General features: G+C 57.3%; 39 protein-coding genes and 1 other RNA gene. 22 read left to right on the top strand and 18 right to left on the bottom strand.

What is annotated here, in order from left to right:
* Nucleotides 1–19: 19 nt before the first annotated feature.
* Both U1140_RS09000 and U1140_RS08995 read right to left on the bottom strand, forming a co-directional pair.
* Entirely contained in the window at nucleotides 20–1,468 is a 1,449-nt protein-coding gene (locus U1140_RS09000; RefSeq protein WP_284611830.1) for a sodium:solute symporter family protein, read from the bottom strand.
* A gap of 78 nt (nucleotides 1,469–1,546) precedes the next feature.
* Nucleotides 1,547–2,389: a MurR/RpiR family transcriptional regulator gene (locus U1140_RS08995; RefSeq protein ID WP_369847319.1), complete on the bottom strand. Its 843-nt coding sequence runs from the start codon at nucleotides 2,387–2,389 to the stop codon at nucleotides 1,547–1,549.
* Between the two features lie 108 nt (nucleotides 2,390–2,497).
* Here U1140_RS08995 and U1140_RS08990 point away from each other — a divergent pair, with 108 nt between their 5' ends.
* The 5 genes from U1140_RS08990 to U1140_RS08970 all read left to right on the top strand — a co-directional run bounded on the left by U1140_RS08990 (nucleotide 2,498) and on the right by U1140_RS08970 (nucleotide 8,520).
* Entirely contained in the window at nucleotides 2,498–3,526 is a 1,029-nt protein-coding gene (locus U1140_RS08990; protein WP_369847317.1) for a DUF2891 family protein, read from the top strand.
* Nucleotides 3,527–4,323: 797 nt separating this feature from the next.
* Entirely contained in the window at nucleotides 4,324–4,953 is a 630-nt protein-coding gene (locus tag U1140_RS08985; RefSeq protein ID WP_369847315.1) for a DUF2335 domain-containing protein, read from the top strand.
* Between the two features lie 79 nt (nucleotides 4,954–5,032).
* Nucleotides 5,033–6,340, top strand: coding sequence for a DUF3100 domain-containing protein (locus U1140_RS08980; protein ID WP_369847312.1), 1,308 nt, complete (start codon nucleotides 5,033–5,035; stop codon nucleotides 6,338–6,340).
* A 76-nt stretch (nucleotides 6,341–6,416) separates the two neighbouring features.
* Nucleotides 6,417–7,640, top strand: a complete 1,224-nt coding sequence (locus U1140_RS08975; RefSeq protein ID WP_369847311.1) for an amidohydrolase — start codon at nucleotides 6,417–6,419, stop codon at nucleotides 7,638–7,640.
* Between the two features lie 181 nt (nucleotides 7,641–7,821).
* Nucleotides 7,822–8,520 carry an alpha-ketoglutarate-dependent dioxygenase AlkB family protein gene (locus U1140_RS08970; RefSeq protein ID WP_369847310.1) on the top strand — a complete coding sequence of 233 codons (699 nt, stop codon included), beginning with the start codon at nucleotides 7,822–7,824 and terminating at the stop codon, nucleotides 8,518–8,520.
* 40 nt (nucleotides 8,521–8,560) lie between these two features.
* Here U1140_RS08970 and U1140_RS08965 read toward each other — a convergent pair whose 3' ends face one another.
* A complete protein-coding gene (locus tag U1140_RS08965; RefSeq protein WP_369847309.1) occupies nucleotides 8,561–9,463 on the bottom strand; it encodes a trypsin-like serine protease in 903 nt (300 codons plus the stop codon).
* 239 nt (nucleotides 9,464–9,702) lie between these two features.
* Here U1140_RS08965 and U1140_RS08960 point away from each other — a divergent pair, with 239 nt between their 5' ends.
* On the top strand, nucleotides 9,703–11,070 hold the full coding sequence (locus U1140_RS08960) for an acid phosphatase (protein WP_369847308.1): 1,368 nt from the start codon (nucleotides 9,703–9,705) through the stop codon (nucleotides 11,068–11,070).
* Between the two features lie 236 nt (nucleotides 11,071–11,306).
* Here U1140_RS08960 and U1140_RS08955 read toward each other — a convergent pair whose 3' ends face one another.
* Both U1140_RS08955 and U1140_RS08950 read right to left on the bottom strand, forming a co-directional pair.
* Nucleotides 11,307–11,624 (bottom strand): hypothetical protein, encoded by a 318-nt coding sequence (locus tag U1140_RS08955; protein WP_284848731.1) that lies wholly within the window; start codon nucleotides 11,622–11,624, stop codon nucleotides 11,307–11,309.
* Between the two features lie 91 nt (nucleotides 11,625–11,715).
* The gene (locus tag U1140_RS08950; RefSeq protein ID WP_369847306.1) at nucleotides 11,716–12,807 is read right to left on the bottom strand and encodes a 2,3-butanediol dehydrogenase; all 1,092 of its coding nucleotides are present in this window, start codon (nucleotides 12,805–12,807) and stop codon (nucleotides 11,716–11,718) included.
* Nucleotides 12,808–13,020: 213 nt separating this feature from the next.
* On the opposite strand from U1140_RS08950, the gene U1140_RS08945 reads away from it, so the two are divergent.
* The gene (locus tag U1140_RS08945; RefSeq protein WP_369847305.1) at nucleotides 13,021–13,452 is read left to right on the top strand and encodes a hypothetical protein; all 432 of its coding nucleotides are present in this window, start codon (nucleotides 13,021–13,023) and stop codon (nucleotides 13,450–13,452) included.
* 121 nt (nucleotides 13,453–13,573) lie between these two features.
* On the opposite strand, the gene U1140_RS08940 is transcribed toward U1140_RS08945, so the two are convergent.
* The 5 genes from U1140_RS08940 to U1140_RS08920 form a co-directional block, all read right to left on the bottom strand.
* Complete coding sequence (locus U1140_RS08940; protein WP_369847304.1) at nucleotides 13,574–14,083, bottom strand: 2'-5' RNA ligase family protein; 510 nt, start codon at nucleotides 14,081–14,083, stop codon at nucleotides 13,574–13,576.
* A 98-nt stretch (nucleotides 14,084–14,181) separates the two neighbouring features.
* Complete coding sequence (locus U1140_RS08935; RefSeq protein ID WP_369847303.1) at nucleotides 14,182–16,371, bottom strand: YhgE/Pip domain-containing protein; 2,190 nt, start codon at nucleotides 16,369–16,371, stop codon at nucleotides 14,182–14,184.
* Nucleotides 16,368–18,911 (bottom strand): YhgE/Pip family protein, encoded by a 2,544-nt coding sequence (locus U1140_RS08930; protein WP_369847302.1) that lies wholly within the window; start codon nucleotides 18,909–18,911, stop codon nucleotides 16,368–16,370. The genes U1140_RS08935 and U1140_RS08930 overlap by 4 nt, the downstream gene beginning before the upstream one ends.
* Before the next feature lie 183 nt (nucleotides 18,912–19,094).
* The gene (locus tag U1140_RS08925) at nucleotides 19,095–20,162 is read right to left on the bottom strand and encodes an SURF1 family cytochrome oxidase biogenesis protein (RefSeq protein ID WP_369847300.1); all 1,068 of its coding nucleotides are present in this window, start codon (nucleotides 20,160–20,162) and stop codon (nucleotides 19,095–19,097) included.
* Nucleotides 20,163–20,202: 40 nt separating this feature from the next.
* Entirely contained in the window at nucleotides 20,203–20,703 is a 501-nt protein-coding gene (locus U1140_RS08920; protein ID WP_369847298.1) for a low molecular weight protein-tyrosine-phosphatase, read from the bottom strand.
* Nucleotides 20,704–20,782: 79 nt separating this feature from the next.
* On the opposite strand from U1140_RS08920, the gene U1140_RS08915 reads away from it, so the two are divergent.
* From U1140_RS08915 to U1140_RS08905, 3 genes are read left to right on the top strand one after another with little or no spacing between them, the layout of a single operon-like run.
* Complete coding sequence (locus U1140_RS08915) at nucleotides 20,783–21,925, top strand: Nif3-like dinuclear metal center hexameric protein (protein ID WP_369847297.1); 1,143 nt, start codon at nucleotides 20,783–20,785, stop codon at nucleotides 21,923–21,925.
* A 53-nt stretch (nucleotides 21,926–21,978) separates the two neighbouring features.
* Entirely contained in the window at nucleotides 21,979–22,773 is a 795-nt protein-coding gene (locus U1140_RS08910) for a C4-type zinc ribbon domain-containing protein (RefSeq protein ID WP_369847320.1), read from the top strand.
* Nucleotides 22,774–22,786: 13 nt separating this feature from the next.
* On the top strand, nucleotides 22,787–23,992 hold the full coding sequence (locus U1140_RS08905; protein WP_369847295.1) for a bifunctional RNase H/acid phosphatase: 1,206 nt from the start codon (nucleotides 22,787–22,789) through the stop codon (nucleotides 23,990–23,992).
* 30 nt (nucleotides 23,993–24,022) lie between these two features.
* On the opposite strand, the gene U1140_RS08900 is transcribed toward U1140_RS08905, so the two are convergent.
* Nucleotides 24,023–24,898 carry a serine hydrolase gene (locus U1140_RS08900; RefSeq protein WP_369847293.1) on the bottom strand — a complete coding sequence of 292 codons (876 nt, stop codon included), beginning with the start codon at nucleotides 24,896–24,898 and terminating at the stop codon, nucleotides 24,023–24,025.
* Nucleotides 24,899–25,093: 195 nt separating this feature from the next.
* On the opposite strand from U1140_RS08900, the gene adhP reads away from it, so the two are divergent.
* Both adhP and rnpB read left to right on the top strand, forming a co-directional pair.
* A complete protein-coding gene (gene adhP, locus U1140_RS08895; RefSeq protein ID WP_369847292.1) occupies nucleotides 25,094–26,158 on the top strand; it encodes an alcohol dehydrogenase AdhP in 1,065 nt (354 codons plus the stop codon).
* Between the two features lie 104 nt (nucleotides 26,159–26,262).
* An RNA gene (gene rnpB, locus U1140_RS08890) (RNase P RNA component class A) lies at nucleotides 26,263–26,698 on the top strand.
* Between the two features lie 72 nt (nucleotides 26,699–26,770).
* Here the strand turns inward: rnpB and U1140_RS08885 are convergent.
* Nucleotides 26,771–28,102 (bottom strand): galactokinase family protein, encoded by a 1,332-nt coding sequence (locus U1140_RS08885; RefSeq protein WP_369847291.1) that lies wholly within the window; start codon nucleotides 28,100–28,102, stop codon nucleotides 26,771–26,773.
* 299 nt (nucleotides 28,103–28,401) lie between these two features.
* Here U1140_RS08885 and U1140_RS08880 point away from each other — a divergent pair, with 299 nt between their 5' ends.
* From U1140_RS08880 to U1140_RS08860, 5 genes are all read left to right on the top strand, one after another.
* Nucleotides 28,402–28,614 carry a hypothetical protein gene (locus U1140_RS08880; protein ID WP_369847290.1) on the top strand — a complete coding sequence of 71 codons (213 nt, stop codon included), beginning with the start codon at nucleotides 28,402–28,404 and terminating at the stop codon, nucleotides 28,612–28,614.
* Between the two features lie 89 nt (nucleotides 28,615–28,703).
* The gene (gene glnA / locus U1140_RS08875) at nucleotides 28,704–30,041 is read left to right on the top strand and encodes a type I glutamate--ammonia ligase (protein ID WP_369847288.1); all 1,338 of its coding nucleotides are present in this window, start codon (nucleotides 28,704–28,706) and stop codon (nucleotides 30,039–30,041) included.
* Between the two features lie 61 nt (nucleotides 30,042–30,102).
* On the top strand, nucleotides 30,103–33,282 hold the full coding sequence (locus tag U1140_RS08870) for a bifunctional [glutamine synthetase] adenylyltransferase/[glutamine synthetase]-adenylyl-L-tyrosine phosphorylase (protein ID WP_369847286.1): 3,180 nt from the start codon (nucleotides 30,103–30,105) through the stop codon (nucleotides 33,280–33,282).
* A gap of 139 nt (nucleotides 33,283–33,421) precedes the next feature.
* The gene (locus tag U1140_RS08865) at nucleotides 33,422–33,835 is read left to right on the top strand and encodes a hypothetical protein (RefSeq protein ID WP_369847285.1); all 414 of its coding nucleotides are present in this window, start codon (nucleotides 33,422–33,424) and stop codon (nucleotides 33,833–33,835) included.
* A gap of 204 nt (nucleotides 33,836–34,039) precedes the next feature.
* The gene (locus tag U1140_RS08860) at nucleotides 34,040–34,645 is read left to right on the top strand and encodes a hypothetical protein (protein ID WP_369847284.1); all 606 of its coding nucleotides are present in this window, start codon (nucleotides 34,040–34,042) and stop codon (nucleotides 34,643–34,645) included.
* Between the two features lie 33 nt (nucleotides 34,646–34,678).
* Here U1140_RS08860 and U1140_RS08855 read toward each other — a convergent pair whose 3' ends face one another.
* Nucleotides 34,679–36,139 (bottom strand): MFS transporter, encoded by a 1,461-nt coding sequence (locus U1140_RS08855; protein WP_369847283.1) that lies wholly within the window; start codon nucleotides 36,137–36,139, stop codon nucleotides 34,679–34,681.
* 35 nt (nucleotides 36,140–36,174) lie between these two features.
* On the opposite strand from U1140_RS08855, the gene thrC reads away from it, so the two are divergent.
* From thrC to U1140_RS08830, 5 genes are all read left to right on the top strand, one after another.
* Nucleotides 36,175–37,632, top strand: coding sequence for a threonine synthase (gene thrC, locus U1140_RS08850; RefSeq protein ID WP_369847282.1), 1,458 nt, complete (start codon nucleotides 36,175–36,177; stop codon nucleotides 37,630–37,632).
* An 80-nt stretch (nucleotides 37,633–37,712) separates the two neighbouring features.
* A complete protein-coding gene (locus U1140_RS08845) occupies nucleotides 37,713–38,720 on the top strand; it encodes a trypsin-like serine protease (RefSeq protein WP_369847281.1) in 1,008 nt (335 codons plus the stop codon).
* 38 nt (nucleotides 38,721–38,758) lie between these two features.
* Entirely contained in the window at nucleotides 38,759–39,298 is a 540-nt protein-coding gene (locus tag U1140_RS08840; RefSeq protein WP_369847280.1) for an NUDIX hydrolase, read from the top strand.
* Nucleotides 39,291–40,328, top strand: a complete 1,038-nt coding sequence (locus tag U1140_RS08835; protein WP_369847279.1) for an SGNH/GDSL hydrolase family protein — start codon at nucleotides 39,291–39,293, stop codon at nucleotides 40,326–40,328. The genes U1140_RS08840 and U1140_RS08835 overlap by 8 nt, the downstream gene beginning before the upstream one ends.
* A gap of 89 nt (nucleotides 40,329–40,417) precedes the next feature.
* The gene (locus U1140_RS08830; protein ID WP_369847278.1) at nucleotides 40,418–40,906 is read left to right on the top strand and encodes an RDD family protein; all 489 of its coding nucleotides are present in this window, start codon (nucleotides 40,418–40,420) and stop codon (nucleotides 40,904–40,906) included.
* A 53-nt stretch (nucleotides 40,907–40,959) separates the two neighbouring features.
* Here the strand turns inward: U1140_RS08830 and U1140_RS08825 are convergent, their stop codons facing one another.
* From U1140_RS08825 to sucB, 5 genes are all read right to left on the bottom strand, one after another.
* The gene (locus U1140_RS08825; RefSeq protein WP_369847277.1) at nucleotides 40,960–41,754 is read right to left on the bottom strand and encodes a DUF4191 domain-containing protein; all 795 of its coding nucleotides are present in this window, start codon (nucleotides 41,752–41,754) and stop codon (nucleotides 40,960–40,962) included.
* 158 nt (nucleotides 41,755–41,912) lie between these two features.
* Nucleotides 41,913–42,956: a lipoyl synthase gene (lipA, locus tag U1140_RS08820; RefSeq protein ID WP_369847276.1), complete on the bottom strand. Its 1,044-nt coding sequence runs from the start codon at nucleotides 42,954–42,956 to the stop codon at nucleotides 41,913–41,915.
* 124 nt (nucleotides 42,957–43,080) lie between these two features.
* On the bottom strand, nucleotides 43,081–43,842 hold the full coding sequence (lipB, locus tag U1140_RS08815) for a lipoyl(octanoyl) transferase LipB (protein ID WP_369847275.1): 762 nt from the start codon (nucleotides 43,840–43,842) through the stop codon (nucleotides 43,081–43,083).
* A 53-nt stretch (nucleotides 43,843–43,895) separates the two neighbouring features.
* Nucleotides 43,896–45,083, bottom strand: coding sequence for an MFS transporter (locus tag U1140_RS08810; protein ID WP_369847274.1), 1,188 nt, complete (start codon nucleotides 45,081–45,083; stop codon nucleotides 43,896–43,898).
* Between the two features lie 300 nt (nucleotides 45,084–45,383).
* Nucleotides 45,384–46,530: 2-oxoglutarate dehydrogenase, E2 component, dihydrolipoamide succinyltransferase (gene sucB, locus U1140_RS08805; RefSeq protein ID WP_369847273.1), on the bottom strand; the 1,147-nt coding region annotated here is incomplete at its 5' end.

The raw sequence follows: 46,530 nt of genomic DNA, 5'->3' as shown, positions 1-46,530 counted from the left end.
GGGGAAGAGGGGTGGGTGGCTATGAAGATGCGTTTTCCATTTTTTGTGTTGAAGTGGAAGAGTCACTGGAAATGGCGTCCATCGGAGCGCTCTTTGTGCATAAAGAAATAACGACGAGGGCTGCCACAGAGAACGGCAAAGCAACAACTACTGAATTAACCCCTTCGCCGAAGATCTCCCAGCCGATCGTTACGGTGACTCCGACGATCATCGACGTGATAGCACCTGATCTTGATGCACGACTCCAGAAAAGGGCAGCCCAAATGACCGGCGTAAGTGCAGCTCCGTACACCGTGTAGGCGTACATCTGCAGAGACAGGAAGGTGGGAAAGAAACTACTTAAGACATAGCCTAGAATTGCAATTACGATCACAGACACTCGGGCAATGCGCAATTGCTGCCCAGCGTCCAAGGTGTCAGTCGATTCTGGTTTTTTATTTCGATGTTGGCCGAGCAGGTCGAAGACGACATTGCCAGAGCAGGTCAGTAGATAAGATGACCCTGTTGTGATGACAAGCGCTAAAGCTGCCGCAAGGATGATTGCCCCAACCCCAGTAGGTGTGAAATCTTCCGCTGCTAGTCCCAATACAGCCATGTCCGGATCTGAGTCTGGGTTAATAATAGATGCAGCGGATGCGAGCAAAATGACCGGAGCAATAATGAATAACCCGCCGATGAAGAAAAATATTGTTGCTCGCTGGGCCGAATTTTCACTTTTCGCTGCGGCAAGACGCTGGTGCATATTTTGATCACCGAGGCACAACAAGAAAGTAGGAAGAAAAAATCCCAGAATCTGCAATGCAGTCAGGTTTCCAGTTACAGATTTCATACTTGGTTCTAACCGGTCAACGTATGAACCGAATCCACCGAAATCCTGAATAAAAATATATGCGAGTGCGAGCAGCAAACCGATGATAATTAACAAGGCGGAAAGAAAATCAGTCCACGCAACGGATTTCAGGCCGCCGGACATTGCAATAAACGTAATTAAGAAAAGAGAAATAATAGTTCCCTGTGATGCAGAAAGCGGCGTAATCAGACTGAAAATATAACCTGCTCCAGTGAACTGGGTAGCGGCGATCCCGATGAAAGCCAATAACACCAAAATGGTCCCAAGAACACTAGCAGGCCTTCCAAACCTACTACGCAAAAGCTCTGGGACCGTGTGGAATGATTTACGACGAATTGTCTTGGCACCGATACCAAGAATTAGTGCTCCGACGAGAGTTCCGAGGAAGAAGAATATGCCGGTCAACGGCCCGTTTTGGAAAGCAAAGCTCGCTCCGCCGATGATCGAGCCGGAACCGACGAAAGTTGTTAGTAACGTTCCCGCAACGACGAAGCTAGGCAGTGATTGTCCGGCGATGACGAAATCTTCGCCACCGTTGACTTCCTTTTTTCGGGAAAACCACGCTGAAATTGCAATCATTAAGGCAAGGTATGAGATGCAAACGATGACGTTAATCATGTCGCTCCTAAGGGCATAGTGTGACGTGTTTAAGCACACTATGCCCTAGCCCACACCTAAATGCAATAAACGTTGCATTTAGGTGATGTTGAAACGTTTCCAGAGATGTTCCATCTGCTCAAGGCTGTCATGCGCGCTCTTTCCCTGTACATGCACGATTTCGCTTAATACCGCCTGTAAGAACGCAACTGCTGCGATCGTTGATGGGAAAATGCGGCCACTGTCGACAGGGAGCGGAATAGTTTCCAACCCTGGATACTTTTGGTGGCTTTGGCTATTTCCAATTTTGAACACATTTTGAGTTTTTTCGCGGGCGAATTCACCGAAACTATCGAGAACTTTCGAATATTTCCAAAGGGAGATGATGATTACAGTATCGGCGGAGGTTACGGCATTAATTGCATTGATCTGCTCGGACGGTGCCCCGAAATGTCCAGTGCAGTGGATCCCGAGAAGCTGTGCATTATGAACAAATTGCTGGCCAACTCCGCTAAAAGTGCCTGTAGACAGAATTATTGTTTTCTGCGAGCTGGTAATTGATGAGGTTAGGCGTTCGATAGTTTTTATGTCTATGGTCTCGGCTAATTCTTGCAGCTTTCGTGCATCCTCAAGTATGGAATCTAGTCCGTGTAAAGGGGGGTTTGTGCTTGTTCTCCCGATTATCTGGCCGGCGGACAAATCTTCTAAGAATACGGCTCGGTAGTCGATACTGAAAGACGTCCAGCCTTCGTATCCAAGGAATTGAGCGGTTCTGACGACGGTTGCTGGATTAACTTTAGTAGCAATAGCGATTTCTTGGACTGTGGAAAATGCAGCGTCGTGCGGCTGTTTTGACAGGTAGCTTAGTACGGAGGATATGGCGCGTGATGGCTTTCTATCGGCGATTAGTGAACGGATCCACTGTTCTGGCTTTGAAGACACTATTGCAATATCCTTTGCAAAAATCGGGCTTGTCAGTAGTCTGTCTTAAAGATATTCGAGACAAGTTTAAGCGATGTTGGTGTGTGCTGCACCGAAGGGATTGGTTCAATGCGTAGTCAAGCAGTACGGGGTTTTCGTGAGGATAAATGGGCTCGGGGAATAATCAATGTGCTTCAAACTGAGTACCCATCATCGATGCATCACGTTAGCGAATCGGCAGATGATGTCTCCATTGTGCCGAGTCAATTGCATCCGAGTTTTTGGGGCGCATTTGATTGGCATTCGAGTGTTCACATGCAGTGTACCGCGGTGCGGATGTTGGGTAACCTGTCCGACGAACAGACTAAAACTGAGCTCGTTACCTTACTGGATGATCGGCTAACTACCGACAAACTTGAGGCTGAGCGACACTATTTGCTAACAAACCCTGCTTATGAACGCCCATACGGATGGGCCTGGGTGATGCAACTCGCTGCGGAGTGTGCTCGTTCAAAACAGCCTGAAGCGAAGCACTGGCTTCTGGCATTGACGCCGCTGGTCCAGACAGTGGAAGAACTTTTGATGGAATGGTTGCCGACTATGTCAGCCCCGATTAGACACGGCGTTCACGATAACACAGCGTTTAGCATGTATCTTGCTTTCGAAGCCGGCCAAATTTTGTGCTTGCACGACATGAACGCAGCGATTCGCAAATATTCCCGGCTTTGGTTCGAGAATGACGTCAATTACCCGGTACAGTGGGAATTTAGCGGTCATGACTTTCTCTCAGCGGGTTTAACCGAGGCGTTACTTATGCGGGAGGTGCTTGACTATAATGATTTCAGAGATTGGCTCGGACGATTTTTTCCAGATCAACCTGCCGTAATTGGCCAGTATTTACGTGCTCCGGTAGTTAATGACTTACATGACGGTAAGCAATCACATCTTTTTGGTCTAGCTTTAACTAGAGCTTGGATGCTTTTGGAACTCTCAGATTCATTCTCGAGTTCTCTACAAGGACAGATCCAGAGTGGGATACCGGGACTGAAAAAATTTGCAGAAGATCAATTGGTAGAGGCAGATTTCATGTCTACGCACTGGCTGATTACGTACGCATTACGGGTACAGCTCGCAGAGGAAGAGAGCGTCCAGGTTTAGAAGATTGAGCGGTTCCTACGCTTCTGCAGCTTGTTTAACGACTCATTTCGCAGTCTCGATAATGGGGTGTATGTGATTTGGTTGTTTTGCTGAACATTTATCGGGCTAGGGCCTACCCCCGGAAAGTGGACACGGCGGGGATTAACTATGCTGCTTTAGCCAGTGTAGCTAAAGTCCCAGCTTCAAAGTCATCAATCAGGAGCTACAAGATTTCACCAGGAGTGCCGCCTGCGTGTGTTGTAGCGCATGCACCATCGAAAGCTTCCTTGCTGAAAGCTATTCGGTCATCGTCAAACCATCGTTCGTTGTATATTCTGGTTAGGGCATCATGGATACAATTTCGGAGAAGCACTTCGAGATGGTCAATGTTGGCAAGATAGGTCTTCGAGAGATGAGTATTCCAACGGTGTAGCGCTTCTGGCGTTGAATGGTCGGCGTACCGTGTCATTCGCGCAGAGGAAAACCACTGAAATAGCGTAACGGGGCTGGTCTTCGATAATTCATGTTGGGAATGTTAATCTTTAAACCGAAAGCCCCGGAACGATCCCTGCACTACGGAAGTAGGAGTAAATCGCTGGGGTTATTGATATTTCGGGTTATGGGTTAAGCGACAAAAAGGTAATTTCTTCTGGCACTGCCGACTAAACTGTGGGCTAAACGCGGAGGTTTAACGAAGCCAATGTGATGCTAATCATTTCCTTGGCGAGTTTGTTCATGTAATAATGGGCGCATCAAGAGCTTCGTCCTGAACGCGATTTTAGCCCGTGATCAATCCCGAAAGCCGAGAAGGAGAGAGGATGTCAGATGAGGACTCCACATCTGCACAATCAGAATGGCCGGGTGATCGCTCGGTTGAGCGACGGCAGAATCGTTCGAGAAGCTCAGATTCACGATCCGGCCGAGAGCTTAGTGAAAGGTTGGGAAGAGACCGGGAGATATCTTCGCGAGGCGATCGACGGCTACAAAACCAAGACGATGAATTAACCAATCCCGATACCATAGAACTTGATCGTTCACAACGCTCCAGACAAGTAAGCGTTACTCGCATTGCCCCGCTGCCCACGCCTGCAGAACTAAAAGGCTACGACGATATCTCGCCGGGGCTGGCGAACCGTATCGTAAGAATGGCCGAGGAATCCTCAGATGCCGCTGCATCTGCGACACGATCGAATGCTGAAGTTAACAACGCGATTGCGGATTCCATCCGTAGTGAAGCTGCGTCATTAAAACGCGGGCAGTGGATATTTGCTGCACTTACAATTCTTTTCTTAATCGCCTCAGTTTTTCTTGAAGTTTTAGATCGGACACCGTTCGCCACTGGCATGGGGGTGCTCGGTTTTCTTAGCTTGGTTGGAATCATTCTACGCCCCGTGAGCGCACCGCGATGGCGATCCGACAAAGATGGCGATAGCCAGAACTCAAGTTAACAAAAGCAGTTAACGCTGTGCCTACACAGCGTGAATACAGTATTTTGTGCGGTGTTATTCATCTAGTTTAATTTCTTATATGGCTGAAACTATCGCGCGCCTGATGCATTGGCGCCTGCACCTAGTCGTGTTGGTGCTCGCATGCCTGGCAGAGGTCATCGGCATCATCCAGATCGACATCGGCATCGGCGCGGTGGTTTTGCTGCCGCTGCTGTACGCGTTTTTCTTCTCGCTGCTGTTCAACCCGAATATTGTTTCTGGTCTGGGGAATCTCGTCGGCAAGCAGGGCGCAGGTATTGCGCCGCGGTGGATTCTCATCTGCATGATGCCGTTCATGGCGAAATTCGCCATCGGCATTGGCCCGCAAATCGGCGACATCATCGCAGCCGGGCCCGCGTTGATCCTGCAAGAACTCGGCAACGTTGCCACACTGCTGATCGCCATGCCCGTGGCCGTGCTGCTGTTCAACATGGGGCGCGAAACCATCGGTGCGACGCATTCCATCGCACGGGAACCAAATATCGCGCTGGTTGCGGATAGATACGGTCTGAAATCCTCCGAAGGCATCGGCGTGATGGGCGTCTACGTCATGGGCACCGTCTTCGGCGGCGTGTACTTCTCGCTGGTGGCCGGGCTATTCGCCTCGTGGGAGCTATTCGATATTCGCTCGCTGGCCATGGCCTGTGGCGTGGGCTCCGGCAGCATGATGGGCGCGTGCTCCACGGCGTTGGCAGAAACCGTGCCGGATGCCGCCAACGAGATCAGCGCATTCGCGGCCACCAGCAACCTGCTTACCTACGGCACCGGATTGTTCGTCTCCGCGTTCATCGCGCTACCGCTAGCAGAACGCCTGTTTACGGTGCTGGCGAAAGTACGACGGCAGAAGGTGTCGGCAAGCAACTTCAGCGCATACACCGACGAAGAATGGGAATCCGGCCAAGAAGGCGACACCGAGCTTCCGATCCGCACAGTCCTGGCTGCGCTGGTGTGGGTGTGCGCGCTGGCGCTGGTAGTGAACTGGGTAAAATCCGGGGTAAACCCGCTGGCTGCCGCACCAGGCATGGTGATCCTCTACGCCTGCTGCATTGGCGGGCTGCTGATTACGAAGTACGTGCGCATCGGCGTGCCCAACGTGGCGTGGATTTCCGTGGTGGCGATCCTGGCAGCGCTGCCGTTTTTGCCATGGTCGGAAGCATTCATTGCCGCGACGGATCAGCTGAATATGTTGGCACTGCTCACCCCGGCGTTAACGTATTCCGGGTTGGCGATCTCGCGCACGGAAGTCTCGATCTTCAAAAAATCCGGTGTGCAGATTGCCGTGATCGCCCTGCTGGTGTTCACCGGCACCTTCGTGGGATCCGCCGCGATTGCGAATGTGTTGTTGTAGCGGGACTGTCGTGGCGGGCCGTTGCGGCTGGCTTGTAAAAAGGACTGGATAGCTGAATTTGGAAGGAGCAAACTTCATGGATGCTGCTAGCGCGGTTACTACGATCATGGGCGACTACGCCTCGGTGGAGCAGTGGCAAACCGAGATTTACCTGGACCTGCACCGCAACCCCGAGCTGAGCATGCAGGAGGTACGCACGCGCGGGGTGATCGCTCGTGAGCTGGAGGCGCTGGGGTATCGCGTCGATAAGATCGGCGGCGGGCTCGTCGGCACGCTGGACAACGGGCCTGGGGCGAAGGTCATGTTGCGCGCGGATTTTGATGCGCTGCCGGTGCGTGAGGAAACCGGGCTGGACTATGCCTCGACGGCAACGGTGGTGAACCCAGAAAACAAGACCGTCCCCGTCATGCACGCCTGCGGGCACGATTGCCACGTGGCATCGTTGCTGGCGATGGGGGCGTTGATGATGCGCCACCGCGAGCAGTGGTCCGGCCGGTTGCAATTGCTGTTTCAGCCGGGCGAAGAGACCGGCGAGGGCTCAAAGTCGATGGTTGCCGATGGTCTGGTGGAGCGCGTCGACAAGCCAGATGTGGTGCTGGGACAGCATGTGTTTTGTGGCCCGGTGCCAGCCGGTCATGTGGGCGTGGTGCCAGGCCCGTTCATGTCGACGGCGGTGAACGTGGATATTACGCTGCATGGGCGCGGCTCGCACGGTTCGATGCCGCACCTGAGCGTGGACCCGATTGTGCTGGCCGCCAACGTGGTGCAGCGGCTGCAGACGATCGTCGCGCGTGAGCTGAGCCCGCACGAATTTGGGGTGGTCACCGTCGGTGTCGTGGAGGCCGGCACGCGCCCGAACGTAATCCCGGAAACCGCGCGGCTGAAGCTGAACGTGCGAGCCTACGACGAAGCAGTGCGCGCACGGATTCTCGCGGCGATCGAGCGGATCACTCGCGGGGAAGCCGCAGCTGCCGGTGCGCCGCGGGAACCGGAGTTCCGCTATTACGAATCCTTCCCGGTCACAGACAACGACGACGTGGTGGCCAGCCGGTTAACCGCGAGCTTCGGACGTGACCTGGGCGAGAAGAACGTGCACCGCATCGAACCACTGACGGCCTCGGAAGATTTCTCCGTGCTTGCCGACGCCTTCGGCACACCGTACTGCTTCTGGCTACTGGGTGGGGCGCCAGAAGGCGTGAACATCCCGAACCACAGCCCGAAATTCGCGCCGGTTCTGCAGCCGACTCTAGAAACCGGAACCAGGGCGTTGGTCTCGGCAGCGTGTGAGTATTTGCGCTGATCAGACGATTGATTGAATTATTCGATTAAAAGTAATGTCGATTTTCAGGCGAAAAATCGACATTAAACATGTCTAATGTCGATTGCGTAAACATATCGGGGGTCACGCTCGTCGCCGGGGAGCCGCCCGCTGTGGGGTGGCGCCCGTCGACACAGCCCACAGCAGCCGATACGGTGAGAGCATGTTGTTTGATTCTCTGCCGCGCCCGAGTGAGCGCATCGCGTCGGGCGTGGCGCACCTGCCGGGGTGGTTGGGCGTCGACAAGCAAGCAGAGCTAGTGCGCGAGGTCCGCGAGATTGCCCGCACATACGCGGATACTCCGATGGCGATGCTGCGCCCGACGTTAAAATCCGGCGGACAAATGAGCGTGTACCAGCTGCATTTAGGCAGGTACTGGCATTATCCGAGTTACCGGTACGTCGACAAGATTGCGGGCACTACCGTCCCGCCAGTGCCAGACAGTTTAGCTGCGTTGGCGCCGGTGGCGTTGCGCGCGGCAGCGGGGGTTGCCGAAGAATTAGCCCCGTGGGTAGAGACCTTCGTGCCAGAGATGGTGCTGGTCAACTACTATCCGCCGGGTTCCGGGATGGGCATGCACGTCGACGAATTTGAGGAATCCCGGGCGCCGGTCATTTCGCTCTCCATTGGCGACGAAGCACTGTTTCGGATGGGACACACCGAATCACGCACCCAACCCTGGGACGATGTGACGCTGTGCTCCGGCGACCTGGTGGTTTTCGGCGGGCCGAAGCGTTTTGCTTATCACGGGGTAGTGCGCGTGAATGAGGCGACGCTTCCCGACGGCTGTGGGCTCGACGAAGGCCGGATTAATATCACGATCCGTCAGGTCTCTGTGGCGCCGAAGGGACGGGAGCGCTAAGCAGGCGATACCCGCAGTCTGTGTTTTGGGGGCAGGGGCGCTAAGAAGACGACAGCCCTAGGCTGGAGCCACCGCCACCAGGCGTGCCTAGCGGCCCGCGTGGTTGCTCAGGTTTTGGATCCTTGGGCTGTGGATTCTTGGGTTTGGCGACGGGAGGTGCGGGCTCGGTGCTTGGATGCTCGGGCTTGGTGACGGGGCCATTCTGGTGTGGGGCAGTCGGGGAAGTCTCGGCCGGGGTGTCGCTAGCGCTCGGCTGCGCTGGGGCAGCGGTAGTCTGCGCAATCCAATCACCTAGCCCATGCAGCGAAGCAAACAGCGAGTAGCGCCCACCACCCTGGCGAGCCTTAAACGAGGTCACCCCGGCAACCTCACCGTCGATGAACAACGGGCCACCGGAATCGCCGCGCCCTGCTTTTGCCTCACCCAAATACTGCACGACGAATGCGTCATGAGCGCCCTCGTTTGTGCCCGGGCGGATTCCCGGCGTCGTGCGACCGACGGCAGCTTGGGCAAATTGCAGCGTCTCTTCCGTTCCAGCGCCCCAACCATAGACACTGCCGGTAGTGCCAAACTCCACCGCGTCGCGGCGAACATTCTGAATCATCTTTTCAGGAAACGCCGTGCTCACATGCACCAAAGCAACATCACCATGCGGTGCCCACACAGCATAATCTGCCACGTATTGGTTTTCTGCACGGTGCTGTTGTTCGCGGGTTGCGCCGGTGTAGACGGTGCGCTGAACATCAGGGACTTCCACGCAGTGCTGGGCAGTAAGAACCCATTGGGCAGCAACCACGGTGCCAGTGCAACTGGCTACTTGGACCACGCCTTGGGCAGCGGCGTCGGTGGTGGCAACATCGGTGCCATTAGTCAGCGCGGTGGCTGTTGCCGCTCCGATAAAGCCGACGGCACCAGCTAGGGTGGCAGCCAAGATATTGCGCACTCATTCATCCTTTTTACTCGTCGCCGGAGCAGCAGCGTGTTCGCAGGGCTTGGTTCTAACTCTCTGATGTTTTAACGCTCTAATGATAGAACTAAGCCTAAGCAAAGTAGAAACATTGCTAGTCGAAATATGCTTCTTCCTAGTTTCCAGATCCATATCCCTATCGCGGGAACCCAACTCGCTATTGTGGTTTCTGAACAAATAAAATTACCGTGGCTTGCTTTTGTAGGAGTATGTGCATGAACCCGATTACCGCGCGCCCGCGTCGTTATATCTCGCTGTTTGCGAGCGCGCTGATAGCTGGCACCGTCATAATTGTGCCCGCGGCGTCGCCTGCGCAGGAGGAGGCCGTCGCAAAGACAGCCCCGTTTCACGCGAGCACCACGCACTTCGCCCTGCCATTCGAGATCCCGCAGCTGCAATTGCCTGCGCCGAAACTCTCCAGTGAGCACGACGAGGGGGCAGAACACAGCCCGCTGAGCTCGATCGGCGCCACCCCGAAACACCACGACGGCGCACCGGTGCCCAAGCCTTTCGACGCAACCTACCTCACCGGTTATATCTCCGATATCTCGTCTTACCAGTATGGCATTTACTACGAGGTGGTGCGTGAGTTCAAAGACCTGCGCAGCAATCACCCGGATGTCATGCGTAAAAACCTCGATATCGTCGTTGACTACAACAACAACGCACAGCCAGAACGCGTCGACAAGGCCATCCGTGATGCGTTGGCCGATAAAGATGGCGTTCTGTTCACCGCAGCCGAGGCACTTGGCAACGAATTTGGCCAGCACTTCTTGCAAGCCCTGCACGAAAAGCGGCTGCCGAAAACCGAGTTCCTGCTGGGCAACGGTTATGCCGCCCGCGCCGGTGGCATAGCGAGCTGGGGGCGAGCCGAAAAGCTGCTGTTCAACAACGACCGCCCATTCGTCCAGGCCCCGGAGCGCATCACGCGGCATGAGTCACCGGAGCGCTCGCTTTACGACGGCTCCAGCAAGTCGTTCCCGTCCGGGCACACCAACCAGGCGACGTGGATTACCACTTTGCTGGCAATGATGCTGCCGGAAGTTGGTACGCAATTGTTGGCCCGTGGTTCTGAGGCCGGCGAATCACGCTTGGTGATGGGCGTGCACTTCCCGCTGGACGTGATTGGTGGGCGGATGACTGGGCAGGCCGCGGCGGCGGATCGCTGGAATGATCCGAAAATGCGCGATGCTTTGCTGCAGGCCCGCGAAGAGATCGTCGCAGAGATGGAATGGCGCGCGGGCAAACCTTTTGCCGAGATGATTGCCGAAGACTCGCATGCGCTCAGCGACCAGCAAGCAGAAGCCGATTACACACGACGCATGACCTACGGCTTCACACCAATTTTCGCGACCGATGAACCGGTGCATGTCCCCACAGCGGCACCAGCGTTACTGGAAACCCGCTTCCCAGAACTCAGCTACGAGCAGCGTGCTGAAGTACTGCGCCACACCGCCTTGCCGTCCGGCTACCCACTGGATGATCGCGACCCAGCCAAAGGGGACTGGCAGCGAATTAATCTAGCCCGCGCCTGGAATGCACAGGTAAGCATCGGCGCGGGCGGGGAAGTAGTGGTGAAATAAGTTAGTCGTCGAAGATGACTTCTGAGCTCCAATTTCTCCTCCACCACCGTTTGAGTCGACCGCGTAAGCTTTTATCCTCAGGCGGTGGCGTACCCTTTTGAAGCTTATCTGTGGCGCCTGGAGGGACAGGTTCTTCGGCTAACTCGTAGACATAGCGGGGGAGTATGTCCCCTGTAATTTTGCTGCCGGAGACCGCCGCTTGAGCTTTTGCTCGAAGTACTCGTGGTTCGGTTTCTCTAAACATCTTCATCTCCTCCCGGGCGCTGCTCTTCATTATCGTCGTCGATGAATTCATAAGCAATGCCAGCAATAAGAGATTTTTCAGTCTTTGTAATTAATGCGCTTTTATTCAGTACGTTGATGTTGCGCCACGCAGATTCACGCACGTACAGGTTGTCGCTGGTTATGTTTTCCAGTGACCAGGTATAGCGTTTCCACCATTCAGACCGGTTATCGCTATGGGTCCTCTGCTGGATTGTGGCAACTAGCCCTATAAGGCCTGCTAATGCAACAACTAACTGTGCTACTTGCAGAACTACTTCTGCCGTATCCATAAAAATCCCCCGATTATTCTCACAAGCTCTAGCTCACAATAAAGCATAGCTCAGAGAAGACCGGGGGAGGGAGAGAATTAACTAGAAAGTGCTACTTCTCCAAGCCCTTGCCGGATGGCGAAACGAGGACTTTCACGGCAGTTTCGTTGCGGTGAATGAGCGTGTCGAAACCTTCGTCGATAAGCTCATCCAAACCGATGCGTGCGGTGACGAACGGAGTCAGATCCACCCGGCCGTCCTCGACCAGCTTGATCGCCTGCGGGTGATTGTTCACGTAACCGATGGTGCCGCGCACGTCCAGTTCCTTCAGCACGATCTTGTTCAAATCGACCTCAGCAGGTTTGCCCCAAATCGAAACGATCTGCAGCACACCACGCGGGCGTAGCGCATCCATCAGCGTGGTCATCACCGCAGGAACCGAGGTGCATTCGAAAGCCACATCGGCACCAACACCGTCGGTCAGCTCTTTGACCTTGGCGACGACGTCGACGTCCTCCGGGTTCAGCGCATGGTCGGCAACACCGGTTTCCAGGGCTTTTTCTCGGCGGGCTTTGGACAGCTCAGAGACGACGACCGTCACGCCAAATGCCTTCAGCACAGCCGCGGTGAGCAAACCGATCGGGCCCGCGCCACCGATGAGTGCAACCTGGCCCGCGGAATCCTCTCCCACGCCAGCGCGTTCCACGGCATGATAACCCACGGTCAGAGGTTCAATGAGCGCCGCGTGATCGAGGGAGACCTTCTCGCTGATCTTGTGAATCCACCGGCGATTGACGACGACATTCTCCGCCAAACCGCCACCGCGGCCGCCCAAGCCGATGAAGTTCATGTTCTCGGATAGATGGTAAGTCTTGGACTCTGGGCCGGTATCGACATCGTCGCGGATGATGTAGGGCTCGACAACGACGTGATCGCCCACGGCCAAATCGTCGATATCGTCGGCGACCTCCGAGATCACACCACAGAATTCGTGGCCCATCGTCACTGGTGGTTCTTCGCCACTGATGGGGTGTGGGTTGCCGTGTGAAGGGCAGAAGATTGGGCCATCGAGGAATTCGTGCAGGTCAGTGCCGCAAATACCACACCAGGCGACATCAATGCGGGCGGTACCTGGTTGTAATTCTTGTTGCTCGATATCTTCGATACGGATGTCGTTGCGATCATAAAAACGTGCAGCTTTCATGGTGCCTCCTCAGATCAGGGCGCGTGTCTACGCAGCCTGCGGCCGTCGCGTGGCCAGGCTGCAAATCAGACGAATGGTGACGAACGATGTGCTATAAAAATTCCGGAACCTTATGGTCCCCATCATATAAGCAGGAGCATGTGACCGGCGTATGTTTTTTATCACGAAGACTGCGCCGCAAAAACCAGAAACGTTGCTTGCTAGAGTTGCATTATGAGTACCCCCACAGAAATCGTCGCCAGGTTGCGCAGCGAAGTCGAAGATGGCTCGCTGGAATCGTTCTGCTTAGAACTGGGTATTGACTTGCTGGTTTTATTCGGAAGTGCACGTACTGATGCTCACAGTGCGGGGGATCTGGATCTTGCTTATTCAGTTGATTTTTCTCGCCGCAAAGAAGACAGGCCGAATCTTCTCGACGTAGCCACGGCGTTTTATGTCCGATACAGGGTCGATGCTAGGGACACCATGGACTTTATGAATCTGGATTTGGCTGATGTTGTTGCTCGTTATGAAGCGCTGCAGAAATGTGAATTACTGGTGGATCCGTCTAATTCTAAGTACGGCAATCTGCAAATGATGGCAGCTCGGGAATATATCAATACCGCTTATCGGCGTGAATACGCACTGCGGAGCTTAGCTTCATGATCCAGCAAATAATTGACCTTTCTACCGACATTAACCAGCATATTGCTACGACGACTTTGGATATCGTGGATTCAAATCGTCGGCGCGGTTGTGAAACGCTAATCCGCGCTGGAAAATAATGCTAGCCACCCGCGAGTAGACGTTTTTCTTGCGTCTTCGGGCGCCAATACGCAGCTTCCACTGCAGTGAGTTCTTTGAAATGCGATGAGGTCAGCTCATCCATGGCCTGCAAATAGCCGGGAATGTCTTTGCGGGGCAGGCGCAAACCCATGGTCAGGTGAGGAGTCCACAACGGTCCGTGGCCATCGGGGTTAGCTGCGCTGATTGTGCTGGCGGCAATTTCTAATTCCCGGGTGGTCTGCAACAACCACGCCACGGTCTGTTTGCTCTTAGTACCGAAGATGACGTTGCCCACCCGGCGGAATTGCGCCGGGATCACCGCGGGCAATAACTCGGCTGCCAACTCAACGACGCTGGGATCCATCGCCGCGGAAAACGTCACCGTGATATGCGGGCGTTGGTTTTGCACCGGAAAGCCACGGTCAGCCAAACCAGCGAAGATCTCGCGGATCTGCTGCTCTTGTTTTTCCGGCAAATAGAGCAGGATATTGTCAGGGGAATTTTTACTCACGCCAATCACCACTCATAGCACCCAGTAATAGCAGTGTTGGCGAGCAAAGTCAGCCGACCGCGGGCGTCGGCGTCCTCCTACTAGTACTAGCGCTAGCGCTATTGCATGACCCGGGTTTCCCGGATGCCTTTTTGCAGCCGCTGGTGATAGCTATCCATTGCGCGACGCAGCCACAATCCCAGCACCAACGCGGGGATGGCAAACAGCAGAAGCATGCCCAGGTCGCGGAAAATATCACCCGCATAGACTCCCGCGATGGCACTGCGGAAAGCATCAATGGCATACGTGGCAGGCAACCATGGGCTTATTGATTGGAACCAGTCCGGCAATAGCGTCAATGGATAAGCGCCACCGGAACCAGAAACCTGCACGATCAGCAACAGCACAGCTAAAGCCTTACCCGCACTATCAAAAGCGATCACGAGCGCATGCACAATCAGCATGAACACCAGCGAAGCCACCGAGGCCGCCAGCCACAGGAGCAGCGGATGCTTCGGCTGAATCTGCACAAACAAGATCAGACCGCCCACCGCGAAGGTGGCCTGCGCGATGCCGATCAGCCCGAACGTCGCAAAGCGTCCCAAGTAGATCTGGTTGCGGGTGAACTCGCCGTCTTCTCGCAAGTATTTGTCCTCGGCGTTGCTGCGCATCAACACACAGGTCAGCAGCGCACCGACCCACAGAGCAAGCGCTAGATAAAACGGCGTCATTCCGACGCCGAAAGCGGCGACCTCGAAGACTGGTGTGCGCTCGACGTCGACGGGAGCGGAAATCCGCGAGGCCAGTAGCTCCGGATCAGAACCGATGATGTCCGCCAACTGGCTCAAATCGCCACCATCACGGACGTCGTCCACCTTGCGCTGCAATTCTGCGAAACGTTGCGCCTGGTTGTACAAAGTATCGGCCAATCGGTCCGCGCCATCGCGGGCACGCACCAGCGCGGAGCCATCAGCACCGGACGTAGCAGACAGCGTGTCACGCACATCGCTGATTTCTGCGCGCACCGCAGCAATATCAGCGGCGACGGTGTTGATGCTGTCGCGTAACGCAGTCAACTGTGGCTGCAGATTTTGTTGATAAGCAGTACGCGCATTATCGACGGCTTGGCGTGCGGCAGCAATCGCCGATTGCGTTTCCTGCCGCGATTGCTGGGCGCTGCCGGTGCCCGACTCAATGCGGTCGGCGGTCGTCGTCAAGGAATCATGCAAGGCATCCGACTGGGCAATCGCACCATCCAATTGCGCGCGCACCTGCTGATAACCGGCAGCCACCGGGCCTGGTAGATCCAGGTTGCCCACCTGAGCTTCCATGGCATCGCGCACTCCGCGGAACGCAGCGGTTTGCTGGGCGACGCGTTCGGCGGCAGTGCGGTAGGTTTGTGCGGTTTGCGCAGTTGCCGCCTGGGCATTGTTCAACAGCTCGTCGAACTGATCCGACAACGCCGAATACGCCTGTACGGTAGCTCCCAGAGAATTCTCCAGGGCACTGGTGGAATCATTCAACGTGGCCGACAGCGAGTCGATAGGGGCAGAGGCGTTACCGCCGCCAGCGCCACCAGAAGTCTGGTTACCAGCAGCGTTGAGAATATTATCCGCAGAGCGTGCCAGTGGAATCGTGGAATCCACCAAGTTCGCCAGGCTGCGCACCGTACCGGCAGAAGCCTGCAAACGCGTGCCGACGCTATCAATCCGGTTCGCAACATTATCCAGCGCAGCCTGGGTATCGCCCTCATCCAGATAGTTATCCAGAGATTCCACCACGCCCAAGCCGACGGTGGTGACCACGTGGGTAAACGACTCGTCGATACGCTCGATCACACCGCTGGCACTGCGTTCGGTGATCGTCGTCGACAAGGCATTTTTCTTCTCGTTGGTGTACAAATCCAACTTTGCCGGTTCCGTACCTTCGATATAGAAAGTCAACAGTTCTTGGCTGAAGTTTTCCGGCAGCACGATTCCGGCATAGTATTCACCAGATTTGGTACCTTCCAACGCGTCGTCCGAGTCCGTGATCACCCAGTCAACCTGCTCGTTTCGGGAAAGCTGGGAGAGCACTTCGTCGCCAAGGTTGAGCCGTAGCGATGCCAGGTCAGACTCGTGGCCTTCGTCTTTGCTGGCAACAGCGATTTTCAGCCGGTCGGTGTTGCTGAAAGGGTCCCAGCTCGCCAGAATATTGAAACCGGTAAATAGCAGCGGGATGATTACCAGGCCGAATACAATCACGCCGGTCATGACGTTTCCGCGGATTGCGCGCAAGTCATCGCGGAGGATGGTCAGGATATTGTTCATGACTTCTCACCTTGCTTGGCCAGTTGTTCTTTCAGCTCATCGTCGCTGAGATCCGTCAGGCTGTGATCGCGGGCGACGGATTGCTTCACATATTCCAACGCGCTGATGATGCCCACCGAAACCAGCACGACCAGGCAGGCCAAACCGAAGAAAATTGCTTTTTCCTCCGGGTTAAACCGTGAGATGATTCCCAGGATGAGCACCAACAACACACCGATGCCGATGGTGATACTCATCCACTGGGTGTAATTGCGCGGGTTTGAACGCCACTTGGAATCGAGGTTGTGCTGGTAGCCTTCGCGGTCGCGCAGCGCAGAAATAACGTCGGTGATTCGGTATTGGCTGCCGGTGAAGTGCACCTTTTCGTTGATGACCAACCCGCCTTTGTTCAGTTGGTCGTTGACCAGAATATTCACGTGCGACAGGCCCCGGCGCGCCAACATGCCGGCGACAAAGGCGACGGCGGCCATGCCGATGATCACGATGATATTGACCCAATAGTGATTGCCATAGAAACCACCAACGGTCTCGCGCATGGCACCGATGCCGTAGGTAAACGGCAAAAACGGTGACACTGCACGGAAGAAATCTGGCGTCATTTCGATGGGGTAGAGGCCGGATGCGCCCGGGATCTGCACGAAGGCGTAGACCACGGCAATGATGCGGCCAATGTGACCAAAGGCTGAGACCAAACCATAAATGATTGCCAGATAGCACAGGCTCAAAATCACGGCGGTGAGAACATAACCAATTTTCGAGACGTGCTCGACGCCCATGACCAAGTTACCGATAGACACGATCAGCGCCTGCATGATGCCAAAAACCCCCATGAGCATGTAGCGCGCCTGATAAGCCTTGCCGACGGTCAGGTGCTCGCGCCCACGCGGGTCTACTTCGGTGCGGAAGATGATCATCAACATGAACGCGCCGATCCACAGCGTCAGGTTGATAAACAACGACGACATGCCGGAGCCGTAGTGCGAGACTGGGAATACGGCGTGCGATTCCATCTCTGCCGGTGAGGCTAGAAACGACGAGATATCGTCCGCATTCAGCGCATTGACGGACTGCAGTGCAGGGTTGTCCTGGGCCAGGCTAGCCAGCGTAAGAATGTCCGTGCGCGCGGTACGCAGACCGTTTTCGATGCCGTCCAGGTCGCCACCGAAACTGTCGACGACTTCGTGCGCGCGCTCCAGCTGCACGTTGACACCGTCGAGCAGGCCGTCGGTTTCGGTAAGCAAGGTTTTCTGCGCGCCCAGGGTGGCCGAAAGGTTAGCGGCGGTAGCTGCAACTTGGGAGATCGCGGAATTAATTTGCGGGACGGTGTTGTTGATGGATGTGCGCAAACCGGCGGAATCATCCCGCGCCGCCTGGGTGGCGTTTTCCAGGGCTGCGGCAGTGTTATCTAATGAGTTGAGGGTGTCTTGCGCGCTGTCTTGCACAGCAGTGAGTTCACCGAGCACGGCGCGGTTCTGCGCATTCCGGCCGTGCAGATCATCCACGGTCTGCTGAATCTGGTTGGCGATTGCCGGTGGCACAGCAGGCAGATCAGTAAGACCATCCAGCCGGTTGATGGCGCCATCGGCCTGGTCGAGAATGCCGTGGGCACCATCGGTGGCGGCCCCAACTCGGTTGAGCGCGCCTGTCAGCTGGCCCGATACGGAATTGACGGTGGCATGTGCAGAAGCAGCACCGTCGGCAAGCGCGGTGGTGCCTTGCACATATGCGGCGGTGGCTTCGTCTGCGAAACTAGTCAGCTGGCGCTGGACTTCATCGGTGATTGATTGCACTTGGCCGAGGGCCGTCTGGGCGTCGTCGATGGTGCGCTCGACGGTGACCAATGCCTCGCGGGCCTGAGCGATTGCCGGGCGGGCGTTGTTAAGGTTTGCTTGCACACGGCCGAGGTCTTTGCGGGTATCAGCGATGGTATCGGCGGTGCGGGTGAAAGTATCCGAGGCGCGATTGGCGGTATCACCGATGCGGAAATCCAGATCGTGGCCCGAATCGCGCAGCTCTGTGGCCACGGATTTTGCCACCTGCTCATTAAATGACGAGCTGATCTGCGAATCGATGGTGGAAGCGCCCTGGTCCGTGATTTTCGGCGCGATGGCATTGAGTTTTTCGTTGACCGCGTATTCCAGCGTGGGTTTGGAATAGGTGCCTTCAAATAAGCTGACGAAATCACGTGAGAAAGTCTTCGGCACCGTGATCGAGGCGAAAACTTCGCCCGAATGCACCGCGTGATTGGCCGCTCCCCGGTCCAGGAATTGCCAGCCCAACTGGTCATTGTCTTTGAGTTGGCTGACTAGCTGTGCACCGACGTCGAGATCGCCGGTGATAGTAGAAGAAGCGCCTTCGTCCTCATTGACGACGGCGACTTTGATGTTCTCGGTATTTTCATACGGATCCCAAAAAGCGGCAATATTAATCCACGAATATAAAGCTGGGGTGATCATCAGCCCAATCAGGATTACCCAGACTTTTCGGGTTTGCCATAACCGGGCTAAGTCCTCGCGAAAGACCTTCCAACTAGTACTCACCTGTAGAACGCTAGCACCGTAATTAGCGGACTGCACAGCTCAGCGGCCAATTTTTGCGCGTTTTTGATTAAGTGATAGCGCTTTTGCGAATCTGTTTTAGAAACGGCGGTTTTCTCGGGATGCTTGCCGACGTTGTGCTTACCGACGTTGTGCTTAATGGTGCCGCGCTTAACGACGCTGCGCTTAACGACGCCGCCTGCCGCGGAATTTCGCGAGCTGATCCGAGTTCTCCCCGCCATAGCGATCCCGCACACCGCGCGAACGCGTGGCCGCGGTTGGCTGTGCGGAATCCTGAGATGGAGAAACCGCAGGTTCCAGCACCGATTCCTGGGAAGTCACCGATTCCTGGGAAGTTACTGGTGTGGCAGGATTGTCGGCAGCTGCCTGGCCGTTATGGTTTTCAGCTTCGCGTTCTTCGCGCTCGCGGCGCCGCTCCCGCAGCTCGGCATAAATGAAATAGCCCAAACCAGCCGGGGCCATGATGCCGAAGGCGATCCACTGGAAGCCATACGACAAGTGCGAACCGCGATCCAGCTTCGGCACCGGAATTGGTTCCAGTGCTTCTGGCTGATCCGCCGCGGTCACGTTCACGATGGCGTCGGCAAGCTCCACGCCCGTTAACTCTTCTACCTGTTCCGGGCTCACCGAGCGGACCTGGGTATAACCAGCGTCCTCGATCGGCGGGGCCTCGTGCGGAGCCTCGCCGAAGCGGAGCATGGCCTCGGTGGTGATGTGCTCGCCAGCCGGCGGGGCGATCTCTGGGACCGAGCCGTCGCGGTTAGCTACCGCAAAGCCGCGATTAACCAGCACCGTCTGGCCGGAATCCAGCTGGAACGGAACCAGCGATTGATACACTTGCGAGCCCTCCAGCGGGCGCAAGCGCAGCAACATCTCGTGTTCTGGCAAGTACGCACCGGTTAGGGTGACCCGGTGCCATTCCTCGTCGATGGTGATGCCGCCGGCCTCGTCGACAAGCTCCGCAAACGGTACCGGATCTTGCTCGTAGGCTTGCTGGATGCGCTCGTTGCGGTCGACGATCTCGTCATCCTTGTTCAGCTGCCAAGGCGCGAGCACCGTGAAGGCCAGGATGGAAAAGGCGATGAGCGACAGTGCCAGGATGATCCAGCTGGGCTTGGCAAAAACCTTCCACCACGACGTTTGCGTGCTGGTGGCGCTGCTGCGCGGTTGCTGTAGCCGTTCAGTCGGTTCGGGCTGTTCGGGCTGTTCTTGCTGCTGGGATCGGGCACTCACAACGCCCATGATAGACGCCCGTGATAGACCTGGTTTCTCGCTAGTCCAGCTGGCCCTGGATGTGCGCAATCAGTCCCGGCAGGCTGGCCTCGATTTCTTTGCGCACTCGGCTAAAGCCGTCAACACCGCCGTAATACGGGTCGGCGACGGAGGGCTCATCTTCTGCGTCCGGGTCGAAGCTGCGCATCAGGGCGACGCGATTCTCGTCGACGCCGCGAGCAATGAGCGTGGAGCGGTGGCCGGTGTCCATAGCGATGAATAAATCTGTGTCGCCGGCCTGCGGGCCGAACTGTTGTACGATGTGATCGCTGCCGTCCAAACCAATGTCGCGCAGCTCTGCCACGGTGCGCTCATCAGCGCCCTCGCCGACATGCCAGCTATCAATCCCGCAGGAGGCGATATCTACCCGAGTGGCAAGACCTGCATCTTTGATGGCCTGGCGCGCCATGACTTCCGCCATTGGTGAGCGGCAAATATTTCCGGTGCAGACAAAATTGATGGAATAGGTTTCGGTGCCGTCGTGATTTTTAGTGTCAGCCATGGTGCCCTATTTTATCGCCTGATGTGCACGCTGCGTGCCATAATTGGGTGAGCATAGGACGGAGATAAAGGAGCAGGACATGAGCACTGAAACCACCGTGGGTGATATTTGCCAGGTCATGGATCGCGCTTACCCACCGCACCTGGCGGAAAGCTGGGATAGCGTCGGGCTCATATGTGGGCGGCGCGAAGCCCCAGTGCGTCAGGTGGCTTTTGCTCTAGACTGCACCGACGAGGTAGCTGAGGCAGCAGTGGCAGCCGGCGTCGACATGCTGATCGTCCACCACCCGTTGCTGCTGCGCGGGGTGGACAGCGTCGCCGCGGATACCCCGAAAGGGCGGATTTTGCACTCGCTGATTGAGGCGGGCATCGCGTTGTTTGCTGCGCACACCAATGCGGATTCCGCGCGTCCCGGTGTTAACGACAAGCTGGCGGAGCTTGTGGGCATTACTCCCGGGCGTCCGCTGGCACCGAAGGCGGGGCCGGGCCGCCACTTGTGGGGCGTGCACGTGCCCGCAGAACACGTCGACCAGCTGAAACAGGCCCTATTTGCAGAGGGTGCGGGGCGGATCGGGAATTATTCCGAGTGCGTCTATGAGATCTCTGGCACTGGGCAGTTTAAACCAGAACCGGGCGCGAACCCGACCGACGGTGAGATAGGCCAGACCTACCGCGAAGATGAGCTACGCATACAGTTCGTCGCCAAGCCAGGCGACAAGCAGGCGCTTCTCGACGCCTTGTATACCCACCACCCTTATGAGGAACCGGCCTTCGATATCACTGAGCTTGCCGACGCCACCCCGCTGGAACAGGCTTATGGCCTGGGGCGGATGGGTCAGCTGCCGGAACCGATGAGCCTGCGGGAATTTACCCAGCAAGTCGCGGATGGCTTGCCTGCGACGTCCTGGGGTGTGCGCGCGGCAGGCGATCCGGACAAACAAGTACGGACGGTGGCTGTGGCCTCTGGTGCTGGTGATGGGTTTATCGAGGTGGCTGCGAAATTGGGTGCTGATGTGTTTGTGACCTCAGATTTGCGCCACCACCCCGTCGATGAACACTTACGTGTCAGCGATATGGCAATTATTGATACCGCACACTGGGCCTCAGAGTTTCCGTGGACGGCACAAGCAGAAGAAATCGTGCGCCGGGAAACCGGGGTGGAGACCACGGTTTTGCATGTGCGCACAGACCCATGGACGGTATCTGCACACAAAGGCGAATAGCGCACGGTTAAGAACGCACGGCGAATGACGAAGGAAAACGGAGAATAACGATGATGAAGCTAGCTCCCAAACAACAACAACGATTGCTGGAACTCGCCAACTTAGAGCGCGCCCAGGCCAGCGCGGGCAACTCGGGTGCAGGCAGCGTTACCGGGGGTGGCGTTGCTACTGGGGCCGGTTCTGCTGCTGCGAACAAGGCATTGACGCCAGAACGCGCCGAAGCCGACAAAGCAGCAGCCACGCTGAAGCGAGCCCGCGATGCCGCCGCGGCGGCACAGATGGCTGTGGATGACATGGAAGCCGAAATCCTGCGCATCCAACAAGACGAACGCAAGCTGAAGCGTCGCAATATCGATAACAAAAAGCAGCTGGCCACAGAACAAGACCCAGAAATCCGGAAAGACTTAGAACACGATAAATACACCACGAAATCCCGCATCGCGGATTTGATGAGTGAGCTGCAAGAAGCCCACAATGAGATCCACGCGCTGCGGCAAAACCGCGACGTGCACGCTGCAAAGGTGGACCAGGCAAAAAGTGAGCTGGAAGCAGCCGAGCGCGCTGCAGAAGCTGCCGATGCAGCAAAGCCCGAGGAACCGGACCCGGTCGAAAACATCACTAAGCTGCGCGCGGAACTGCAAGAACAAGCACCGGAGGCCTTGGCTGCTTACGACGAAGTCCGCGGAGAAAACGGTGTTGGTGTAGCTCGGTTTACCGGACGTGGGTGCGGCGGGTGCTATATTCAGCTGCCACCGGCCGACCAGTCCGCGGTACGCGGCGCGAAACCTGAAGACATGCCAGAATGTCCAGATTGCGGCACCTACCTGGTGCGTGGCCAGGCAGACTAAGGAGCTTAATGCCATGAAGCTGATCATTTACGCCGATGGCGGCTCGCGTGGAAATCCCGGAATCGCAGGTTCTGGCACCGTCGTCTACGCCGCCGATGGTGAGACGGTGCTGCGTGAAATTGTCTATGTAGTAGGTACAAAAGCCAGCAACAACGTCGCCGAATACCACGGGCTGTTGCGTGGGCTGGAAGCTGCGGTAGAGCTGGGCGCAGATGACGTCGACTTTTATATGGACTCCCGGCTGGTCGTAGAGCAGATGAATGGCCGCTGGAAGATTAAACACCCAGATATGAAACAGCTGGGCGTGCAGGCGCAGAAGCTCATGCAGCAACTCGGAACCGTGAACCTGAGTTGGGTGCGGCGAAACGACAACAAAGTGGCCGATGCGCTGTCGAATGAGGCTATGGATGCTGCTGCCTCCGGTCACGCGCCGGGTGTGGTGGATCGGGGTGATGCTGGCGCTGGTGCTGGTACTGAGCCTGCTGCGGACTCTCAAGGTGGAGATCCGACAGATGTTCCGGGTGAAAGCCCTGTTTCCTCGGACGTTGACACGGCAAGTACAGGCTCACACGGTTCGTGGACCGGCGCGACCTGCCAGCCGACCACGTTGATTCTGGTGCGGCACGGGCAAACAACCTACTCCGCTGAGCACCGGTACTGCGGGCACAGCGATATTGCTTTGACCGAGACCGGTATACAGCAAGCAGAAGCCTCGGCTGCAGCCGTGGCTGAGCACGGTGGTATTGACCTGGTGGTGTCCTCGCCACTACAGCGCTGCCAGGTGACGGCGAAAAAGATCGCGGAAAAAACCGGTGCCGAGTTAGAAACGCACGATGCGTTGATCGAGGCAAATTTTGGTGACTGGGAAGGGCTGACCTTCCAACAGGCCCAAGATGACGATGCTGAGCTGCACGATGCCTGGGTTACGGATGCGTCGCTAGCGCCACCAGCTGGGGAATCACTTGCACAGGTGCACCGCCGCGTACGGGAATTCCGGAAACAGCTCGTCGCCAAGCATCCTGGTAAAACCATTGCGGTGGTCAGCCACGTTAATCCGATTAAATCGTTGACCCGACAGGCGTTGAATGCAGGGCCTGCGACGTTTAGTCACCTGTTTTTGGATCTCGCCAGCATCGGCGTCGTCAAGTTTTATGACGAGAACTCGCCGGTGGCATCCGCGGTACTGAGCGTGAACGAAACGGCGCATTTGCGGCGCTAGACAGTCAGTCAGTGGCGTCAGTCAGCGGCGTTAATTTTTTGTGCAGGTGGTTCCTGGAAGGCTGTCAAGCAGCGGCGGTAATTTTTCGGCTGCTGCATCGAGCATCCGCTGAGCGGTCTCGTAGGAACCGTCACCGGCTTCTGCCGTGAGTGCGAGCCCGATGATGCCATTGTCTGCAGCATTTTTCCCAGCCGACAATCCTAGTTGCCGGACTTCATAGGCCCCTGAAGGGGTCGGCCCCCAGCCTCCCTTGAACTCGATAGCTAAACGGCCTAGACCATAGGCCTGCGCGGGAATGACAGCGCCCATCATGGAGCGCACAGTTTCCGATCCAGGGATACAAGGTAGGTACGCGGCAAATTGCGCTTGCTGCACAGGAGTCCATGCGGTTTGTCCGAAGGCGGAAAATTCTGGTCGCGGAGGCTCAGCAGGAACCTCCACGTGCACGCCAGATTGTGCAATGACCGCAGAGACTGCCTGGGCTGCTTGCTCAGGGGTGCCGAGTGACTGCCACAAGCGTGTTGCCGCTGCATTATCGGAGACTGTGATGGCAGCTGCGGCATCAGGCTCTAAGCTCGGATCGCGATTAAGCGCAGCGATGGCTAACGGCACTTTGCTGCTGGACCAGGCAGGACGTGCAGTGTTGTCGCCAGCGGAAACAGGTCCGTCGGCCGTATAAGCCGCGATGGTGAGGGTCCCACCAAATTGAGCGGTGACTTCAGCAACAGCGGTAGTCAATATATCGTGGCTCCCGTGATCTGCCGTCGGCGCGCTAGATTGCATTGTGCTTTCGGTGGTGTGGCTGGGCGCAGGGGTGGAATCATGGGTGCTACAGCCCACGAGAATCAACGGGATGGCGACGATGCCGGCGAGGATCGGGGCTGTGCGTGAGCCGGAAAAAATCATGGGCGTCAGCTTTCGTTGCGGTTGAATTGTTTTCAGCTTAGTGCTTGGAGCAAAGGAAATCCTGCGTGGTCGGTGGCATCGGTTGGTGAAAGAATTGAAAATAATACCCAATAAGTGATCTGCTTCACATTTGGCGATTTTGTTTCTATACTGAAAATGACAAACATGATGCTCACCAACCAGAGGAGAAGGGCAATGTCTGCACCAACTAGAGCAACACAACCCACCCATACACCAAAAGAGTTCACAGCAGCAGTCGTGGAGGAATTCGGCCCCAGCGTCACGATTCGCGAATCCACCTTGCCGGAACCCGGCGAGCACCAAGCGCTCGTGAAACTTGAAGCTTCCGGCATCTGTCACACCGACCTCCACGCCGCAGAAGGCGATTGGCCAGTGAAACCAACACCACCGTTTATCCCCGGACACGAAGGGGTGGGGCGCGTCGTCAAGCTGGGCCCGGGCGAGCAATTCGTCAAAGAAGGCGACCTTGTCGGCAACGCTTGGCTCTGGTCCGCATGCGGTGAATGTGAATCTTGCTTAACAGGCTGGGAAACCCGCTGTGTGAATGCAGAATATGGCGGCTATACCGTCGATGGCAGCTTTGGCGAATACATGCTCGTCGATACACGCTATTGCGCCCGCATTCCCGAGGGCAGCGACCCGGTGGAGGTGGCGCCGATTCTGTGCGCGGGTGTGACCGTGTACAAAGGTCTGAAAATGACGGAAACCAAGCCTGGCCAGTACGTCGTGATCTCCGGAATCGGCGGTCTGGGACACCTAGCCGTGCAGTACGCCGCCGCGATGGGCATGAGAGTAATTGCCGTGGATATTTCTGATTCTAAACTGGATCTCGCCACACGTCACGGAGCAGAATTCACCGTCAACGCCCGCGAAGTAGACCCTGTGCAGGCGGTGCAGGATTTCACCGCAGGTGGCAGCCACGGGGTGCTGGTTACTGCGGTGCACCCTGATGCATTCGGGCAGGCGATCGAGATGGCCAAACGTGGCGGAACCATTGTCTTTAATGGTCTACCGCCAGGGGAATTTCCAGCATCCATTTTCGATATTGTTTTGAAAGGATTGACGATCCGCGGCTCGCTCGTCGGCACGCGCCAAGATCTGGCTGAAGCGATCGACTTCTATGCTCGCGGCAAGGTGAAACCAGATGTCAGCGAATGCAGTATCCATGATGTCAATGATGTGTTCAAGCAGCTTCTCGACGGCAGCATTGACGGCCGAAAAGTTATCCGCTACGACTAAAACGTTGAAACAACGTGTGCCAAGCGTCGGTCACGACCAGGTTGCAGCCAAACACTGCACATTTGCACAGGTGCGCGACTATCGACGAAGATAGAGCGAGTGAATGAGCCGGCCGGGCGGTCGCGGCCGACAAACTGCGTTTGCTACCAGCAAGTGCAAGTGAAGGTCGAGGAAAGTCCGGACTCCACAGAGCACGATGGTTGCTAACAGCAACCCAGGGCGACCTGCGGGCAAGTGCAACAGAAAGTAGACCGCCAGCGCGCCCGTCGCAAGTAATTGTGTCGGGCGTGCAGGTGAGGGTGAAAGGGTGCGGTAAGAGCGCACCAGCATGTCAGGTGACTGGCGTGGCTAGGTAAACCCCATCGGGAGCAAGGCATCATGGCGCGCCACGGTGCGCGCTTGCTCGGATGTTTGAGGGCTGCTCGCCCGAAATCCGAAGGTAGCTGCTTGAGGCCACCAGCAATGGCTGGTCCAGATGGATGATCGCCCACGCGCTGTTACAGCGCGGGACAGAATCCGGCTTATAGGCTGGCTCATTCACCTAAGTTTCGAGTTCAGCTAAGTTGTGAGCGGCAACGTCGAAAACCGCAATACCACAATCTTCGTCAGAGCTTAGACAACCTGCGCGATTTCACCCGGCAAAAGTTGCGTGACGACGAGACCATCTGCAGCCAGATCGCTGGCGAAATTAGCTGCCTTTTTCTTCTCGACGTATGCGATGACAGCTCGCGAGGTGCCAGCGGCCGCTGCACGTGCACTAATTGCTCCGCGCACCTGGCAGAGCTGTGCAAGCTCGGCGGCGGCATCTAACGCGTAATCTTGCTGCATAGCCTGCTGCGAAGCCTGTAATAGTGTCCAGATATCCCGTGCCCGCTGCGAGCGCAGAGCATGAGCGAACCGCTGCGCGCGCTCGGTTTCTGTGGCATGAAAATCCAACCACGTGCGCGCCTCATGCAACTCCGGAAAACCGTCAGTGCCATTCACCTGGTGTACTGCCGCAAGCCACTGTGTGACGCGAGCGGGAGCATCGGGAAGCAAGCGCAGCGACTGTGCCCCAAAAGCCTGGCGGGCGGAATCCACAAACCGATTCCGCCTGCGGATCTCATCGGACTGTTCGGGGAGCGCGGGAGTGGAGTTCTCGCCGCTGTTATGCGGAACCGTGACGGCAAAAGCAGCAAGGTCACGGCTGACGGGGTGTACAGCGGTAGTCAACGAGCCATCGGCATAGTCGATCACCGCCACCTGCGTGCCCGCACCCCGCAGCGCGGTGGAATACCGCGCACGCAGCGTCACCGTTCCAGAAAACAGTTCGCCAGCTTGTGCGCATACTTCTGCTAATCGGGCGCGCAATGGAGCGTCGTTGACGTCGGCAGCATCCGACTGCAAAGCCAATGCCAGGGCAGCATCAATCGCGGCATCTTCCCCTAAGCCAGACTCTGGGGTGATCGCAGAAACTACCATGATATTCATGCCGCCGGTTTCCCGGGATAACAGCTGGCGCTGAATCATCATCCACACGATTCCGCCGAGGCGCTGGGCTAATCCCCCGCGGGGCAGGGGCGGAGTCGTGGGTTTGCCGGTTTCGTCGATGCCAGGTTGCTGCTGGGAAAAAAGCTCGGCAACCTCGTCGATGCTGGAGGAGACACTGACGACGGTGCTCTCGGCGGCATGAGGAGAATCGTCGCCAAGGGCGGTGCGCCGGAAATGAATGTGAAATTGTTGGTCATCGCGTGGAGATACCGCCACGGCAGCGCGTTGTTGGGCGATGCTCATGATCACGACGCCGCCAGCATGATCGACGTGTTCCCCAATCACCGGCCACGTCGCCGGTGCTTCGGCCTGCTGGGTCGGCGCGCTGCCATAAAGCTCTGTATGCCAGGCGGTGGCTGCAGCGGCAGGCGAAAGGTCATCAGCAAAAGCGTCAGGCTGGGGCGCAGCAGGCATGGGCGAAGTTAACTCCTTGGGAATTCGAGTACGTGCAATCGTGCGGATGAGAGAAACTGCGGTGAATCACGGGAAGGGCAGTTGTTTCAGTAATCTTCGGCGATTTTACCTGTTTACCGGTGCTGGTGGGTAGCCGGACCTATAGTAAAACTGCGCAGGATAATTGCGGAATTACTATCGTGTGCACGCAACATCCCCGTAAAGCCACGGGCAATGATACTGGCGATGGCGCCGTGAGAGATACCGGCGGCGCTGTGAGAGATAGCGGCGGTGGCGCTGTGAAAGAGAAGGAGCAAGACATGGCGAACTCGAATGAGCAATGGTTTTTTGACCCAACGACGGGCGAGGTCACCGAAGGTAAGGTTACGGGCTGGAAAAACCGTATGGGGCCGTATGGCAGCAAGGAACTGGCCGAAAATGCGTTCGAGATTGCAAAAAAGCGAAACGACGCCGCTGACCAGGCAGAAGACGAAGACGACGACTGGGGGCAACCCGCCGACTGGGAAAAATAACCGCCCTTTGTGCCGGTCACGCACGGCGTAGACCGTGCAGATCGTGGACTCCCCAGCCGATGTGAGCAACGTTGCCTAGACTGGAATCCATGAACAGCCAACACGATTACGTCTTGCGTACGGTCGAAGAGCGCGATGTGCGCTTTATCCGCCTGTGGTTTACCGACATCACCGGGGCACTGAAATCCGTCGACATGTCCCCGGCGGAACTGGAAAATGCTTTCGAGGAAGGCGTTGGTTTCGACGGCTCTTCGGTCGAAGGCTTTTCCCGCGTTGCGGAATCTGACACCATCGCGATGCCGGATCCCTCGACGTTCAAAATCATGCCGTCGGAAAGCGACAATGATGCGTTGCTGACCGCGCGCATGTTTTGCGATATCGTGCAACCCGATGGCAGCCCGTCCGTCGTCGATCCGCGCAACATCTTGCGTCGGCAAGTTAATGAAGCTGCCGACGACGGCTTTACCTGCATGATCGGCCCGGAAATCGAGTTTTATCTGCTGCAGCAAACCGAAGACGAAGCTGATCTGCGCCCGACGGATAACGGTGGATATTTTGATCAGTCGACGATGAACCTCGCGCCAGAATTCCGTCGTACCGCCATTCAGATGCTGGAAAATCTCGGCATCATCACTGAATTTTCACATCACGAAACCAGCCCTGGCCAGCAGGAAATCGACCTGCGGCATACTGATGCCCTGACGATGTCGGATAACATCATGACCTTCCGCTACCTGATCAAAAAGGTGGCACAACAGCAAGGCGCGCGGGCCACGTTCATGCCGAAACCGCACAAAGAGTGGACAGGTTCCGGCATGCACTCACACATGTCGCTGTTTGAAGGCGATTCCAATGCCTTCCATGATCCCGACGACGAATTCTGCTTGTCGACGACGGCCAAACAATTCATTGCTGGCATTTTGCACCACGCCCCGGAATTTACCGCGGTGACTAACCAATGGGTGAACTCCTACAAGAGGTTGATGTTCGGCAACGAAGCCCCAGGTGCTGCTACTTGGGGTGTGTCCAACCGTTCGGCGATGGTGCGGGTGCCGACGTATCGGCTGAATAAACCAGAATCGCGCCGGATCGAAGTCCGCAGTCTGGATTCTTCGGCAAACCCGTATATGGCGTATTCCGTGTTGTTGGCTGCTGGGCTGCGCGGTATCCGGGAAGGCTACGAGCTAGGTGATCCCGCCGAAGACAACGTGCAAGAACTGACGCGCCGGGAACGCCGCGCGATGGGCTATACCGATCTGCCGAATTCGCTTGATCATGCCCTGCGCAAACTCGAGAAATCTGAATTCATGGCAGGGGTGTTAGGCGAAAATGTCTTTGAATTCTTTTTGCGTTCCAAGTGGGCGGAATTCCGGCAGTACCAGCAGCACATCACCCCTTTTGAGCTGTACAACAACTTGAACTATTAGGTTCTGCGAGTAGTTCGGAACCTGTACAACGCACAACGACTTCCAAAGAGCTGAGCATATCGTGACTTCGAACCGTTCCTCCATTCCCTCGCCTGCCACGCTGGGGTTATCCAGCCCGAAAGCCAGCGAAGATATTCAATGGCTGGGCTGGAACAACGACGAAGACACCGCCTTGCTCTGGTGCCTGGCGGCTGCTTCTGACCAAGATCTCGCATTAAATACCTTGATGCGCATGGCCGGAAACCTCGAAGATGAGGGGGCTGAACTCACAGCCCAGCTGCGCGCTGACGAATCACTGCGCGTGCGCTTTTTTGCGCTCTTAGGTGGTTCGACGCTGTTGGGCGATCATCTTGCGGCGCACCCAGAGACGTGGCACGAGCTCGGCAAGCCAATGCCGGAATCCGAGGAAATGTTTCAGCAGATGCTCGGGGCAGTGGGGGCGAAGCCGGCGGATTTTGCGGAATCCCCCGAGGAATCTGACCCAGCCAGCGCAGACTTGTCGACGCCGGGTACATACCGTGCAGCGCTGACCGGCAGTGATGCCGTCTGTGCGCTGCGCGATCAGTACCGCACCTTGATGCTGCGCATTGCCGCACACGATTTAGCCGGTAGCTTTTATTCCCGTAAAGGACAAAGCGAACCACAAAGAAAACTGCTTTTTAGCACCATCACCGGGGCGCTGTCCACGCTGGCAGATGCCGCACTCACCGCAGCATTGGCTGTTGCAGTCGCAGAAGTTTATGGGCCGTTGCAGGATGATTCGGCTGCCGGCACGAATGAGCAATCCAGCGGCTCGGGCAGTTCCAGTACCGGCGCTAGTTCTGGCAAGAAGAAAAAACCCGCCACACCGGTTGATGCCCGTTTGGCTGTGATCGCCATGGGGAAATGCGGTGCGCAAGAGCTCAACTACATCTCTGACGTCGATGTCATCTTCGTGGCCGAACCAGCCAGCAGCAAAGCCACCCGCTTGGCTGCGGAATTCAACCGCATTGGTTCTGCCGCTTTCTTCGAGGTCGATCCGAACCTGCGCCCTGAAGGCAAATCCGGTGCACTGGTGCGCACCCTCGATTCTCACATCAGCTATTACCGGCGCTGGGCCGAGACCTGGGAATTCCAAGCGCTGCTCAAAGCCCGTGCACAAACCGGATATTTGCCACTCGGCCGGCGTTACGAAGACGCGATCCGGCCGATGGTATGGACTGCTTCTGAGCGCGATTCTTTCGTCGAAGACATCCAAGCCATGCGCCGTCGAGTGCTCGCCAACGTCCCGAAAGACATGCGCACGCGCGAACTCAAACTCGGCACCGGCGGCATGCGCGATGTGGAATTCGCCGTGCAACTGCTCCAACTGGTGCACGGCCGATCCGATGAACGCCTGCGCGTGCTCTCCACGGTCCGTGCCCTCTATGCGCTCAAAGAATCGGGATACATCGGCCGGGAAGATTCGTGGCAACTCATCGAAGCTTACGAATTCTTGCGTCTGCTCGAACACCGCTTGCAGCTGCAGCGCTTCCGCCGCACCCACACCATGCCCGCCAACGATGACACCGACGCGCTGCGTTGGCTGGCACGCGCGGCCGGTTTCGATGCCTACGGCTCGAAGTCCTCCTACGATCTGATGGTCAGCCACCTGCGCAAAGTCCGTCTACGCATTTCCGAATTGCACTCGCGTCTGTTCTACCGGCCGCTGCTCAACGCGGTGGCCTCCATGTCTGCCGAGGAGCTTAAACTTTCCCCACAAGCAGCGAAACTGCAGCTTTCCGCGCTGGGCTACCGACACCCGGGGCGTGCCCTGGATCACCTAACCAAGCTGGCGTCTGGAAGTTCGCGCAAGGCAGGCATCCAGACGATTCTGCTGCCCGGTTTGATGGAATGGTTGGCCGAAACCGCCGACCCAGATGCGGGCTTGCTCAACTACCGCAAGCTTTCCGATGCCGCATTCGATCGCTCCTGGTTTTTGCGCATGCTGCGCGACGAAGGCATCGTCGGCAAGCGTTTGATGTCGATTTTGGGTAATTCACCGTATACCGCAGAGCTGATCATTAATTCGCCGGATACGGTCAAGCTGCTGTCCGATGGCGCCAATGGCCCGAAATTCTTGGACACCAACCCGCAACAAGTCTCTAAATCTCTGGTCAATTCGTCGAAACGCCACGCGGACCCAGATAAGGCTGTCGCAGTAGCGCGCTCGTTGCGGCGCGTAGAGCTCGCACGTATTGCCGCGGCAGATCAGCTGGGGTTCATGCCGGTCGAGCGCGTATGCCGCGAATTATCGCTGATCTGGGATGCCGTGCTGGAAGCCGCGATCCGCGCGGAAGTGCGTGCAAGCCTGCGCGAGATGGATCGCGAAGAACCACCAGCGCGCATCGCCGTGATCGGCATGGGCAGGCTGGGCGGCCAAGAACTAGGTTTTGGCTCCGATGCCGACGTACTGATGGTTGCCGAGCCCGTCGAAGGCGAAGACGAATCAGAAGCGATGAAATGGGCGAAGAAAATCGTCGACAAGCTGCGCTCGCGCCTGGCAAAGCCATCGGGTGATCCGCCGCTCGAAGTCGACTTGGGGCTCCGCCCAGAAGGCCGCAGCGGGGCAGTGGTGCGCAGCATTGCATCGTATCGGCGTTATTACTCGCAATGGGGCGAAGCCTGGGAAATTCAAGCATTGTTGCGCGCGCAAGTGGTCGCAGGTGATGCCGAGGTAGGCGAAGCGTTTATCACGATGATCAATGACTTCCGCTACCCAGCCAGCGGGATTTCAGACTCAACGATTCGCGAAATCCGCCGGATCAAAGCACGAGTGGATAATGAACGCCTGCCGCGCGGGGCTGATCGCAATACTCACACCAAACTCGGCCGTGGCGGGTTGACCGACGTGGAATGGACCGTGCAATTGCTGATCATGATGCACGCCGCAGAGCATCACGAATTGCGCACGCCATCCACGCTTGATGCCCTCGATGCGCTGCGAGACTGCGAGATCTTGAGCTCCGCTGACGTCGAATGCCTGCGTGAGGCGTGGCTGATGGCGACGAATGCCCGCAATGCGTTGGTGCTGGTGCGTGGTAAACGCGTCGATCAGCTCCCACAACCCGGCAATCACCTTGCGCAAGTTGCAGGTGTGGCCGGATGGGCTCCGGAGGATAACCAAGAATTCCTCGAAGCATATTTGAAGGCAACGCGCCATGCGCGCCGGGTGGTTGACCAAGTCTTTTGGGGTGAGCCGGATTCGTATGAATACGATTAGCCGCCAGCTCGGACAGCGCCCGAGTTGGACAGCGCCCGAGTCGGACAATGCCCAGTCGAGCGGAGTCCGAGGCGAAACGGTAATCGCGGCTAGACTAGACAAAACAAAAAGCAGCACTGCCCGACGAAAGGATGAGCACATGGGACTTTCAGTTTCTTTCAACGTCGATAATGCCACGCTGGCGGATGTGCAAGAATTGGTTGCCATGGCTGAACGTATGGGAATCAGCAGTGATACCTACGTGAGCTTTGATGATGACTCGCGCCATTTGCGCATCGATAGCGATGGGCTGAGTGAGAAGAAGGTCGCCGAAATTCGGGAGCAGGGAGCGCAGCAGCAAACTGACGACGATGACGGTAGTTCTACACATCCGCGCGACGGTGGGGAATGGTCTGATGTGTTTGACCGTGTGACGCGCAGTGTCAACAGCAACCCCATGGCCCAACAAATTGGTGATGCCGCGATGCGTTCACTGGGCGATATTTTGTCTGGGCGTCGTAACTCACCGGGAAACCCACGGTCCAACCCACCGCATAATTCACCGCGTCGTTAGCCAGTTGCGGCTCGTGAGTCAGTTGCGGCTCGTTAGTGAGTTGCGGCAAAAACACCAGCACTCGGTTAGTTTCGCCTGCATAGCTACCCGAGATACATAGCGTCTTGACAGGAATATCTACAGTTACAGTCACATAACGCAGTTATCCTAGCCCAAGAATCAAGCATCAATGGTGGAATAACGCATACAAGGGAGACTGCCCATATGCCGAAGCTGAAAACTCGCATGAACGAAGCATCACGAAAATGGTGGATTTGGGGTGCGCTCGGCGTGGTGACCGTCATCGCGGGAGCGGTTGTTTTCCAGACGGTATTCGAGCGCGAAGAGCAGGATACGCGCACCGTGGGCTCGATGCTCAACGACCACCCGCACCCTTTCGAGGACCAGGCGGCGGCAGGGCAAAATTTGGAAACCACCCCGACTGAGGGGAGTGCGGCGAGCATTTACACCAGTCGTATGGCAGAACTCGCCACTATCCTTGGGCTTTCCGACGAGCAAATGTATCACCAAAACTGGCCGGAAATCGTTCTCACCATCGACAATGAAAACCGCGCCGCGATGCGCATGGTGCTGGAAGACATTTTGAATGAGGCCGTCCAGCGTGGAGATATTTCTTATGTGGACCGCGACCGGGTGCTCTACACCTTTGACTTAGGGCTTATTGACGCACCGCTGAGCGCAATTACGAAGCACCCCGGCATCGACGGTGCACACGATCTTGACGACGAAGCACCCGGCGAACCGCAGCAATCACCGCAGAACCAACCAGAAACCAACAGCCGCGCGGTTCCCACCCCGCAAGCAAGCTAAGCGCACAGCGTTGTCTGCTTGCCAGGCAGCAGGCTAATTCTCTTCGTTCCGATTACGGGACGTATTACCTTTCGGGGCAGTGGTTTCCTGAATGACCAGAGAACGTCGATGCCCTGGTGCCGCGCCAGCGCCAGCCCCAGCGCCATCGTCGAGTCGCCGCGCAACGCGCCGACGCCACGCCGTGGCGCACAATAAGCCAGTCATTCCGACAGCCCAGACTACACCACCAGCGAAAGCGGCCAGCTGAAAATCAGCCCACGAATACTCGCCGCCGTCGGCAGAATGATCCAGCACAATACCGATGCCCTGCGATGCAGCCATACCGGAGACAAATCCGCCCATATTCGCCAAGCCCGTCGCCGTCGCAACGCCGGTGCGGGCAACGCCTTCGCGCACATTATCGAAGCCGTAATTCGCTGCCGCCCCGCATACCGCAACAATCACGTTGAGCACGATCATCGCCGTGATCCCGCGGGCAGTAGACGTCGTAAAAAAGACCACCCAGGTCAGCACCATCGTCACCGAAAACAGCACGACAGCCCAGTGCCGGGTGCTGCCGATCCGTGCCGAGAGTATACCGTGCAGCGGGCCGGATGCCACCGTAACGACGGTATTGATCGCCATCACCAAACCTGCTTGTTCGGAGCTTAAGCCCATGCCGAGGGTCATCAGCGGAAAACCCCACATCAACAAGAAAACGACCTGGAACATCAGGCAGGTGTAGTGCATGAAAAATCCCTGCCACACCACCGGGGTACCTACCAACTTGCGCATGCGTGCAGCCAGAGAGTCGATGTCGATGTCGCCGGATGACGCAGTCGTATCCGTTGGAACCGCAGCGGCAGTACCAGCCGCAGGCGAGTTTTTTGCAGCACGATCGACGTCGGGAAGATCTTTAATCGCCAAGCCAGCCAAGCCCGCGATCAAAATGCTGGTTGCGCCCAGGGTGACAAACGCCGCCGTCCAGCCCGCAGCGCCGAGCAAAGCCAAAAACGGCACCGCAGAAATGAACTGTCCAGTTTGCCCGAGAGCCCCGGTCAACTGCGTAAACAGCGGGGTTTTTCGGAGCGGGAACCAATAGGGAATCAAGCGCATAACCGCCAAAAATGCCGAGGCATCACCGGCCCCGATTAATACGCGCGCACCGATCGCCAGTGGGTAGGAGCTGGTTAAGGCCAAGATGAACTGCCCGATTCCCATGACCACCGCGCCGAAAATCACCATTGCGCGTGGGCCGAACTTATCAATTCCCAACCCCGTCGGAATTTGTGCCAACGCATACACACCCATCTGCACTGCGGCGAAAACCGCGATACGGGAAGCATCAACGCCAAAGCGATCAATGGCATCGACGCTGGCGACGCCAAACGAGGTGCGCCCAGTAATGGCGACGATATAACACGCCACACCGCCAGCCCAGACCAATAACGCTCGTTTGGTTACCACCTCGCGCGGGTGTGGTGCCGACTGGGCAGATTCAGCGCGTAATTCCATAAAAGCAATTGTAGGGAGACTGTAAGATAATGCCCGTGGACTATATCTCAACTCGTGACACCCAGGCCCAACCCGCACAATTTACAGACATTCTGCTCGGTGGTCTCGCTGCCGATGGCGGGCTCTATCTGCCGGCGCATTATCCCCAGTTAGACAGTGATGCTCTGCAAAAATTGCGCGAAATTTCTCGCACCTCTGGCTATGCTGCGCTGGCGGCAGAAGTGCTGAAACTTTTCGTTGATGATATCCCGGCCGCAGAGCTCGAAGCCATGGCGCGCAGGGCATATAACGTCGACAAGTTTGCCCACGAAGAAATCGTGCCGGTGACGCAGCTGGATGAGCAGTTTTATATCGGCCACCTGTCCGAAGGCCCGACCGCCGCGTTCAAGGACATGGCGATGCAGTTGCTCGGCGAATTATTTGAATACGAGCTCGCCCGCCGCGAGACCACGCTGAATATTTTGGGTGCGACCTCGGGTGATACGGGTTCGTCGGCTGAGTACGCCATGCGCGGGCGCCAAGGCATCCGGGTGTTCATGTTGACGCCGAAAGGGCGCATGACCCCATTCCAGCAGGCACAGATGTTTGGGCTGGACGATGAGAATATTTTCAATATTGCCCTCGACGGCGTGTTCGATGATTGTCAGGACGTCGTGAAGGCTGTGAGTGCGGACGAAGCCTTCAAGCGTGATTACCGCATCGGTGCGGTTAATTCCATCAACTGGGCTCGGCTGCTGGCGCAGATCGTGTATTACGTTTCATGTTGGATCAAGGTCACTGAGATGACGGGTGATCACACGCAAAAGGTTTCGTTTAGCGTGCCAACGGGAAATTTCGGTGATATTTGTGCTGGCCACATCGCCCGGCAAATGGGGTTGCCGATCGACCGATTGATCGTCGCCACGAATGAAAACGACGTGCTCGATGAGTTTTTCCGCACCGGCCAGTACCGTCCACGCTCGTCGGCGGATACACACGAGACTTCTTCGCCGTCCATGGATATCTCGCGGGCATCGAACTTTGAACGTTTTATCGCCGATTTGTTGGACCGCGATGCCGCGCAGGTGGCTGATTTGTTCGGCCACCGTATCAAAGACGGTGGATTTGAGCTTGACGACGAGCTACTTGCCCGTGCACGTGAGGAATTCGGATTCGTCTCCGGTCGTTCTGTGCACTCTGATCGCTTGGCGACGATCGCCCGTGTGAATGTTGATCACGATATTGTGGTGGACCCGCACACCGCCGACGGCATCAAGGTCGCGGCGGACGCGGTCGCAGAACACGGGATCACCAGCCCCGTGGTGTGCTTGGAAACTGCGTTGCCGGTGAAATTTGCCGAAACCATTGAAGAAGCTTTGGGCGCGGCGCCACAGATGCCGCAGCGCTTCGCTGGCATCATGGATGCAGGCCGCCACGTTGCCGATTTGGATAACGACGCGGACATCGTCAAAAACTATATTCGCGATTCAATCTCCGAGACCGAGGTGCGCTAATTTCCCGCGGAAATGTTGCCCAGCACCGCGCCGCGCAGACCGGGCGGCGTGCTGTAGGCGGTGGCGTTGCAGCCCGGCTCGTGGCTGTGCTCTGCGCGCCGTTATTGCTGCTTTCTGCCTGCAGTAGCGCGGAGTTCGGTGCCGGCGGTGACGGCGGATTCCCGGGCGCTGGCTGGTTCGGCGGTAAAAGTGCGGGAAGCAACGAGCCGCACTCTGGTGACGGCCATGCGCAGCCGCAGCCGCTTCCAGCGCCGCCACCACGTGCGGACGCGCTGACGGGCGCGGACAAGCAACAGCTTTCGCAGGAACCACAACCGCAGATGCGGATTATTCACCCGGTGCATTCACCGTTGGCACCGGGAGCACCGATCGATATTTCCACGCGGATGCCGGCTCCAGGCGAGCAGTTTCATTACAATATCTGCACCGTTGCCTATTCATTTACTACTGAAGATGGCACCGGTTATGCCATTACCGCCTCGCACTGCGGGCAACAAGGTGATCTGGTGTGGGCTGGGCAGGCGAACAACCGATTCCAGTGGCCGGCGGAACCGATTGGCACGTTCATCTATTCAGACCTGTATACCCCCGGCACGTCTGATTTGGATATTGCGATCATTGAACTCAACCCCAACGCCTACGAAGCGAGCCTGGCTGGTGGGGCAGAGGCTGCGGTCAACCCCATGCCCACCGCGATTGCCGAGCGCTTAGATTTCTTGCCGGAGCACGTGTGCAAGACTGGGCGCATCACCGGAGAAACCTGTGGCAACACCACGGCGTCACAAGCATTGGGCAAGCTGAACACGCACGATGGTGCAGTGCTCAACGCGCGCTCAGCTCGGGCCGCGCTGTGCGCGACCACCGGTGATTCTGGTGGCCCAGTCTATGCAGATATCGACGGCGAGCGGGTAATCGTCGGCCTGGTCTCTGGCACGACGACGCAACAAGCCACGCACCAATGTCACCTGGAAGAAGCAGGTGCTGATGCCGGGGCGGAAATCAGTGTCTCGTATACCCCGGCTACGGAATTCCAACGGATCATCGCCAACGTCGTGCCGCAGGTTGCTGCCACGACGGACGTGCGCTGACAGAATCCATGATGGCGGCGTCTGGTTAGAATGCTGGTATGGCAACCCCGGATTTCATTAGTGAATTACGCGCACACATCGGCACCGCACCACTGTGGGTTCCCGCAACCACCACGGTGGTTATTCGCGAGGTTCCTGCGCAGGCCCCTATCTGGGAAGTCCCCACGGTGTTGCTGGTTAAACGAGCAGATACGGGAGACTGGACCCCCATCGGTGGGATCTGTGAGCCCGGCGAACAACCGCATGCGACCGCCGTGCGTGAAGTAAAGGAAGAAACCGGACTGGATATCACCCCGGTCGCCGTTCTTGGCGTGGGAGCAGTCGGGCCGGTGACGTACCCGAACGGGGACGTGTGCCAGTTTATGGATACAGCAATTTCTGCACGGATCATCGGTGAATATGACCAACAGCCAATCGTTGCTGATGATGAATCCGTCGACGTGCAGTGGTGCTCGGTGGCGCACCTGCCGCAGTCGCTATCAGCGCGGCATCGGTTGGTCATCGCCGATGCCGTTGCCCAGATGAAAAACCCGGCGCGGTTCCAACCACGCATGGGGTTTAGCAAGCGCAATGGTTAAGCGGGTGGCACGTGGGGCGGCTCGAACGACGCTGTGGAGAACACACCGCCGGGCGCTGGGGGCGGTGTTGGCAATTTCTGCGTTGGTAATCTCGTCCTGTACCTCCGAACCTGCGATGGGCCCGGCTGACGATTCCGGCGCGCCCACTCCGCCGACGAGCGAACAGCAGGCGAGCGAACAGCAGCCAGGCGAAGCAGTCGACAGCCAGGCGTCGACAAGCACGGCCGCAGCGATCACTACCTACGTCGCACTTGGTGATTCCTTCGCCTCCATGGGGTCTCGGGAAGACGGCGGAGCCGGTGACGACGATGCTCGCGGTGCGGAAGCAGCGTTCTGTCGGCGTTCGCAGGATAACTACCCGAGGGCACTCAGCGAATTACTGAATGTGGAATCAGTGGTTGACCGGAGTTGCCAGGGTGCGATCATCGACAACCTGAGCGGTCAGCGTGCGGCGGGAGATATCGAAATTCCTGCACAAATGCAGGCCTTCGGAGAAGTTGATGCCCCCGTGGACTTGGTCACGCTGACTATCGGCGGCAATGACATCGGCTTCGGAGAAATGGTGTGGTGTGCCCAAAACGCGATGCAAACTCATGAGCCATCCAATTGCAGCGCTTATTTGGATCGCAAGGTCGCACACGAAACCAAGGTGGTAGAGGATCGGCTTGACCAGGTATTCCAGGAGATCCGGACCCGAGCGCCGCAGGCTCGCATTGTGGCAACCGGATATTTACCGCTGCTGGGCGTTGCTGATGATTGCGCAGAAATCGCGGCTATTTCCGGGACCGACCGGGCCTGGCTGCAAAGCGTGACGCACCAGTTGAACCAGGCAGCGGCGAATGCGGCACAGCGTCGTGGTGCAGAATTCGTGCTGCCGGCACACGTCGACAAGCACACCGTGTGTGCTGAGCCGGAGCAGCGCTGGGTTGATCTCACTGGGGCAGAAACCGGCTCGTATCCTTTTCACCCGACGGCTGCCGGGCAACGGGCGATGGCAGAAGCGATTCGCGATCAGGTGCAGCTGGGGTAGTGGCGAGCCGCAGCGGCAGTGTGTTGCCTTTCTCGCTGCACTGACAGCCTGGTTTCGCTGCCCTAACTGCGGCTTGTAGATTAGACAGCATGGCGGAGAACAAACGAAGCTGGCTGGATGGGCCGGCCATTCCCGGCGAAAACGAAGACCCACACGCGCCGAGTCGCTGGCCTGGCGAAAAAATCGGTATGCCGCAGCATGGCCGCGGATCGCTAGCACCCGTCGGCAGGCGTGCGCTAGCAGTGCTGATTGATTGGCTCGTGGCACTCGCACTGGCATTTGGTCTGCGCTACGGGCTCAGCGGCGCTGATATGAGCGAGGGCTCGACGACGACGTGGAATTACGTGTTGTGGATTGTCATGGGCATCATCTTCGGCTGGCTATTCGCCCGCACCCCAGGAATGATGTTGCTGGGCATGGGCGTGGCCCGGGTGGATGCCGAAGAACGCATCGGACTCTGGCGCGCGGTGGTACGTAGCTTGCTGACGGCGTGCTTTTTCCCAGCCGTGATGGTCGACTCAGACGGCCGCGGAATGCACGACCGTGCGACCGGAACCGCGGTAATTCGCACCAGTTAATACACGAAACCGGGCAGCTGCTGCACAGTCTGCCCGGTTTTATTTCCCTGCTTTTATTTGCCCTTTTTGGCGTTCATGCGGCGCATACGGCGGTTCATGCCGGATGGGTTTTGCGCCTGGCTTGGCAGCGGACCTTTCGGCATACCAGCGCCCGGTCCAGCGGTGGCATCCATGGCCTCGATACGAGCGTTGATCTCGTAGACTTCGTTCTTGCTGTAATTGCGTGGCAGCTTCAGCAGTTTGCGCTGCAGTTTGCCCAGTGGAACCTGGTTTTCGCCGCTGCCAGTAAACACGACGTGGACGGGCACACCACCAGCGATGCGGTCAATCCGGCGGCGTTCCTTGTCGACGATTTTTTCCAGGCGCTTCGGGGAACCTTCACCGACGAAAACCACACCTGGGTTACCGACGACGCGGTGCAGCAAATCCTGCTGGCGGGTCATTCCCACACCTTGCTTGGTAAACCAGACGATGCCAAAGGTGTTGCGCAGGTTATCCAGAGTCCACCCGGCTGCGCCAGGCTGATCTTCGACGCGTTTGTACATAGACGACTGCAGACGTCGCGTGAAGATCCACATCGCTACGACAGCACCCAGCACAATGCCGACCGGCAGCATGAACCATTGTCCGCCCCACAGCATGCCGAGCAAGAACAGCGCAACGGTGATACCGATGAGCGCCAGCAGCATCAAAGGCACCAGCGCTTTGTCGTCCTTGCGCTGCATGTTGAACGCTTGCCACATCTGCGAGAACGTTTGCTTGCGTTGTGCTCGCTTCGCCTTTTTGGCTTCGCGTTTCTGTGCCTTGATCGCGGACTTGTTGCTTGTCGCCTTGTCGTCTTTCGCCATGTCTCTCACTTTAAAGGGTATGCAATGGATTTAGAAAACGTTCTTCGCAGCCGGCGCCGAGTTGTTGTTCACCCGAGATGCCCCTGTGCTCACAAGAAAGCGCGCCTCGGGCACTAACCGAAGCGCGCTACCGTGACTGGCTGCCTCGCGCAAAAGCTTTAGCGGGTCGTCACTGGGGTCTCTTGCGAAGCACCATACTTGCTCAGCAGCGACGACGCCTCTTGCGCAGTTGGACCCTGCGAGGTTTCTGCCAGGTGTGACAGTCGCTCTGGTAGCTCTCGGCCACGTGCCTGCATCGCCTGCACATACAACTTACCGGCGCGGTACGAGGAACGAACCAGTGGGCCAGCCATAACGGCACCGTAACCCATCTCGCGGGCGGCCTTGGAATGTTCGACGAATTCTTCCGGACGCACCCAGCGCTCGATCGGGTGGAACAGTGGGCCTGGACGCAGGTACTGCGTAATGGTGATGATGTCGGTGCCAGCGTCGCGTAGATCCTGCAAAGTATCCAGGACTTCCTGTTCAGTCTCGCCCATACCCAAAATCAGGTTCGACTTCGTGATCAAACCATAATCGTGGGCCTGGCGGATGACGTCCAGGGAGCGCTCATAACGGAAGGCCGGACGGATGCGTTTGAAGATGCGCGGTACGGTCTCCAGGTTGTGGGCGAAGACCTCAGGTTCAGCCTCAAAGACTTCCTGCAGAAGGTCGGGCTTGCCAGAAAAATCCGGGGTGAGGTTTTCGATACCGGTATTCGGGTTGAGCTCACGGATCTTGCGGACGATCTCTGCGTACAACCATGCACCCTCGTCTTTGAGATCATCGCGGGTGACACCGGTGACGGTGGTGTAGTTCAAGTCCATCTCGCGGATGTTCTCTGCGACACGACGCGGCTCATCGGTGTCTAATAAACCAGGCTTGCCGGTCTTAATATCACAGAAATCGCAACGGCGGGTACACAAGTCGCCGCCGATCAGGAAGGTAGCCTCACGCGATTCCCAGCACTCGTGGATATTCGGGCAGCCAGCTTCCTGGCAGACCGTGTGCAGCCCGGCTCCCGCGACCTTGGCTTTCATGTCTCGGTATTCCGGACCGTTGCGGACCTGGTTGCGGATCCACCGGGGTTTGTTCTCGATAGGTTTTTCTGCGTTCCGCTTTTCAATGCGCAGCAGTTTGCGGCCTTCGGGGGTGACACTCATAATGCCCCAGCCTACGCCTCGCAGACCGTTCTGACTAGCTGGTAGCGGCCATGATGGGCACAACTTGTGGTCGTATCACCAAAATCACGCTGGCCACCGGATGTGGTGCTCGCGACGTGTGTAGCTATTGCGGCGAAGGACCCAGTTGCGAGGCATCCAAACCGTGGTCGCTCACCGCCAAATCCCCGGCCAATGCGCGTTGCAAAGAATCCTGCAATAGCGGAATCATCTCGGCGGTGGTCACGTCCCGGCCATGCTCGAGCGACAACGTGGTGACATCGGCGTCGTCAATGCCGCAGGCAACAATGTGCTCATAAAATTCCAGCGAGTTATTGCAGTTCAGCGATAGCCCGTGCATGGTCACCCCGCGGGTTACCCGAATGCCTAACGCGGCGATTTTGCGATCGCGACGGGAAGCCCGCTCGTCGACGGCCTGCACATCGTGCGGCACCCACACACCAGAGCGGCCGTCGATTCGCCCCACCTTTTCGGTGCCGAATCGGGTGAGTGCGTCGATAATCGCTTCTTCCAGACGGCGCACGTAATCGACGACGTCGACCGGTTCGGCCAACTTGATGATTGGGTACACCACCAGTTGGCCGCGGCCATGCCAGGTGATGCGCCCTCCGCGATCCACCTTGATCGTCGGCAAGCCATTGGTGGGCATGTCGGAAGGCTGGGTGCGTTTACCTGCTGTGTAGACATCCGGGTGCTCCAAAAACAGCACCTGGTCTGGGATTTCTCCGTCGGCACGTTGACGTGCCAGCTGTGCCTGCAAATCCCAGGCTTGTTGGTAATCGATGGTGCCGAGCTGTTGGAACTCTATAGCTTCGTCGGCACGAATTGAGCGATCGGCAGGAAAAAACGGGGCACGCGGAGCAGTCATAGTGCTCAATTCTAACGCGCCCCGTAGTGGCAAGATTTTCTAGGCAAGAATTTCTAGGCGAGTTTTGTTGTCCGCGGCGATTTTTTGAAAAACCGACCGTCGAAGTGCAGCACCAAGAAAATCGTGACCAGGGCGATGATGATGCCGAAGATGAAGCACGTGATGTAGCCGATTGCGGGGCCGAGAATCGAGATGATGAATGGGAAGGTAAAGCCGATATAAGTTAGCGAGTAGAACGACGCGCTGGCGGCACCAAGCTCATCATCTGCGGCCATGCGTTGTGCTTCTTGCAGGCCGGAAGACATCAGGATTCCGTAAGCAAAGCCCAGCGGGATGGTTGCGACCAGGCCAAAGACGACGCCGACCGTCGAGTCTTGCCAGATAGCCACGCAAATCGAACACAGCATGCCGACGATAATCAGTGACAAACCGTAGACGGCCGGCGGGTAGGTGCGCGAGCCGCCAACGAAGCGCTGGATGACGTTGCCGAAGACCATGGCCAAACATGCGATCGTACCGGTGTAAACGACGGGGTGATCCATTTGGGCTTCCAGCAGCCGGGTGTTGACGGCGAATGCGGTGGAGGCCGCACCGAAGACCCACGGGCCGGATAGGCCGAGGGTGAGCCAGAAGCGCTTGGTATAAATCTGGCTGGCGAACAGCTTGGCTTTACCGGAACCAGTGGTGGGGACAGTCGGGGTGTTCCATACCAGTGGGGTGATCAGGACGACCAGAACCAAGTGCAGCAAATACGGGACTAAATCCGGTTGGGGGAATACTTCGGCGACGATGCCAGCCACTAGCGGTCCGCCGGCGAAACCCGACGTCAATGCGATGGTGGCGCGGCGCGCACCTTGGATCGCGGGGCCAGGGGAGAGCTGCTTCAACCAGGCGGCACCTGAGGCCATGACGAGTCCCGTCGCCAAGCCGGTGATGAAGCGGCCAGCACCGATGAAAAACGCGGGGCCAAATGCACCGAGGGCGAGCACAGCCGAGCCGATGAAAGAAAAGATCAGGGCAGGGCGGATCAGCGCGCGTCGTCCGTAGGAATCGGACATGGGCCCACCGATGATCAGCGCTGGGATCAGACCCACGATGTAGATCGCGAGAAAGGCAGTCACCTGGCCGTCGGTGAGGCCTGCTTCGAGACGGTAGGAGACCATCAGTGGGGCGAAGGCGTTGGCGCCAAAGGCGACCACGAACATACCTAAGCCAACTCTTAACCAATCGCTGATACGCATACGTTCCTCTTTTGGCTGCTCGGAGATGGTGTCTCGGTGTCATCGTCGACAGAGGCGGCGCCGGTGACACGGAACGAGATTTGTTCTACATCACGCCACCCTGTGATCGAGGTTAACGTGATGACCGTTATGTTACGTGAGTTGGCTCATAACACGAAAAACCGGGTCCTCCGGCTGCGCTTCTTGCCGTAGTGGCGAGAAGTTGTGCAGCGGGAAGACCCGGCTAATTGGCCATCCTCAGGCTAGCCCTAGTCAGGCTAGCTCTAGTCGGGCTGGCCCGATCGTGCCTGGAGACCAGCGTTAGAGGTCGAGGTCAGACTCAAAATCTGCGGTCTCGAGGCGGTCCTTGATGGTGGTGATGAAGCGGCCAGCATCGGCACCATCGACGACCTGGTGGTCGTAGGTGAATGGCAGGTAGCACATCTGACGGATGGCGATAGCGTCCTGACCGTCTTCGGTGACAACGACTGGGCGCTTCTCGATGACCGCGGTACCCAAGATTCCGGCCTGTGGTGGCACCAGAATTGGGGTATCCAGCAATGCGCCTTCCGAGCCGATGTTGGTGACGGTGAAGGTGGCACCGGTCAGGTCGTTTGGCTTCAGCTTGTTGTTGCGTGCGCGGTCAGCCAGATCAACGATCTCGGCCGCGATTTCCGGCAGCGTCTTATCCTGCGCCTTCTTGATGACCGGCGTCAACAGTCCCTTCGGAGTATCCACCGCGATAGCGACGTTGACATCGCCGTGGTAGGTCATCTCTTGGGTCTCTGCATTGTACGAAGCGTTGACGTTCGGGTGGGAAACCAGCGCTTCGACGGTTGCCTTGACGAAGAATGGCAGGAAGGTCAGTTTCGAACCGTGCTTGTCGGCGAAGGCCTGCTTGTTAGCCTTGCGCAGGTTCGCGATGGCCGTCATGTCGATTTCTTGCACGTGGGTTAGCTGTGCGGAAATCTGCAGCGCTTCGACCATCTTCTGTGCAGTGATCTGGCGGATGCGGTTGACCTTCTGGGTGGTGCCGCGCAGCTCTGCCTTTTCTGGGTCGACAGACTTGGTGGACCAGTTCGAGCCAGACTTCTTGGCATCCTTGCCAGCGGCCTGCTCGGAGCCTTGTGCAGAAGAACCTGCGGACTCACCTTCCACGGCAGCCATGACGTCTTGCTTGCGGATGCGTCCACCGACGCCGGTGCCTTCAATGTCGTTCAAGTCAACGCCGTGCTTGTCGGCGAGCTTGCGAACCAGCGGAGTCACATAAGGGACCTTGCCGGAGTTCTTCTTGCCAGAATCCTTCGAGTCCTTGGACGACTTCTCTGCGGACTTGGACTCAGTCTTGGAAGCAGGCTTGGATTCTTCTTTCTTCTTGGAAGCAGACTCTTTGTCGTCGGATTTGGACTCTTCTTTTTCTTCGGACTTGGAGTCCTTTTCGTCGGAGTCAGCCGAGTCGTCTGTGTCA

It is taken from the genome of Corynebacterium drakensteinense, from assembly GCF_041224285.1.
In the GTDB taxonomy this organism is placed as follows: domain Bacteria; phylum Actinomycetota; class Actinomycetes; order Mycobacteriales; family Mycobacteriaceae; genus Corynebacterium.
Note: the sequence above shows the minus strand (reverse complement) of the source record. Positions and strands in the feature narration are given on the sequence as shown.

What these genes read in the sequence shown, in the direction of transcription:
- U1140_RS09000 (WP_284611830.1), bottom strand. Translation starts at nt 1,468, where the DNA reads ATGATTAACGTCATCGTTTGCATCTCATACCTTGCCTTAATGATTGCA.
- U1140_RS08990 (WP_369847317.1), top strand. Translation starts at nt 2,498, where the DNA reads ATGCGTAGTCAAGCAGTACGGGGTTTTCGTGAGGATAAATGGGCTCGG.
- U1140_RS08985 (WP_369847315.1), top strand. Translation starts at nt 4,324, where the DNA reads ATGTCAGATGAGGACTCCACATCTGCACAATCAGAATGGCCGGGTGAT.
- U1140_RS08980 (WP_369847312.1), top strand. Translation starts at nt 5,033, where the DNA reads ATGGCTGAAACTATCGCGCGCCTGATGCATTGGCGCCTGCACCTAGTC.
- U1140_RS08975 (WP_369847311.1), top strand. Translation starts at nt 6,417, where the DNA reads ATGGATGCTGCTAGCGCGGTTACTACGATCATGGGCGACTACGCCTCG.
- U1140_RS08970 (WP_369847310.1), top strand. Translation starts at nt 7,822, where the DNA reads ATGTTGTTTGATTCTCTGCCGCGCCCGAGTGAGCGCATCGCGTCGGGC.
- U1140_RS08960 (WP_369847308.1), top strand. Translation starts at nt 9,703, where the DNA reads ATGAACCCGATTACCGCGCGCCCGCGTCGTTATATCTCGCTGTTTGCG.
- U1140_RS08955 (WP_284848731.1), bottom strand. Translation starts at nt 11,624, where the DNA reads ATGGATACGGCAGAAGTAGTTCTGCAAGTAGCACAGTTAGTTGTTGCA.
- U1140_RS08950 (WP_369847306.1), bottom strand. Translation starts at nt 12,807, where the DNA reads ATGAAAGCTGCACGTTTTTATGATCGCAACGACATCCGTATCGAAGAT.
- U1140_RS08945 (WP_369847305.1), top strand. Translation starts at nt 13,021, where the DNA reads ATGAGTACCCCCACAGAAATCGTCGCCAGGTTGCGCAGCGAAGTCGAA.
- U1140_RS08935 (WP_369847303.1), bottom strand. Translation starts at nt 16,371, where the DNA reads ATGAACAATATCCTGACCATCCTCCGCGATGACTTGCGCGCAATCCGC.
- U1140_RS08920 (WP_369847298.1), bottom strand. Translation starts at nt 20,703, where the DNA reads ATGGCTGACACTAAAAATCACGACGGCACCGAAACCTATTCCATCAAT.
- U1140_RS08915 (WP_369847297.1), top strand. Translation starts at nt 20,783, where the DNA reads ATGAGCACTGAAACCACCGTGGGTGATATTTGCCAGGTCATGGATCGC.
- U1140_RS08910 (WP_369847320.1), top strand. Translation starts at nt 21,979, where the DNA reads ATGAAGCTAGCTCCCAAACAACAACAACGATTGCTGGAACTCGCCAAC.
- U1140_RS08905 (WP_369847295.1), top strand. Translation starts at nt 22,787, where the DNA reads ATGAAGCTGATCATTTACGCCGATGGCGGCTCGCGTGGAAATCCCGGA.
- U1140_RS08900 (WP_369847293.1), bottom strand. Translation starts at nt 24,898, where the DNA reads ATGATTTTTTCCGGCTCACGCACAGCCCCGATCCTCGCCGGCATCGTC.
- adhP (WP_369847292.1), top strand. Translation starts at nt 25,094, where the DNA reads ATGTCTGCACCAACTAGAGCAACACAACCCACCCATACACCAAAAGAG.
- U1140_RS08885 (WP_369847291.1), bottom strand. Translation starts at nt 28,102, where the DNA reads ATGCCTGCTGCGCCCCAGCCTGACGCTTTTGCTGATGACCTTTCGCCT.
- U1140_RS08880 (WP_369847290.1), top strand. Translation starts at nt 28,402, where the DNA reads ATGGCGAACTCGAATGAGCAATGGTTTTTTGACCCAACGACGGGCGAG.
- glnA (WP_369847288.1), top strand. Translation starts at nt 28,704, where the DNA reads ATGAACAGCCAACACGATTACGTCTTGCGTACGGTCGAAGAGCGCGAT.
- U1140_RS08865 (WP_369847285.1), top strand. Translation starts at nt 33,422, where the DNA reads ATGGGACTTTCAGTTTCTTTCAACGTCGATAATGCCACGCTGGCGGAT.
- U1140_RS08860 (WP_369847284.1), top strand. Translation starts at nt 34,040, where the DNA reads ATGCCGAAGCTGAAAACTCGCATGAACGAAGCATCACGAAAATGGTGG.
- U1140_RS08855 (WP_369847283.1), bottom strand. Translation starts at nt 36,139, where the DNA reads ATGGAATTACGCGCTGAATCTGCCCAGTCGGCACCACACCCGCGCGAG.
- U1140_RS08840 (WP_369847280.1), top strand. Translation starts at nt 38,759, where the DNA reads ATGGCAACCCCGGATTTCATTAGTGAATTACGCGCACACATCGGCACC.
- U1140_RS08835 (WP_369847279.1), top strand. Translation starts at nt 39,291, where the DNA reads ATGGTTAAGCGGGTGGCACGTGGGGCGGCTCGAACGACGCTGTGGAGA.
- U1140_RS08830 (WP_369847278.1), top strand. Translation starts at nt 40,418, where the DNA reads ATGGCGGAGAACAAACGAAGCTGGCTGGATGGGCCGGCCATTCCCGGC.
- U1140_RS08825 (WP_369847277.1), bottom strand. Translation starts at nt 41,754, where the DNA reads ATGGCGAAAGACGACAAGGCGACAAGCAACAAGTCCGCGATCAAGGCA.
- lipA (WP_369847276.1), bottom strand. Translation starts at nt 42,956, where the DNA reads ATGAGTGTCACCCCCGAAGGCCGCAAACTGCTGCGCATTGAAAAGCGG.
- lipB (WP_369847275.1), bottom strand. Translation starts at nt 43,842, where the DNA reads ATGACTGCTCCGCGTGCCCCGTTTTTTCCTGCCGATCGCTCAATTCGT.
- U1140_RS08810 (WP_369847274.1), bottom strand. Translation starts at nt 45,083, where the DNA reads ATGCGTATCAGCGATTGGTTAAGAGTTGGCTTAGGTATGTTCGTGGTC.